The 56,585-nt window shown below is 71.3% G+C and carries 51 protein-coding genes, 5 tRNA genes and 1 pseudogene (1 of these 57 running past the window's edge); 11 read left to right on the top strand and 46 right to left on the bottom strand.

What is annotated here, in order from left to right; translation table 11 throughout:
* The 10 genes and pseudogenes from lepB (ACIHCL_RS09085) to ACIHCL_RS09040 all read right to left on the bottom strand — a co-directional run.
* Positions 1 to 337, bottom strand: the beginning of a protein-coding gene (gene lepB, locus ACIHCL_RS09085) for a signal peptidase I (RefSeq protein ID WP_399858746.1). It extends 428 nt beyond the left edge of the window; only the first 337 of its 765 coding nucleotides appear in the window; it begins with the start codon at positions 335 to 337; its stop codon lies off the left edge, out of view.
* A 52-nt stretch (positions 338 to 389) separates the two neighbouring features.
* Complete coding sequence (gene lepB, locus ACIHCL_RS09080) at positions 390 to 1,295, bottom strand: signal peptidase I (protein WP_399858981.1); 906 nt, start codon at positions 1,293 to 1,295, stop codon at positions 390 to 392.
* A pseudogene (gene lepB / locus ACIHCL_RS09075) lies at positions 1,270 to 2,269 on the bottom strand (signal peptidase I); the annotation flags it as partial. The pseudogene lepB (ACIHCL_RS09075) and the gene lepB (ACIHCL_RS09080), both read right to left, overlap by 26 nt.
* A complete protein-coding gene (gene lepB / locus ACIHCL_RS09070) occupies positions 2,262 to 3,032 on the bottom strand; it encodes a signal peptidase I (protein WP_399858743.1) in 771 nt (256 codons plus the stop codon). The pseudogene lepB (ACIHCL_RS09075) and the gene lepB (ACIHCL_RS09070), both read right to left, overlap by 8 nt.
* Positions 3,033 to 3,077: 45 nt before the next feature.
* Positions 3,078 to 3,428, bottom strand: a complete 351-nt coding sequence (gene rplS, locus ACIHCL_RS09065) for a 50S ribosomal protein L19 (RefSeq protein WP_399858741.1) — start codon at positions 3,426 to 3,428, stop codon at positions 3,078 to 3,080.
* A 161-nt stretch (positions 3,429 to 3,589) separates the two neighbouring features.
* On the bottom strand, positions 3,590 to 4,411 hold the full coding sequence (gene trmD / locus ACIHCL_RS09060; RefSeq protein ID WP_399858738.1) for a tRNA (guanosine(37)-N1)-methyltransferase TrmD: 822 nt from the start codon (positions 4,409 to 4,411) through the stop codon (positions 3,590 to 3,592).
* Positions 4,411 to 5,058: a ribosome maturation factor RimM gene (gene rimM / locus ACIHCL_RS09055; RefSeq protein ID WP_399858737.1), complete on the bottom strand. Its 648-nt coding sequence runs from the start codon at positions 5,056 to 5,058 to the stop codon at positions 4,411 to 4,413. Before rimM ends, trmD begins: the two co-directional genes overlap by 1 nt.
* Before the next feature lie 115 nt (positions 5,059 to 5,173).
* Positions 5,174 to 5,413 carry an RNA-binding protein gene (locus ACIHCL_RS09050; RefSeq protein ID WP_030267150.1) on the bottom strand — a complete coding sequence of 80 codons (240 nt, stop codon included), beginning with the start codon at positions 5,411 to 5,413 and terminating at the stop codon, positions 5,174 to 5,176.
* Between the two features lie 2 nt (positions 5,414 to 5,415).
* Complete coding sequence (rpsP, locus tag ACIHCL_RS09045; protein ID WP_399858735.1) at positions 5,416 to 5,853, bottom strand: 30S ribosomal protein S16; 438 nt, start codon at positions 5,851 to 5,853, stop codon at positions 5,416 to 5,418.
* Between the two features lie 156 nt (positions 5,854 to 6,009).
* Positions 6,010 to 6,603: a hypothetical protein gene (locus ACIHCL_RS09040; protein ID WP_399858732.1), complete on the bottom strand. Its 594-nt coding sequence runs from the start codon at positions 6,601 to 6,603 to the stop codon at positions 6,010 to 6,012.
* 682 nt (positions 6,604 to 7,285) lie between these two features.
* Between ACIHCL_RS09040 and ACIHCL_RS09035 the strand changes: the two genes are divergently transcribed.
* Positions 7,286 to 8,176 carry a class I SAM-dependent methyltransferase gene (locus ACIHCL_RS09035; RefSeq protein ID WP_399858730.1) on the top strand — a complete coding sequence of 297 codons (891 nt, stop codon included), beginning with the start codon at positions 7,286 to 7,288 and terminating at the stop codon, positions 8,174 to 8,176.
* 359 nt (positions 8,177 to 8,535) lie between these two features.
* On the opposite strand, the gene ffh is transcribed toward ACIHCL_RS09035, so the two are convergent.
* The 4 genes from ffh to ACIHCL_RS09015 form a co-directional block, all read right to left on the bottom strand.
* Positions 8,536 to 10,083, bottom strand: coding sequence for a signal recognition particle protein (ffh, locus tag ACIHCL_RS09030; protein ID WP_399858727.1), 1,548 nt, complete (start codon positions 10,081 to 10,083; stop codon positions 8,536 to 8,538).
* 450 nt (positions 10,084 to 10,533) lie between these two features.
* Entirely contained in the window at positions 10,534 to 10,872 is a 339-nt protein-coding gene (locus ACIHCL_RS09025; RefSeq protein WP_399858724.1) for a P-II family nitrogen regulator, read from the bottom strand.
* Positions 10,869 to 12,251 (bottom strand): ammonium transporter, encoded by a 1,383-nt coding sequence (locus tag ACIHCL_RS09020; protein WP_399858721.1) that lies wholly within the window; start codon positions 12,249 to 12,251, stop codon positions 10,869 to 10,871. Before ACIHCL_RS09020 ends, ACIHCL_RS09025 begins: the two co-directional genes overlap by 4 nt.
* Before the next feature lie 516 nt (positions 12,252 to 12,767).
* On the bottom strand, positions 12,768 to 14,243 hold the full coding sequence (locus tag ACIHCL_RS09015) for a hypothetical protein (protein ID WP_399858719.1): 1,476 nt from the start codon (positions 14,241 to 14,243) through the stop codon (positions 12,768 to 12,770).
* A gap of 443 nt (positions 14,244 to 14,686) precedes the next feature.
* Here ACIHCL_RS09015 and ACIHCL_RS09010 point away from each other — a divergent pair, with 443 nt between their 5' ends.
* Positions 14,687 to 15,346 carry a bifunctional DNA primase/polymerase gene (locus ACIHCL_RS09010; protein WP_399858717.1) on the top strand — a complete coding sequence of 220 codons (660 nt, stop codon included), beginning with the start codon at positions 14,687 to 14,689 and terminating at the stop codon, positions 15,344 to 15,346.
* 161 nt (positions 15,347 to 15,507) lie between these two features.
* Here the strand turns inward: ACIHCL_RS09010 and ftsY are convergent, their stop codons facing one another.
* On the bottom strand, positions 15,508 to 16,728 hold the full coding sequence (gene ftsY, locus ACIHCL_RS09005) for a signal recognition particle-docking protein FtsY (protein ID WP_399858715.1): 1,221 nt from the start codon (positions 16,726 to 16,728) through the stop codon (positions 15,508 to 15,510).
* 668 nt (positions 16,729 to 17,396) lie between these two features.
* Here ftsY and ACIHCL_RS09000 point away from each other — a divergent pair.
* Positions 17,397 to 18,377, top strand: a complete 981-nt coding sequence (locus tag ACIHCL_RS09000; RefSeq protein ID WP_399858713.1) for an LLM class flavin-dependent oxidoreductase — start codon at positions 17,397 to 17,399, stop codon at positions 18,375 to 18,377.
* Between the two features lie 172 nt (positions 18,378 to 18,549).
* On the opposite strand, the gene ACIHCL_RS08995 is transcribed toward ACIHCL_RS09000, so the two are convergent.
* From ACIHCL_RS08995 to ACIHCL_RS08980, 4 genes are all read right to left on the bottom strand, one after another.
* The gene (locus ACIHCL_RS08995; protein ID WP_399858710.1) at positions 18,550 to 19,968 is read right to left on the bottom strand and encodes a sugar porter family MFS transporter; all 1,419 of its coding nucleotides are present in this window, start codon (positions 19,966 to 19,968) and stop codon (positions 18,550 to 18,552) included.
* A gap of 291 nt (positions 19,969 to 20,259) precedes the next feature.
* On the bottom strand, positions 20,260 to 24,018 hold the full coding sequence (locus tag ACIHCL_RS08990; RefSeq protein ID WP_399858708.1) for an AAA family ATPase: 3,759 nt from the start codon (positions 24,016 to 24,018) through the stop codon (positions 20,260 to 20,262).
* A 508-nt stretch (positions 24,019 to 24,526) separates the two neighbouring features.
* Positions 24,527 to 24,739 carry a hypothetical protein gene (locus ACIHCL_RS08985; protein ID WP_073784849.1) on the bottom strand — a complete coding sequence of 71 codons (213 nt, stop codon included), beginning with the start codon at positions 24,737 to 24,739 and terminating at the stop codon, positions 24,527 to 24,529.
* Positions 24,740 to 25,179: 440 nt separating this feature from the next.
* A complete protein-coding gene (locus ACIHCL_RS08980) occupies positions 25,180 to 25,461 on the bottom strand; it encodes an acylphosphatase (RefSeq protein WP_399858705.1) in 282 nt (93 codons plus the stop codon).
* 167 nt (positions 25,462 to 25,628) lie between these two features.
* On the opposite strand from ACIHCL_RS08980, the gene ACIHCL_RS08975 reads away from it, so the two are divergent.
* A complete protein-coding gene (locus ACIHCL_RS08975; RefSeq protein WP_399858702.1) occupies positions 25,629 to 26,567 on the top strand; it encodes a CAP domain-containing protein in 939 nt (312 codons plus the stop codon).
* A 133-nt stretch (positions 26,568 to 26,700) separates the two neighbouring features.
* Here the strand turns inward: ACIHCL_RS08975 and mutM are convergent, their stop codons facing one another.
* The 9 genes from mutM to ACIHCL_RS08930 all read right to left on the bottom strand — a co-directional run bounded on the left by mutM (position 26,701) and on the right by ACIHCL_RS08930 (position 36,389).
* Positions 26,701 to 27,561, bottom strand: a complete 861-nt coding sequence (mutM, locus tag ACIHCL_RS08970; RefSeq protein WP_399858700.1) for a bifunctional DNA-formamidopyrimidine glycosylase/DNA-(apurinic or apyrimidinic site) lyase — start codon at positions 27,559 to 27,561, stop codon at positions 26,701 to 26,703.
* An 85-nt stretch (positions 27,562 to 27,646) separates the two neighbouring features.
* Positions 27,647 to 28,471, bottom strand: coding sequence for a ribonuclease III (gene rnc / locus ACIHCL_RS08965; protein ID WP_399858697.1), 825 nt, complete (start codon positions 28,469 to 28,471; stop codon positions 27,647 to 27,649).
* A gap of 19 nt (positions 28,472 to 28,490) precedes the next feature.
* Positions 28,491 to 28,664 carry a 50S ribosomal protein L32 gene (gene rpmF, locus ACIHCL_RS08960; protein ID WP_003965982.1) on the bottom strand — a complete coding sequence of 58 codons (174 nt, stop codon included), beginning with the start codon at positions 28,662 to 28,664 and terminating at the stop codon, positions 28,491 to 28,493.
* Between the two features lie 2 nt (positions 28,665 to 28,666).
* On the bottom strand, positions 28,667 to 29,338 hold the full coding sequence (locus ACIHCL_RS08955; RefSeq protein ID WP_399858979.1) for a YceD family protein: 672 nt from the start codon (positions 29,336 to 29,338) through the stop codon (positions 28,667 to 28,669).
* 186 nt (positions 29,339 to 29,524) lie between these two features.
* Complete coding sequence (locus ACIHCL_RS08950) at positions 29,525 to 30,610, bottom strand: cell division initiation protein (protein ID WP_399858694.1); 1,086 nt, start codon at positions 30,608 to 30,610, stop codon at positions 29,525 to 29,527.
* 98 nt (positions 30,611 to 30,708) lie between these two features.
* On the bottom strand, positions 30,709 to 31,188 hold the full coding sequence (gene coaD, locus ACIHCL_RS08945; RefSeq protein ID WP_399858977.1) for a pantetheine-phosphate adenylyltransferase: 480 nt from the start codon (positions 31,186 to 31,188) through the stop codon (positions 30,709 to 30,711).
* Positions 31,189 to 31,214: 26 nt separating this feature from the next.
* On the bottom strand, positions 31,215 to 31,799 hold the full coding sequence (gene rsmD, locus ACIHCL_RS08940) for a 16S rRNA (guanine(966)-N(2))-methyltransferase RsmD (RefSeq protein ID WP_399858692.1): 585 nt from the start codon (positions 31,797 to 31,799) through the stop codon (positions 31,215 to 31,217).
* A 196-nt stretch (positions 31,800 to 31,995) separates the two neighbouring features.
* Positions 31,996 to 34,260, bottom strand: coding sequence for an ATP-dependent DNA helicase RecG (gene recG / locus ACIHCL_RS08935; RefSeq protein WP_399858689.1), 2,265 nt, complete (start codon positions 34,258 to 34,260; stop codon positions 31,996 to 31,998).
* A 503-nt stretch (positions 34,261 to 34,763) separates the two neighbouring features.
* Positions 34,764 to 36,389, bottom strand: a complete 1,626-nt coding sequence (locus tag ACIHCL_RS08930) for a DAK2 domain-containing protein (protein ID WP_399858686.1) — start codon at positions 36,387 to 36,389, stop codon at positions 34,764 to 34,766.
* A gap of 256 nt (positions 36,390 to 36,645) precedes the next feature.
* Here ACIHCL_RS08930 and rpmB point away from each other — a divergent pair, with 256 nt between their 5' ends.
* A complete protein-coding gene (gene rpmB / locus ACIHCL_RS08925; protein ID WP_030928661.1) occupies positions 36,646 to 36,831 on the top strand; it encodes a 50S ribosomal protein L28 in 186 nt (61 codons plus the stop codon).
* 213 nt (positions 36,832 to 37,044) lie between these two features.
* Here rpmB and thiD read toward each other — a convergent pair whose 3' ends face one another.
* Positions 37,045 to 37,863 (bottom strand): bifunctional hydroxymethylpyrimidine kinase/phosphomethylpyrimidine kinase, encoded by an 819-nt coding sequence (gene thiD / locus ACIHCL_RS08920; protein ID WP_399858683.1) that lies wholly within the window; start codon positions 37,861 to 37,863, stop codon positions 37,045 to 37,047.
* Positions 37,864 to 37,897: 34 nt separating this feature from the next.
* The gene (locus ACIHCL_RS08915; protein ID WP_399858680.1) at positions 37,898 to 38,869 is read right to left on the bottom strand and encodes a thiamine-phosphate kinase; all 972 of its coding nucleotides are present in this window, start codon (positions 38,867 to 38,869) and stop codon (positions 37,898 to 37,900) included.
* A gap of 325 nt (positions 38,870 to 39,194) precedes the next feature.
* On the opposite strand from ACIHCL_RS08915, the gene ACIHCL_RS08910 reads away from it, so the two are divergent.
* Positions 39,195 to 39,428, top strand: coding sequence for an Lrp/AsnC family transcriptional regulator (locus ACIHCL_RS08910; RefSeq protein ID WP_399858677.1), 234 nt, complete (start codon positions 39,195 to 39,197; stop codon positions 39,426 to 39,428).
* Between the two features lie 20 nt (positions 39,429 to 39,448).
* Positions 39,449 to 39,937, top strand: a complete 489-nt coding sequence (locus ACIHCL_RS08905) for a DUF3515 domain-containing protein (protein ID WP_399858674.1) — start codon at positions 39,449 to 39,451, stop codon at positions 39,935 to 39,937.
* 172 nt (positions 39,938 to 40,109) lie between these two features.
* Here ACIHCL_RS08905 and ACIHCL_RS08900 read toward each other — a convergent pair whose 3' ends face one another.
* The 3 genes from ACIHCL_RS08900 to ACIHCL_RS08890 form a co-directional block, all read right to left on the bottom strand.
* Positions 40,110 to 41,267, bottom strand: a complete 1,158-nt coding sequence (locus ACIHCL_RS08900) for a D-alanine--D-alanine ligase family protein (protein ID WP_399858671.1) — start codon at positions 41,265 to 41,267, stop codon at positions 40,110 to 40,112.
* A gap of 166 nt (positions 41,268 to 41,433) precedes the next feature.
* The gene (locus tag ACIHCL_RS08895) at positions 41,434 to 42,444 is read right to left on the bottom strand and encodes an NAD(P)H-dependent glycerol-3-phosphate dehydrogenase (RefSeq protein WP_399858668.1); all 1,011 of its coding nucleotides are present in this window, start codon (positions 42,442 to 42,444) and stop codon (positions 41,434 to 41,436) included.
* Positions 42,441 to 43,193 (bottom strand): lysophospholipid acyltransferase family protein, encoded by a 753-nt coding sequence (locus ACIHCL_RS08890; RefSeq protein ID WP_399858666.1) that lies wholly within the window; start codon positions 43,191 to 43,193, stop codon positions 42,441 to 42,443. The genes ACIHCL_RS08895 and ACIHCL_RS08890 overlap by 4 nt, the downstream gene beginning before the upstream one ends.
* Positions 43,194 to 43,342: 149 nt before the next feature.
* On the opposite strand from ACIHCL_RS08890, the gene cofC reads away from it, so the two are divergent.
* Positions 43,343 to 44,026 (top strand): 2-phospho-L-lactate guanylyltransferase, encoded by a 684-nt coding sequence (gene cofC / locus ACIHCL_RS08885; protein ID WP_399858975.1) that lies wholly within the window; start codon positions 43,343 to 43,345, stop codon positions 44,024 to 44,026.
* A gap of 10 nt (positions 44,027 to 44,036) precedes the next feature.
* Entirely contained in the window at positions 44,037 to 44,240 is a 204-nt protein-coding gene (locus ACIHCL_RS08880) for a hypothetical protein (protein ID WP_399858664.1), read from the top strand.
* A gap of 275 nt (positions 44,241 to 44,515) precedes the next feature.
* Here ACIHCL_RS08880 and ACIHCL_RS08875 read toward each other — a convergent pair whose 3' ends face one another.
* From ACIHCL_RS08875 to leuC, 4 genes are all read right to left on the bottom strand, one after another.
* Complete coding sequence (locus ACIHCL_RS08875; RefSeq protein WP_399858662.1) at positions 44,516 to 45,157, bottom strand: HU family DNA-binding protein; 642 nt, start codon at positions 45,155 to 45,157, stop codon at positions 44,516 to 44,518.
* Between the two features lie 144 nt (positions 45,158 to 45,301).
* A complete protein-coding gene (locus ACIHCL_RS08870) occupies positions 45,302 to 45,529 on the bottom strand; it encodes a hypothetical protein (protein WP_335938682.1) in 228 nt (75 codons plus the stop codon).
* Between the two features lie 104 nt (positions 45,530 to 45,633).
* Entirely contained in the window at positions 45,634 to 46,227 is a 594-nt protein-coding gene (gene leuD, locus ACIHCL_RS08865) for a 3-isopropylmalate dehydratase small subunit (RefSeq protein ID WP_399858660.1), read from the bottom strand.
* A 3-nt stretch (positions 46,228 to 46,230) separates the two neighbouring features.
* Entirely contained in the window at positions 46,231 to 47,658 is a 1,428-nt protein-coding gene (gene leuC / locus ACIHCL_RS08860) for a 3-isopropylmalate dehydratase large subunit (RefSeq protein ID WP_399858658.1), read from the bottom strand.
* A 174-nt stretch (positions 47,659 to 47,832) separates the two neighbouring features.
* Between leuC and ndgR the strand changes: the two genes are divergently transcribed.
* Positions 47,833 to 48,549 carry an IclR family transcriptional regulator NdgR gene (gene ndgR, locus ACIHCL_RS08855; RefSeq protein ID WP_376685104.1) on the top strand — a complete coding sequence of 239 codons (717 nt, stop codon included), beginning with the start codon at positions 47,833 to 47,835 and terminating at the stop codon, positions 48,547 to 48,549.
* A 305-nt stretch (positions 48,550 to 48,854) separates the two neighbouring features.
* Here the strand turns inward: ndgR and ACIHCL_RS08850 are convergent.
* The 9 genes from ACIHCL_RS08850 to ACIHCL_RS08810 all read right to left on the bottom strand — a co-directional run bounded on the left by ACIHCL_RS08850 (position 48,855) and on the right by ACIHCL_RS08810 (position 52,939).
* Positions 48,855 to 48,927, bottom strand: a tRNA-Glu gene (locus tag ACIHCL_RS08850).
* Positions 48,928 to 48,945: 18 nt separating this feature from the next.
* Positions 48,946 to 49,017, bottom strand: a tRNA-Gln gene (locus ACIHCL_RS08845).
* 12 nt (positions 49,018 to 49,029) lie between these two features.
* Positions 49,030 to 49,102, bottom strand: a tRNA-Glu gene (locus ACIHCL_RS08840).
* A 60-nt stretch (positions 49,103 to 49,162) separates the two neighbouring features.
* Positions 49,163 to 49,235 (bottom strand) — tRNA-Glu (locus ACIHCL_RS08835).
* A 26-nt stretch (positions 49,236 to 49,261) separates the two neighbouring features.
* Positions 49,262 to 49,333, bottom strand: a tRNA-Gln gene (locus ACIHCL_RS08830).
* 88 nt (positions 49,334 to 49,421) lie between these two features.
* Complete coding sequence (locus ACIHCL_RS08825; RefSeq protein WP_399858655.1) at positions 49,422 to 50,141, bottom strand: HAD family hydrolase; 720 nt, start codon at positions 50,139 to 50,141, stop codon at positions 49,422 to 49,424.
* A gap of 258 nt (positions 50,142 to 50,399) precedes the next feature.
* Positions 50,400 to 51,875 carry a glutamate--tRNA ligase gene (gene gltX / locus ACIHCL_RS08820; protein ID WP_399858653.1) on the bottom strand — a complete coding sequence of 492 codons (1,476 nt, stop codon included), beginning with the start codon at positions 51,873 to 51,875 and terminating at the stop codon, positions 50,400 to 50,402.
* Positions 51,868 to 52,644, bottom strand: a complete 777-nt coding sequence (locus ACIHCL_RS08815; protein WP_399858649.1) for a fumarylacetoacetate hydrolase family protein — start codon at positions 52,642 to 52,644, stop codon at positions 51,868 to 51,870. Before ACIHCL_RS08815 ends, gltX begins: the two co-directional genes overlap by 8 nt.
* A gap of 106 nt (positions 52,645 to 52,750) precedes the next feature.
* On the bottom strand, positions 52,751 to 52,939 hold the full coding sequence (locus tag ACIHCL_RS08810) for a hypothetical protein (RefSeq protein ID WP_399858647.1): 189 nt from the start codon (positions 52,937 to 52,939) through the stop codon (positions 52,751 to 52,753).
* Between the two features lie 576 nt (positions 52,940 to 53,515).
* Between ACIHCL_RS08810 and ACIHCL_RS08805 the strand changes: the two genes are divergently transcribed.
* Positions 53,516 to 56,585, top strand: a 3,070-nt coding sequence (locus ACIHCL_RS08805; RefSeq protein WP_399858644.1) for a nitrate- and nitrite sensing domain-containing protein, incomplete at its 3' end; no start/stop codon positions are given.

Raw genomic sequence — 56,585 nt, 5'->3', positions numbered from 1 at the left:
CGTTGATGGTGAGACGGCCCTGGTCGCAGCAGGCGACCTCGTCCCCGCCGATTCCGACGACCCTTTTCACCATGGGCATGTCGCCCCAGTCCGGATCCGTGAAGACCACCACATCGCCGCGGCGCACCTCCTCGCCGTCGATCTGCTGGGCGAGCACCCGGTCTCCGGCCCGCAGCGTCGGCGTCATGGACTCGGTCGGCACGGCGTAGGGCCGGTAGACCACGGCTCCCCAGGCGAAACCGCCGAGGAAGAGCACACAACCGACGGCCACGGCCAGCCCCGACAGCACACTGCCGAGCCGCCCGCGGCCGTCACCCGTACGTCCCGTGCCACTCATCCCAGCGCCCCTCCGCGTCGAAGACCGGCAATCGCTGATCCGAGTCGGCACCCTACCGGGCGGTACGCCCGCTGGTCAGCCTCTTGCGACGCCACAGGACGAGGGGAACCGCACCGGCCAGGCCGAGCGCTCCGGGGGCCAGGGCCATCGCCGTGTTCACCGTCGTGTTGATCCCGGGCTGGTCGAAGGTCTTCGGGACGGGCAGGGTCGACCAGCGGTTGATCGGCCACGCCACGACGATGGCCCGTCCGACGACCTCGTCGTTGGCAACCGTGCCGCCGCCCGGCAGCTCCTGGTGATAACGCGAGTCGAGGGAGTTCTGGCGGTGGTCGCCCATCACCCAGATCCGGCCCTCGGGAACCGTGATCGGACCGAACGGCTCGTCATTGCAGGGCGTGTTCCCCGGGAAGATGAAGGACTTGTCGTCGAGAGCCTTGCCGTTGACCACGACCGGGCCGTCCTTCTTGCACTCGACCGTGTCGCCGCCGACCGCGATGACCCGCTTGATCAGGTCCTTCTCCTCGGCGGACGGCATCAGGCCGATGAAGCTGAGGAACTTCTGGACCACGTTCGGCTCGGGGGCCTGGGTGTTCTCCAGCCAGCCGCCCGGGTCGTGGAAGACCACGACCTCGCCGCGCTCCGGTTCCGCGCCGAACCAGGGCGTGAGCTTGTCGACCAGCACCCGGTCGCCCCGTTGCAGTGTGTTCTGCATCGAATCCGAGGGAATCGAGAACGCCTGCACCAGGAACGTCTTGATCAGCAGCGCGAGAACCAGCGCGATGCCGATGAGCAGGGGCAGCTCCTTCCAGAAGGAACGAGGCTTCTGCTGTGCCGTGCCACCGCGCGGGGAGTCGCCGTCGACCCCGGCGCGGTCCGCCGCAGCCCCGGCGGACTCGACGTGCTCCGGCTTGTCCGGCCGGTCCTCGGGTTCATGTCCGGATCGTGCGCCGACCGCCAAGTCCCCCACATCCACTCCTTAACTCCGTGCTACCGCCTGCGCCCCAGCCGGCGCAGGCCCACCACTCCCATAACGAGCGGGAGTTCCGCAGGGGTCGGGAGAGGGACCATTCCGTCGGGATCCCTGGACGACACACTATTCGACGGGCCCGACGCCGGGGCCGTCCCGGCGCGCGCGTCAGGGACCGAGTCGAATGTCTCCGGTTCGTCCAGACTTCGCCAGTGGGCGATGGGCCAGGCGATGGCCATGGCCCGCCCCACGATGCTGTCCTCGGACACCGTTCCGTGTTCCGGCTCGTCCAGGTGATAGCGAGAATCGGCCGAATCCGAGCGATGGTCGCCCAGCACGAAGACCCGCCCGGCCGGGACCTCTACTTCGAACTTGATGAGGGAGGGCGCGTCGCCGGGGTACAGATAGGGCTCGTCGAGCGGTACACCGTTGACCGTGATCCGGCCATTTTCGCCGCAGCATTTCACCGTGTCGCCGCCGACCGCGACCACGCGCTTGATCAAGTCCTGTTCGTCGTCGGACGGCAGCAGTCCGACGAACGTCAGCGCGGTCTTCAACTGCGCGACGACGGGGGGGTCCTCCCCGCCGGTGTCCTCCTGCCGCAACCAGCCGCCCGGGTCCTTGAAGACGACCACGTCCCCGCGCTCGGGCCGGGAGCCGAACCACGGCGTCAGCTTGTCCACCACCACCCGGTCGCCGACCCGGATGGTCTGTTCCATCGACCCCGAAGGGATCACGAACGCCTGCACCAGGAAGGTCTTGAGGACCAGCGCGATCAGCAGGGCCACGACGACGAGCAGGGGGATCTCCAGGACCGCCGCCCTGCGCCGCCGCCGCTGCGCCCTGCGGGCGCGCTTCCGGCGCTCCGCCCTGGTCGGCAGGGGGTGCGGAGAGGGCGACGGGGCTCCGGCCGGCCGTGATGGCTCCGGTCCGTCGTCACCCGGCTCTTGACCGTGGTCACCCATGGGCTCCGCCCGTCGGCGCGCGTACGCCGGTGAAGGCCCCGCTGCCCGGCAGCGAGCCCGTCCGGGCCGGCGGCCAGCCGATCCAGTCCACCCGGCCGACCACCCTGTCGACCGGGACCATGCCGCCCCCGGGTTCTCCCAGGTGATCGCGCGAGTCCCGGGACGCGTCGCGGTGGTCGCCCATCATCCACAACGTGCTGTCGGGCACGACGATGTCGAAACGCACCCGGGAGGGCCGGTTCCCCGGGTAGAGGTACTCCTCCGTGACCGGGCTGCCGTTCACCTCGATCCGCCCGCGCCGGTCGCAGCAGACCACCCGGTCCCCTCCCACGCCCACCACCCGTTTCACGTAGTCGGTCTCGTCGGGCTCCACCAGCCCCAGGGAGGCCACCGCTCCGTGCAGCAGTCCGGAGACGGGATTGCCTTGCGGCGCTTCGCGGGCGAACGATCCGGTGCCGTCGAAGACCACCACGTCCCCGCGTAGCGGTTCGGCGCCGAAACGATACGCCAGCTTGTTCACCAGCACCCGGTCCCCGACATGGAGCGTGGGTTCCATCGAACCGCTGGGGATCAGATACGGCTGCACCACGAAGTTGCTCAGGAGCAGCACGAAGGCCGCACAGGCGGCTGAGAGCGCAGCGGTGCGCCGCCAGGACATCGAGGCCGCGAGCCGGGAGAAACGAGCGGAGCGCGACCGTTCCTCCGACCCCGCTGCGGGGTCGGAGGAACGGTCGCGCTCCGTGGGCTTGGCTTCCGTGTCCATCTGGGCCAGAGCTTAACCGGCCACCCTGTGGACCTGGGAGTCAGCTCAGTTCTCGCGCTTCTCCTTGATCTTCGCGGCCTTGCCGCGCAGGTCACGGAGGTAGTAGAGCTTGGCGCGACGGACGTCACCGCGGGTGACGAGCTCGATCTTCTCGAAGATCGGGCTGTGCACCGGGAAGGTGCGCTCGACGCCGACGCTGAAGGAGACCTTGCGGACGGTGAAGGTCTCGCTGACACCGGCGCCCTGACGGCGGATGACCACGCCCTTGAACTGCTGGATACGGGAGCGGTTGCCCTCGATCACTCGCACGTGGACGTTGACGGTGTCACCGGGGCGGAAGGCCGGGATGTCGGAACGCAGCGACGCGGCGTTGACGCCATCGAGCAGGGAAGACATGTTGTCTGCTTTCTTCGCCGATGCCACAGGTCATCGACGGGAGGTCGTGAGGATGGGATGCCACGCGCGCCGGACGGACGTCTGGGCCGCTCCCCGCGCATGGGGGATGCGACGACCGCTCCCCCTGTGGCAGGGGCGCACGCCGGACGCACAGCAGCGCCCTATTCTTCCACGGCCTCCGGCCTGCGCCAAAATCGACCGCCGGGCTCCGGGGACCAGCCGAGGATGGAGAGGATCTCGCGGTCCTTCTTGTCGAAGGCTTCGGCCTCGCAGCGCTCGATGAGATCGGGCCGGTTGAGCACGGTGCGGCGGAAGGCCTCGTCGCGGCGCCAGCGCGCGATCTTGCCGTGGTGCCCGCTGAGCAGGACCTCCGGAACGCCCCGGCCGCGCCACTCGGGCGGCTTGGTGTAGACGGGCCCCTCCAGCAGGTTGGCCATGGCGCCGGGGGCGAAGGAGTCGTCCTGGTGCGATTCGGCATTGCCGAGCACTCCGGGCAGCAGCCGGGCCACCGCCTCCGTGATCACCAGCACCGCGGCCTCCCCGCCGGCCAGGACGTAGTCGCCGATGGACACCTCGACCACCGGCATGCGGGTCGCGTACTCGTCCATCACCCGTCGGTCGATGCCCTCGTAGCGGGCCGGGGTGAAGATCAGCCACGGGCGTTCGGAGAGTTCGACGGCGACTTCCTGGGTGAACGGCCTGCCGCTGGGCGTGGGCACCACCAGCACCGGGGCGTGCGCCCCCGCCTCGTAGCCGCTCGCGAGCACGTCGTCCAGCGCGTCCCCCCAGGGCTCGGTCTTCATGACCATGCCGGGACCGCCGCCGTACGGCGTGTCGTCGACCGTGTGGTGCCGGTCGTACGTCCAGCCCCGCAGGTCGTGGACGTGCACATCGAGCCGGCCGCGGGCACGGGCTTTGCCGACCAGGGAGACGTTGAGCGGTTCCAGGTACTCGGGGAAGATCGTGAGGACGTCGAGGCGCATCAGACGCCCTCTCCGGAGCCGTCCGCCCGGTTCCCGTCCGCCTGGGCCCCGCCCGCTCGCGCTTCGTCCGGCCGGGTCCGGTCGGCCGGCGTCCCGTCCGTCGTGCCCTCCTCGCGCGAGGAGGCGATCACGGCCTGGCTCTCGTCGATCAGCCCCGGCGGCGGAGTGATCACGGCGCGCTGCTCCTCCAGGTCGATCTCGGTGACGATCTCCTCGACGAACGGGATCATGACCTCGCGGCCGTCCGGCCGTTCGACGATGAACAGGTCCTGGGACGGCAGGTGTGTGATCTCGGTGATCCGGCCGATCTCGGTGCCGTCGGCGAGGACCACATCGAGGTCGATGAGCTGGTGGTCGTAGAACTCGTCGGGGTCCTCGGGGAGTTCGGCCGGGTCGACCTCGGCGATCAGGAGCGTGTTGCGCAGCGCCTCGGCGGCGTTGCGGTCGCGCACACCCTCGAAGCGCAGCAGCAGCCGTCCGCTGTGCACCCGGCCGCTCGCGATCGTCAGCGGTCCGGCGGAAGCCGGATCGGTGACGAGCACGGCTCCGGGCCCGAGCCTCAGTTCCGGCTCGTCCGTACGCACCTCGACGGTGACCTCGCCCTTGATGCCGTGGGCACGGCCGATCCGCGCGACTACCAACTGCACCTTGTGTCTCTCCTGTCCATACGCCCCCGCCGTACGACTCCGACGCCCCTGTCGTACGACGACGGGCCGGGGCGGGCGTATGGCCCTCCCCGGCCCGTGCCGGTGTTCAACTCTCTCAGCGAACCTGGTCCACATCGACGAGGTCGACGCGGATCCCCCGACCGCCGAGGGCACCCACGACGGTACGCAGCGCGCGTGCGGTGCGACCGTTGCGACCGATCACCTTGCCGAGGTCGTCGGGGTGGACCCGGACCTCCAGCACGCGACCGCGGCGCAGGTTGCGCGAGGCGACCTGCACGTCGTCGGGGTTGTCGACGATGCCCTTCACGAGGTGCTCGAGAGCCTCCTCGAGCATGCTCAGGCCTCGGCCGACTCGGCGGGAGCGGCCGCGTCAGCGGCCTCGTCCGCCTTCTTGTCGGACTTCTTCGCCTTCTGCGTGATGGCCTCGCCCTTGGCCTCCTCGCCGTCGCCCAGGCTCTCGAACAGGGCGCGCTTGTCGGCCTTCGGCTCCGGCTGCAGCAGCGGCGCGGGGGCCGGGAGACCCTTGTGGGCCTGCCAGTCACCGGTGAGCTTCAGGATCGCGAGGACCGGCTCGGTCGGCTGGGCGCCGACGGAGAGCCAGTGGCGCGCACGCTCCGAGTTGACCTCGATGCGCGAGGGGTTCTGCACCGGGTGGTACAGGCCGATCTCCTCGATGGCCCGGCCGTCACGGCGGGTACGGGAGTCGGCGACGACGATGCGGTAGTGAGGCGAACGGATCTTGCCCAGACGCTTCAGCTTGATCTTGACTGCCACGGGAGTGGTGTCTCCTGGTCTATGACGTGATTGGGCACGACGAAATGCCACGTGGGGTTGCGGTACTCGGGTGCCCGATGGACGCGCCGGCCGGAGGAGAGAGGGGTCCTGTGCGGCCGTCGAGTACAGCTGACAATTGTGCCACACCCCATGAGGTCACCTCACGGCGACCGCCGGCTCCGGGATGCGGAACGGCTTTCCGCATCCACCGCAGACAATCGGCGCCTGCGCCAGGACCGACGGCACGACCCTCACATTGCGTCCGCAGTCGCAGACGGCCTTGACGCGGACACCTCCCCCGGAGGAACCGTGCCGGGCGGCCGGCCCGCGGAACGAACGCTTGGTGTCGGCGGCGGTGGCGACGGTGTGCGCCTTCAGCGCGCGCTGAAGGCGCTCGATCGTCGGGCGGTAGCGCCGCTTGGCTTCGGGGTTGAGCGTGACCAGCGAGAAGCCGCTGCTGGGATGGGGCTCCTCGGGGTGGTCGAGCCCCAGCTCCTCTGCGATCGCGAGGAACCGACGGTTGTGATAACGGCCGGCCCGCGAGGTGTCACGCACACCTCGCGCGGCGGCGATGCCATGGACTGCCTCGTGCAGCAGTCGCTCGAATGAGAGTTCGGCGCCACAGGCGGACGAGGACTCTCCGATCAGGGACTCGGGAGCGGCTAGATCCGGCAGCTCGGGGTGGTACCGCTGAATGTCGGCCCACGCCTGCGCCAGTTCTGCGGCAAGTACAGGTGGTGTCGTGCTCACGTCGTGACAACGAGCGCGAGCGCTCCGGTGTTCCGATTCCGGGCCATCCCAAATAATTTGCACGTACCAGTCAGTTGCCATTGATGCGTCCTGACGAGGGCGGGTGCGCAGATCTGCGGAGAACTCTCACAGCTCGCGCCAAGGTGGTACGTAGTGGCGCGTACGCCCGGACGTGTAGACAGGCGTGTAGACGGCAACCGTACGCGGGCCGCCGGGCGGCGTCCGAAGTGGGTACAGCGGGAACGGGGCAGGGTCCCAGCGACGGGTGCCGCATCGACGGATACGCGTCCCCCGACGGTCCGCCGCCCGGGAAGAGCGGCGTCCCCGGGCGGGAAAGCGCCGCGGCGCGGCCTCGGCGGACGAGCCGCCGGGACGGGGGGATCGGCGGGGCGAGGCCCTCGACATGCCCGCCCCCGCATGTCGGGTCAGACTGGGGTGGGAACGGACGACAGGCGGTCGGAGCAGCCGCTTTCCGCTGTCCGTCTGTCGATGTCCGCTTCCCGGCGCCCCCGTGTCGACGAGGAGGCCGTCCACCGCGCCTTCGACGACGAAGCCGCCTCCTGCAGGCGGGCAGCGCACGGTTGCCCGGCCCGTGAAGGGCGGCGCGGGCGCGGCAGGGGGAGCACCACTCGGGCACGACCCATCGGACAGGGCCGACCTCTCGGCGGATAGGGGCGCTTCCATGACACCAACGCTCGTCCGGCACCACGGCCAGGCGGACACGGCCACCACGGTGGCACCCGGTACTCGCGCCCGGGACTGGGCGGAAATCCAGGAACGGATGCTCGCGCCACTGTACGAGGCGGTGTACGAGCGACTCGAGGTGGGACGGGGCACCCGTGTGCTCTCGCTGGGCTGCGGCTCCGGTCTCGCGCTGCTGATCGCCGCCGCGCGCGGAGCACGCGTCACGGGCGTCGACACCGACCCCGACCGGCTGGAACTCGCCCGGACCCGGCTGCTGCTCGGTCCGGTGGACGACACCGGCCCCGGCGGCACGGGCCACCGGACCGTGGACGGTGAGGCGGGCCGCCGCCACCGGCTCGTGGACGGCGATCCGTCGCAGGCGGCTCCGGTGGACGGAACGCCGTACGACCTGATCACGGCGTTCACCCCGATCGGCGGCTCGCACGGCGACGACGAGCGGCTGGTGGCGGCGTTGCGCGCCGCGGTACCACTGGCCACCCGGGGCAGCACGGTCGTCCTGACCAGCTGGGGCCCGCCGGAGCGGTGTGCGGCGGCACCGGTGCTGCGGGTGGCGGGCCGGGGCTCCGGGGGCCGGGCCTCGCGCGGCGGCGGCTGGCGTCCACCGCGCCGGGACGATCTCGAAGAGGTGGCGTTCCGGGCCGGTCTGCGGCCGGACGGTTCGGGGCGGGTGGCGTGCCCGTTCGGCTACGCGGACGTGGAGAGCGCGGTCCGGGGGCTGCTGTCGACGCGGCTGTCCGACAGGTCGGTGCGGGCGGCGGACCGGCGCCGGATGGAGGCCGCGATGGCGCGGGCCCTGCGTCCGCACCGGCGCGGGGACGGCAGTGTCTGGATGCCGAACGTCTTCCGTTATCTCGTGTGCACCATCTGAGACGTCTCTCCGCGGTCTCTCGTGTGCACCGTCGCGGTCTCTCGTGTGCGCCGTCCGAGGCGTGGGCTCGTCGACGATGCGCCGCGCCTCACCGTGCGCGGCGTCCGGCGTCGCGGGGGCGGCCGACAGCCCTTATGCCTGCTGGGCGTCGCCCGGGACGGCCGTCGGCCCGCCGGCCCTGGGGCTCGTCCGCACGAAAAGCGCCAACCGGGGACGACCGCCATGCGAGGGGGCGCGAGGACACCGCCCCACGAGGACACCGGGGCGCATGCGTGAGGGGCGCCCGCCGTCCCCGGTTCCGGGGTTCGTTCACCGGGAACCGGGATCGTCGGGCGCCCCTCACCCGGGTCGCAGGGCGATCAGCCCATGAACTTCTTGAACTCGTCGGGCAGCTCGAAGTCCTTGCCGCCCGGCGCCGGCAGGCCGGGCACACCGCCCTGCGCGGCCTGGGCGCGCCGCGCCGCCGCGGCCTGCTCCTCGGCCTTGCGCTTCATCGGGTTGCCGCTCTTGCGCTTGCCCTTGGCCTGCTTCACCTGCTTCTTCTGGCGGCCGGGACCGCCGCCCATGCCGGGGATGCCGGGCATGCCCGGCATCCCGCCGCCCTGGGCCATCTTCGACATCATCTTGCGCGCGTCGAAGAACCGCTCCACCAGGTTCTTCACCGCGCTGACCTCGACACCGGCACCCTTGGCGATGCGTGCCCGGCGCGAGCCATTGATGATCGTCGGCTCGGCCCGCTCCTTCGGGGTCATCGACTTGATGATCGCGGCGGTGCGGTCCACGTCGCGCTCGTCGATGTTGTTGATCTGGTCCTTGATCTGCCCCATGCCGGGCAGCATCCCGAGCAGCTTGGAGATGGAGCCCATCTTCCTGACCTGCTCCATCTGGGCCAGGAAGTCGTCGAGCGTGAAGTCCTGCCCCTTCTTGGACGCCAGCTTGGAGGCCATCTTGGCGGCCTCTTCCTGGCTGAAGGTCTTCTCCGCCTGCTCGATCAGAGTGAGCAGGTCACCCATGTCCAGGATGCGGGACGCCATGCGGTCGGGGTGGAACGCGTCGAAGTCGTCGAGCTTCTCGCCGTTGGACGCGAACATGATCTGCTTGCCCGTGACATGGGCGATCGACAGGGCCGCACCACCGCGCGCGTCACCGTCGAGCTTGGAGAGCACCACGCCGTCGAAGCCGACGCCGTCACGGAACGCCTCGGCGGTGTTGACCGCGTCCTGACCGATCATCGCGTCGACGACGAACAGGATCTCGTCGGGGCTGACGGCGTCGCGGATGTCCGCGGCCTGCTGCATCAGCTCCTGGTCGATGCCGAGACGGCCGGCGGTGTCGACGATCACGACGTCGTACTGCTTGGAGCTGGCGTGCTCGATCGAGTCCTTGGCGACCTGGACCGGGTCGCCGACGCCGTTGCCCGGCTCAGGGGCGTACACGGCGACGCCGGCGCGGTCGGCGACGACGCTGAGCTGGTTGACGGCGTTGGGGCGCTGGAGGTCACAGGCGACGAGCAGCGGGGAGTGGCCCTGGCCCTTGAGCCAGCGGCCGAGCTTTCCGGCCAGGGTGGTCTTACCGGCACCCTGGAGACCCGCGAGCATGATCACGGTCGGTGGGTTCTTGGCGAACCGCAGCCGCCGGGTCTCGCCACCGAGAATGGAGACGAGCTCCTCGTTGACGATCTTGACGACCTGCTGGGCCGGGTTCAGCGCCTGGGAGACCTCGGCACCGCGCGCCCGTTCCTTGACGTTGGCGATGAAGGACCGGACGACGGGAAGGGCGACGTCCGCTTCGAGCAGGGCGATACGGATCTCGCGCGCCGTGGCGTCGATGTCCGCCTCGGACAGGCGGCCCTTGCCCCGGAGGTTCTTGAAAGTCGCGGCAAGGCGGTCGGAGAGAGTATCGAACACGGCGCTCGTCGGTCCTCGGGGTCGGGGGCGGTACGGATCGTTCCTAGGGTAACCGGCCCGAGCGGGCGTCCACCCTTGCCGGTCGTCGTCCGCCCGGCGCGGGCGGGGGTGTCCACGCCCGCGGAGAGCGGGGCCGTACGTGTACGGGGAGAGGGGGTCCATACGGGCGTCACGGGCCCGCGTCGCGCCCCACCGCAGTGCCTCCTCCCCGCCTTCGCCAGGGCCGCCGCCTCCGCGTCCGGCAGCGGAGCACCGTCGTCCCGGGTGACGTGGAAGGCGCCCACCGCGTCCGCCCGGCGTCGACATGTGTGCACCGCGCACCCGTACCGCTTCCGGGGTGCGGGCCCGGTTCCCGCCCCCGGCGGGCGCTCGGCCCGTGCGCGACCATGCGGGCCGCCCTCGGGCCCGGGGGTGTCCGGGGCGGCTGCGGCGGGCCGGGGACGCGTCCGGTCAGAGCGCGTCCGGGCCGCGCTCGCCCGTCCGGACGCGGACGGCGGTGTCGACCGGGAGGGTCCAGACCTTGCCGTCTCCGATCCTGCCGGTCCGGGCGGCCCTCACCACGACGTCGATGAGCTGTTCGGCGTCCTCGTCGTCGACGAGGACCTCGATACGGATCTTGGGGACGAGATCGACGGTGTACTCGGCGCCCCGGTAAACCTCGGTGTGGCCGCGCTGCCGCCCGTGGCCAACGGCTTCCGTGGCCGTGAGGCCCTGGACCCCGAAGGCGTGCAGGGCCTCCTTGACCTCGTCGAACCGGTGCGGCTGCACGACCGCCGTGATGAGCTTCACGCGTCCACCTTCCTGGTCTGCCGCCGTGCCGCCGTGGCATCGGGGACGGCCGCCGGGTACGCGATGCCGAGGGCCGTCACCGTGGCGCGCGGCGCCGCTCCCCCGCCCGCTTCGCTGAAGTCGTAGGCGGTCTCGGCGTGTTCGGCCCGGTCGATGCCGGTGTCCTCGATGTCGTCCGCCACCCGCATGCCGATCGTCCGGTCCAGGAGGAAGGCCAGGGCCGCGGAGACGAGCAGGGAGTACACGAGGACGGAGAAGACCCCGACGGCCTGCTTACCGAGCTGTTCGAGACCGCCCCCGTAGAAGAGGCCCTTGGCGTGGGACTGGACGCCGCCGGTGGCGAAGAGACCCACGAGGAGGGAGCCGACGACACCGCCGACGAGGTGGACGCCCACGACGTCCAGCGAGTCGTCGTAGCCGAACCGGTACTTCAGACCGACGGCCATGGCGCACAGGAGACCGGCGACGGCGCCGACCGCGAGGGCGCCGAGCGGGCTGACGGCACCGCCCGACGGGGTGATGGCGACGAGGCCCGCGACCGCGCCGGAGGCCGCACCGAGCGTGGTGAAGGAGCCCCGGCGGAGCTTCTCGTAACCGAGCCAGGCGAGCATCGCGGCAGCGGTGGCGACCTGGGTGTTGACGAACATGACCGCGCCGACGCCGTCGTCGTTGCCCAGCGACGATCCGGCGTTGAAGCCGAACCAGCCGAACCAGAGCAGTCCGGCGCCGAGCATCACGAGAGGCAGGCTGTGCGGCCGCATCGGATCCCTCCCGAAACCGGTCCGCCGGCCGATGACGAGGATCACCCCGAGCGCCGCGGCACCCGCGTCGATGTGGACGGCCGTGCCGCCCGCGAAGTCGATGACGCCCCTCTCGTGGAGCCAGCCGCCCGGGCCCCACACCCAGTGGACGACGGGGAAGTACACGACGGTGGCCCACAGCGTGATGAACAGGACCCAGGAGGTGAACTTCACCCGGTCGGCGAGGGCTCCGCTGATCAGGGCCGGGGTGATGACCGCGAACATCAGCTGGAAGACGGCGAAGACGTACACGGGGATCGTGGAGCCGGCCCAGAGTTGGTTCGGGCCGATTCCGCTCAGCCCCACAGAGTCCGGGGCCCAGCCGATGACCGAACCGATGTCGTTGCCGAAGGCGGCGCTGAACCCGTAGAGCACCCACAGGACGGTGACGATCCCGAGGCTGATGAAGCTCATCATCAGCATGTTGAGGGTGCTCCTGACCCGGACCATTCCGCCGTAGAAGAAGGCCAGGGCCGGGGTCATGAGCATCACCAGGGCCGAGCAGACGAGCATGAACCCGGTGTTGGCGGCGGACAGGGTCGGGGGGTCTGCCGCGAGCGTCATGATGCCTGGGGGCATGGGCGCCTCCTCGTCGTCGGGGCGGCCACGCGCGCAGGAGCGGGCCGCGGACGGGACCGCTGGAAGGGGTTGCGGCCGTCATGCACCACGAGATTCACCCGGCGCCGTTTCCGCCGATGCCGCACGGTGTTTCACGGCGGTGACCAAAGGGATCGGGGTGTTACGTCCTCATGAACCGGCGATGGCACCCCGCCGCGGGCCCCGTACGGCGCACGACGCCGTACCCGGCCCACGACGAAAACGTGGGCGGCCGCCGTCGGACGCGCAGGCGGGCGTCGCCGGCCCCGCCACCACTACGGCCCGTCCCCGCCGGCGCTGCCGCAGGCGCGTCCGCACCGGCTCTTCCGTGCGCGCGTCCCGCACCGGCCTCCCGCACCCGAACCGGACCCACCGGTCTTCCGCACCGGGCGGCCATGCGAACCGGCCACGCCGACCACCCGGCGACCTGGCAATTGGGGGAGCCGAAGTCGATATGTGCCGGGTGGCCGTCGTGACCGGTGTCCTGGGCGCCGCTTATCAAACCGCCTCAGCGGTTTCGGGCAGCTGCTCGGTGAGGAGATCCGTGAGCCTGGCGACCTCGGGGATGTCCCCGAAATCCCTGGCCGTGGTGTCAACGGTCTTGCGCAGCCGGGTGTTGACGCGTTCGGAGCGGATCTTCTTGGCGATCCGCAATGCCTTCCCGGCGAGCACCGTGGACTCCTCGGGCTCGCGTTTGAGCAGGTGGACGGTGGCGAGGCCGATCAGGTTGAGCGCGTAGGACCGCTGGTGCTCGTCGTCCTCGCTGAACAGCTGGACCGCTCGGCGCATGCGCGGTTCGGCGAGTCCGGTGTACGTGGGGCTGCGCCCCGCGACGTAGGCGAGGTCGCGGAACGAGTGGGAGTTCTCGCCGTTGAGCTCGGCCTCCGAGAAGAAGCGAATCCAGTCGGGTTCGGGCTCGCCGTCCATCCCGGCGTCGAGGAAGGTGTCCTCGGCCATCCGGACGGCCCGCTTGCACTTGGCCGCCTGGCCCATGTTGGCGTACGCGCGCGCCTCCATCGCGTACAGCATGGCCTGGGTACGCGCGGTGGCGCAGTCCCGGCTGCCGTACTGAGCGAGGTGAATCAGTTCGAGGGCGTCGTCGGGTCGCCCCAGGTGGATCATCTGCCGGCTCATGCTGGACAGAACATACGAACCGAGCGGTTTGTCGTCGGCCTCTTTCGACGCGTGCAGCGCCAGAACGAAGTACTTCTGGGCCGTGGCCTGGAGGCCGACGTCGTAGCTCATCCAGCCCGCCAGCTCGGCCAGCTCGGCCGCGCACCGGAAGAGCCGCTTGGCGGTGGCCTCCGGCTGTGGCTCCTGCAGGAGGTCGGTGACCTCATGGAGCTGACCGACGACGGCCTTGCGGCGCAGCCCGCCGCCGCACTGCGCGTCCCACTGACGGAACATCGCCGTCGTCGACTCCAGCAGGTCGAGCTCGGGGCCGGAGAGCTTGGAGGGACGACGGGACGCAACGGCCGGCTCGGGCTCCGCCGGTGCGGCGGACGCCACGGGCACCAGCCAGCGCTGCATGGGTTCGACGAGGGCGGGACCGGCGGCGAGGGCGAGTGAGGAGCCGAGGAATCCGCGCCGCGCGAGCATCAGATCGCTACGGGAGAACTCGCTGAGCAGGGCGACGGTCTGGGGCCCCGCCCAGGGCAGGTCGACCCCGGACACGGAGGCCGCCTGGTACGCGGAGCGCAGTCCGAGGTCCTCGACCGCCACGACCGAGCCGAATCGCTCCGAGAAGAGCTCCGACAGAATGCGCGGAATCGGCTCGCGAGGCTGCTCGCCGTCGAGCCAGCGCCGCACCCGGGAGGTGTCGGTGCTGATGTGGTGGGCACCCATTTGCCGCGCCCGCCGATTGACCTGCCGTGCCAGCTCGCCCTTCGACCAGCCGCTGCGCACGAACCACGAGCTCAATTGCTCGTTGGGGCGCTTACCGGCATTCGTATCGCCTGCGCCGCTGCCACTCACTGGAACGCCCCCATCCCGCTGAAACCGTCGTGATCCCGACGAACGCTGTCGCGCGAACCACTATCAGAATGCCCTGTTCCGATGACGCCCATACGGAGTTTGCACACGATCGAACAGGAATCAGGTTGCCTCCGGCATACCCACGTGCGCACATACTTCCATGGTTCGTGTACCGACGGTAATCCTACGATCACCACCGCGGCGAGGACGCTTACAGAAACGCCACCATTCGCCACCCCTTCGGATGAACACGAACGACACCGAGCGCGATTCACTTGACACTCGGTCGATCAATCGTGGTTGCGGCGATGCACAAAGGGGGCGCGCGACTCACGAAGCGCCACCGTGCGTGCACCGGCGCACCACGGATCGTCATGACGGCGGAGTGGCGGGCCTTCACTCCGTGACGTAACCACCGATGAGTCGGACCCGTTGGAGGGGGCATGGGCTTCACGATCGGCGGCATCCGCGAGATGCGCACCGGCTCACGACGCCGCGGCCGTTCGGCCGAGAGCACGGCGGTGGCCGAGTACACAGGACTGTGGGGCTGGGCCGTGGCGCCCGGAGCGCGCGCCGCGGACGGCCGCTGCTCGTGCGAGAGCGACCGGTGCCCCTCCCCCGGCGCCCACCCCCTGGACGTCGCGCCCGAGATCCCGCCGGGCGCCGCGCTCGACGCGGCGGTGGAGGCGTGGGCCCAGGTGCCGGACGCCACGCTGCTGCTGCCGGTGGGGCGCAGTTTCGACGTACTGGACGTGGCCGAGGCAGCCGGACGCCGGGCCCTGGCGCGCATGGAGCGGATGGGGCTGCCCCTGGGCCCGGTCGTGTCGACGCCATCGGGGCGGGCACAGTTCTTCGTGGCGACCGGAGCCGCCGCCGAGCTTCCTCGTCTGCTGTACCGGATGGGCTGGGACGACGCGGGCCTGGACCTGCGGGCGCTGGGCCCCGGCCACCACATCACCGCCCCGCCGTCCGACGAGGGCGGCCTCGGACCTGCCCGGTGGCTGCGCCCGCCGGTGCTGGACACGGCGGCCGCGCCGCCGCCGGCCAGGCTGCTGCTCGGCACGCTGGCCTACTGCTGCCATCGCGCGCCCCTGAGCGGCTGACGCCGACACGTGCCCCGGTTCGCTCCGGGCACCGCCCCCGCTGCCGGAAACCCCGACCCCGCGGACACCGGGCACGGAAGAGACGACACGGAAAGGATGACGACGCAAAAGAGCCCGGCCGCCGGCGGCCGGGCTCTTCGACTGACGGACAGTGCGGGGTGTCAGTCCCCGATCAGGGCGTCCACGAACGCCTCCGGCTCGAACGGCGCCAGGTCGTCCGGCCCCTCACCGAGGCCGACCAGCTTCACCGGCACGCCCAGATCGCGCTGCACCGCGACGACGATGCCGCCCTTCGCCGTGCCGTCCAGCTTCGTGAGCACGATGCCCGTGATGTCGACGACCTCGGAGAACACCCGCGCCTGCACCAGGCCGTTCTGCCCGGTCGTCGCGTCGAGGACGAGCAGGACCTCATCGAGCGGCCCGTGCTTCTCGACGACCCGCTTGACCTTGCCGAGCTCGTCCATGAGGCCGGTCTTGGTGTGCAGCCGCCCAGCGGTGTCGATGAGGACGACGTCGACGTCCTCCGCGATCCCCTCCTTGACCGCGTCGAAGGCGATCGACGCCGGGTCGCCGCCCTCGGGTCCGCGGACGGTACGGGCGCCGACGCGTTCGCCCCAGGTCTGGAGCTGGTCGGCGGCGGCGGCCCGGAAGGTGTCGGCCGCGCCGAGCACGACGCTGCGGCCGTCGGCGACGAGCACCCGGGCCAGCTTGCCGGTGGTGGTGGTCTTACCGGTGCCGTTGACACCGACGACCATCACCACACCAGGGGTGTCGAGACCGCCCTCGGTCTTGACCGCGCGGTCGGTGTCGGTGTCGATCAGGGCCAGGAGCTCCTCGCGGAGCAGTGCGCGCAGCCCCTCGGGGGTGCGGGTGCCGAGCACGCGGACGCGTTCGCGGAGCCGCTCCACCAGTTCCTGGGTGGGGGCGACACCGACATCGGCGGTGAGAAGGGTGTCCTCGACCTCCTCCCAGGTCTCCTCATCGAGGTTGTCCCGGGACAGGAGCGTGAGCAGCCCCTTGCCGAGGGAGGTCTGCGAGCGGGCGAGCCGGGCGCGCAGCCGTACCAGTCGGCCGGCGGTGGGTTCGGGCACCTCGATCGCCGGGGCGGCGAGCGCCTCCGGCTCGGCGGCCTCGACGGTTTCGGGGGCCTCCGCGACGGGGGCCTCGGCCGCCGGGGGAGCGACCTCTTCGATGGTGCGGCGCGGTTCCTCGCGCGGCGTTTCGGCTTCCTCACCGACGTGGGGCTCGGCGGGAGGAGTGATGGTCGGCGTGCTCGGCGGCGCCGGGGGCAGCTGCTTCTTCTTGCGGCCGCTGACCACGAGCCCGCTGATCACGCCGACCGCGACCAGGGCGATGACTACAGCAAGGATGACGAATTCCATAACGCACCCAGTATCGGCCACGCCCGGCCGTGCGGGCCGCCCGGAAGGATCGCCGACACCCCCACTTGGCCGTTATCGACCTTTTCGTGGCGTTAGCGGCAAAGATGCGATCCCGCGCGCGGAGACCCCACCGCGGGCACCGGCTCGTCTTCATCGGCCGGCCCGGGCGGCGGTCACTGGTGCACGGGCGGCTTCTCCGTGCCGGTCGTGGCCGCGCGGGCCGCGGCACCGGCGACGGGACTGCCGTCGCCCCACACGGAATGGCTGCCCGGCCCGCTCGCCGGCACCCGGGCCGGCCGGCCCGGACCGGGCGGCCGCCGTCGCCGCCTCCGGGCTGCCGTACGCGACTCTGCCGCGCCCTGCCGTCCGTCGCGACAGGGCGTCGAGTGACACACCCCTACCCTTCTGACGATGCGTCAGTTAAGGTCACGGCCGGCAATGTGCCCCGGAAGGAGCGTCGTCCCGGTGCGTGCGACCGCGAGGCGGCCGGAAGTCCTCGGACGGGGTCTCCCCTGCTCGAACGGAGTTCGAGGGCTCGGGGAAGGGCTGCGCGGGCTTCGGTCGGCACCACGAGGTGGGCGCCGGACGGGTGCGACGCGGCCCGCATCGCCGGGCGGGGCACCGCTGTCCGGCCCGGCCGAGTCCGACCGACGAGGAGGATGCCCGTCATGGCCTTCACAGTGGTCCGGTTCAACCTCGTCGATCCCGCCGCCACCGCCGAGTCGCTCTCGGCCCGGTACCGTGCCGCGCTGGACATGGCCGCCCACGCCGACGCGCACGGGATCGACACCGTGCAGACCGAGGAGCACCACGGGGTCGAGAACTCCTGGCTGCCCTCCCCCTTCGTCTTCGCCGGTTCGGTCCTCGGCACCACCCGCCGCATCGCGGTCACCGTCTCGGCGATCATCGGCCCGCTGCACGACCCGCTGCGGCTGGCCGAGGACATCGCGGTCCTGGACCTGCTGAGCGCGGGCCGGCTGATCACGGTGGCGGGAATCGGGTACCGCCCGGAGGAGTACGAACGGGCCGGCGTCGAATGGAAGCGGCGCGGCCGACTCCAGGACGAGCTGCTGGAGACGCTGGTGCGGGCGTGGACCGGGGAGCCCTTCCCGTACCGGGGCCGCACGGTCCGGGTCACTCCGCGCCCCTACACCCGCCCCCATCCACCATTGCTGGTGGGCGGGAGCTCGCGGGCGGCGGCGCGGCGGGCGGCGCGGTTCGGGCTGCCGTTCTTCCCGAGCGCGCACCTGCCGGAGCTGGAGGCGTACTACCACGAGCGACGGACGGAGTTCGGGACGGACGGCTTCTGCATGATGCCGTCGGCCGAGACGCCCCTGCTGCATGTGTCCGAGGACCCGGAGCGTACGTGGGCTCAGTACGGCGGTCACTTCCTGCACGAGGCGCGTACATACGCCTCCTGGCAGTCCGCGGGCATCCGTTCCGCCGTGCGTTCCACGGCGGGCACGGTGGACGCGCTGCGGGACGAGGGCGTCTACCGGGTCGTCACCCCGGAGGAGTGCGCCGGGCTGGCCGGAAGGCTCGACAGCCTGGTGCTGCACCCCCTGTGCGGCGGGATGCCGGTCGAGGAGGGATGGCGGAGCCTGCGGTTGTTCTGCGAAGCGGTCGGGCACGCTGATCCGAACCGCTGATCCGGACCACTGGTCCGGACCGCTGATCCGGACCCAGAAGCGCTCCGTGCTCCCGGCACCGGCGTCCGCGGTTCCAGCGGGTTCCCGCGGCGGGGCGTACGCGTTCCCGGGGCCGGGCCGGTCCCGAGGGATCGTGCTCTGGTCGGCCCGTCCGCTCTCGGCCCGTCCCCTCTCAGCCCATCTCCTCCAGCGCCTTGCCCTTGGTCTCCCTCACGAACCTGAGCACGAACGGGATGGAGAGCGTGGCGAAGCACGCGTAGATGATGTACGTGCCCGAGAGGTTCCAGTCGGACAGGCTCGGGAAGCTCGCGGTGATCAGCCAGTTGGCCATCCACTGCGCGGAGGCGGCGATGCCGAGCGCCGCCGCGCGGATCCGGTTCGGGAACATCTCGCCGAGGAAGACCCAGACGACGACGCCCCACGACAGGGCGAAGAAGAGCACGAACCCATGGGCCGCGACGAGCGCCACGACGCCCTGGATGTGTGGCAGCTTCCCGCCGACGAGGGGCGCCGAGAAGGCCCATGCCTCGACGGCGAGGGCGATGGCCATGCCGGTGGAGCCGACCAGCGCGAGCGGCTTGCGCCCCACCCGGTCCACCAGCGTCATCGCGATGACGGTGCCGATGATGTTGATGATCGATGTGGTGAACGAGTAGAGGAAGGATTCCGTCGGATCGATGCCAACGGACTGCCACAGCGTCGCCGAATAGTAGAACGCCACGTTGATACCGACGAGTTGCTGGAAGACCGAGAGGCCGATCCCGACCCAGACGATCGGCAGGAAGCCGAAGCGGCCGCCGAGCAGGTCCCTGAACGTGGACTTGTGCTCCCGGCGCATGGCGCCCTCGATCTCGGCCACCCGGGCATCGAGGTCGACCCCCTTGCCCTCGACCTCCGCAAGGATTTTCCGGGCCCGGTCCTTCCTGCCAATCGAGATCAGGAACCGGGGCGACTCCGGGATCGCCAGCGACAGGAGTCCGTACAGGGCGGCGGGGACGACCATCACGCCGAGCATCCACTGCCACGCCTCCAGGCCGCCGATCCGGCCGCGCTGGTCCCCTCCGGCGAATTGCAGAATGCCGTAGTTGACCAACTGCGAGATGGCGATCCCGATGACGATCGCCGCCTGCTGGAAGGAGCCGAGGCGGCCCCGGTAGGCGGGCGGCGAGACCTCGGCGATGTACGCGGGACCGATCACGGACGCCATGCCGATGGCGAAGCCGCCGATGATGCGCCACATCGCCAGGTCCCAGAGCGCGAACGGGAGCGCGGAACCAATGGCGCTGACCGTGAAGAGCACGGCGGCGATCTGCATGCAGCGGATGCGGCCGATGCGGTCGGCGATGCGCCCCGCCGTGGCCGCACCGATCGCGCAGCCGATCAGGGCGATGGCGATGACCTGGGCCAAGGTCGCCGAGCCGATGTCGTACCGGCTGCGGATCGCCTCCACGGCGCCGTTGATGACCGAGCTGTCGTAGCCGAAGAGGAAGCCGCCCATCGCCGCGGCGGCCGTGATGAAGACGACATGGCCGAGGTGGTCCGGGTGGGCGGTACGGGCTCCGGACGCGGGCCCCTGCGCTGTGTCGGTCACATGTACTCCTGGTGCCTGGACGCGTCCTCGGGTGCGGGGAACAGGGTCTGCGGGGCGGGCTCGGCGGGCGGGATCCTCCGAGCGGGGCACACACCAGTGGGGCACAACTTTCCGGCCGCCACCACTCGAAGGGGAGGTAGAGGCCGCTGGGGACAGGGCCGGCACCGTGCGGCCGTCGTGTTCGGGACGCGCGGGCGCCGTCCGCCGCACCGGGGCTCATCCGCTCGGCAGACGCGGACGACGTGGTGGGCCGCCGTCGACGGGGGAGGCGCCGGGAACCGTACGGGGCGCTCAGCGCAGCCGCTGGCTGATGACCTTGGACACCCCGTCGCCCTGCATCGAGACGCCGTACAGCGCGTCGGCGACCTCCATCGTCCGCTTCTGATGTGTGATCACGATCAGTTGCGAGCTCTCCTGGAGCTCCTCCATGATCCGGATCAGCCGCTGCAGATTGGTGTCGTCGAGAGCCGCCTCGACCTCGTCCATCACATAGAACGGGCTGGGCCGGGCCTTGAAGATCGAGACCAGCAGCGCCACCGCCGTGAGCGAGCGTTCCCCGCCGGACAGCAGCGAGAGCCGCTTGACCTTCTTGCCCGGCGGCCGGGCCTCGACGTCCACCCCGGTCGTGAGCATGTTGTCCGGATCGGTCAGCACGAGCCGCCCCTCACCGCCCGGGAACAACCGGGAGAAGACACCCTCGAACTCGCGGGCCGTGTCCCGGTACGCCTCCGTGAAGACCTGCTCGACCCGCTCGTCGACCTCCTTGATGACCTGCGCCAGATGGGCCCGGGTCTTCTTCAGGTCTTCGAGCTGCTCGGAGAGGAACTTGTGCCGCTCCTCCAGCGCGGCGAACTCCTCCAGGGCGAGCGGGTTCACCTTTCCGAGTTGCTGGTGGGCCCGTTCGGCCGTCTTCAGCCGCTTCTCCTGCTCGGCCCTGACGAACGGCCGCGGCCGGTTGCGCGGATGTTCGGGATCGTCCGGCAGTTCCTCGCCCACCGCGGCCGGCGAGGGCGGTACGAGCTGGTCGGGGCCGTACTCGGCGACCAGGGCGGCCGGCTCCACGCCCAGCTCCTCCAGCGCCTTCGCCTCCAGCTGCTCCATCCGCAGCCGCTTCTCGGCACCGAGCACCTCGCCCCGGTGGACGGAGTCGGTGAGCTTGTCCAGTTCCTCCTTGAGCGCTCGGCCCCGGTCGCGCTCGGCCGCCAGCTCGCGTTCGCGTTCCGCCTTCGCCGCCTCGGCCGCGGACCGCTCGCCCTCGGCCCGCGCGACGGACACCTCGACGTGGGCGAGCAGCTGACGGGCGCCGGACGCGACCGCGGAGGCCACTCGGGCCTCGTGGCGGCGACGGGCGCGGCGCCGCTCGGCGCGGGTCCGGGCCTCGCGTTCGGCGCGGGCCGCCCGGTCGAGGGAGTCCGCACGGCCCGCGAGCCCCTTGACCCGTTCCTCGTGGGTACGCACCTGGAGGCGGGCCTCCATCTCGGTCTGGCGGGCGTTGGCCCCGTCGGCGGCGAGCCGGTCGCGCACGGAGGTGTCCGGCTCCTCCTCGACCGGCGCCTCCTCGGCGACGAGCAGCCGTTCGGCCAGTTCCTCGGCCTCCTCCGTCGCCCGTTCCAGGGCTTCCTGGGCATGCGCGGCGGACGCGGTCATCCGCTCGGCCTCGCCCGCGGCACCACGGGCCTGCCCGGCGAGCCGTCCCAGTTGCTGGGCCACCCCCGACTTCTCCCGCTCGGCGGCCCGGCGCCGCTCCCCCAGCTCCTCGACCTGCCGGGCGCACGCGTCGCGCTGCTCCCCCGCGAGCCGCTGGGCCTCGGTCAACTCCGCGCATCGCACGGCCAGTTCCTCCAGCTGGGCGGCGGCCTCGTCGACCGACGCCCGCACTTCGAGGAGGCTCGGCGCCCCGGCGGATCCGCCGTGCGCGAAGTGGGCCGAGAGGATGTCGCCCTCCGCGGTCACAGCCGTCCGCCCGGGATACGCGGTGACCAGGTCCTCGGCGTCCTCCAGCGTGCCGACCACCACCGTGTCCCGCACCAGTCGGCGTACGGCTTCCACCAGACCGGCGGGACCGCGGACGAGATCGGCCACGTACGGCGGGTTCACAGCCTGGACCGCACCGCCCCGTTCCGCCGGTTCCGGGCCGCTCCCGGGCACGGCCCCCTCGTGGAACCCGTCGGCCGGTCCCGCACCGAGTCCGTCGGCCGGTCCCGCGCCGCGACCGCCGATCGCTCCCCCGCCGGGCTCCCCCGCCGGTCCCGAACCCGGCCCGTCGACCGGTCCCGCATCGTGGCCGGCGGCCGGTCCCGTGCCGGATTCCCCGGTCGGGGCTCCGCTCCGTACGCCGCCCAGCAACAGGGACGCCCGTCCCGCGTCCTGCTTGCGCAGCAGCCGGATCGCCTCCGCCGCCGTGGCGGGGTCCGTCACCGCGACCGCGTCCGCCGCGGCGCCCAGGGCCGACGCCACCGCCACCTCGTAGCCGGGCTCCACGGACAGGAGTTCCGCGGCCGGTCCGAGCAGACCGGTCAGCCGGTCACGCGCGCCGAGCAGCGCGCCCGTGCCGTCCTTGCGGCGCAGTCCGAGGGCCAGCGCCTCGTGGCGGGCCGCGACGGCCGCCCGCTTCCGTTCGGCGGCGGTGGCGGCCTCCCGGGCCGCGGAGAGCGCCGACTCCGCCTCCGCGCGTTCCCGCCTGGCGTCCTCGTACCGCTCGCCCAGCTCGGCGTCGCCCGCGTCCAGGCCCTCGACCTCCGCCTTGAGCTGTTCGTACTCCTCCTGGGCGGCGATCGCGCGTTCCTGTGCCTCATCGCGTGCGGCGGCCAGCCGGTCGATCTCGGCCTGGGCCGATGCAGCCCGGCCACGGGCCGCGTTGACCTGTCCGCCGAGCCGGGCAAGCCCTTCGCGGCGGTCGGCGATGGCCCGGGCGGCGTCCTTGAGCCCGCGCTCCTCGGCGGCCAACTGCCGTTCCAGCTCGGCGCGGTGGGTGGCGGTGTCCTCCAGCGCGTGTTCCGCCGCCTCCAGGGCGGCCGTCAGTTCCGCCTCCTGTTCACGGATGCGGGCCGCCTCCCGCTCCATGTCCTCCGGATCACGGCCGCGCCGCTCCTCCTCGATTGGGGCGGTGGCGCTCTTCACCCGGGCGTCGGCCAGCGAGATCGTGCCGCGCACCCGTTCGGCGAGCTGCGACAGCTCGTACCAGGTCTGCTGGGTCCGCTGGAGCCGCGGCGTCAGCCGCCGCACCTCGTCCTCCAGCCGGGCCTCGCGCGCCAGCGCCGCCCTGAGCTCCGCCTCCGCGGCCTCCCGGCGTTCCTTGAGCGCCGCCTCGTCCGCGAGCTCGCTGCGCAGCGCGACGCGCAGCGCGACCAGGTCGTCGGCGAGCAGCCGCAGTCGGGCGTCGCGCAGATCGGCCTGGATGACGGCGGCCCGACGCGCCACGGCCGCCTGCCTGCCGAGCGGCTTCAGCTGCCGGCGCAGCTCGTCGGTCAGATCCTGGACGCGGGCCAGATTGGCTCCCATCGCGTCCAGTTTCCGCAGCGCCTTCTCCTTCCGCTTGCGGTGCTTGAGCACGCCCGCGGCTTCCTCGATGAACGCGCGCCGGCCGGAGGGGTCCGCGTGGAGCACGGAATCCAGCTGGCCCTGGCCGACGATGACGTGCATCTCCCGGCCGATGCCGGAGTCCGAGAGGAGTTCCTGGATATCGAGGAGCCGGCAGGTGTCGCCATTGATCTGGTATTCGCTGCCGCCGTTGCGGAACATGGTCCGAGTGATCGTCACCTCGGCGTATTCGATGGGCAGCGCGCCATCGGAATTGTCGATCGTCAGCGAGACCTCGGCCCGTCCGAGCGGCGGCCGCCCGGTGGTGCCGGCGAAGATGACGTCCTCCATCTTGCCGCCGCGCAGGGATTTGGCGCCCTGTTCGCCCATGACCCAGGAAAGCGCGTCCACCACATTGGACTTGCCCGACCCGTTCGGACCGACGACACACGTGATACCGGGTTCGAACCGCAGCGTCGTGGCGGAGGCGAACGACTTGAAACCACGCAGGGTCAGGGCCTTGAGGTGCACGCCGCCGGACTCTACCTTTCGGGCTCGGTTTCACCGATGAAGGTGCAGGGCACATCAGACGGTGAGGAAAGGGGTGTACGTCCGGGGAGCGGTGCCGTACGGCTTCCGGGCGCCGGAACGACCCGGGCGATCCCGTCGACCGGAGCGGGCTCGCCGGTCCGGACGACAAGGTCGCGGCGGTCCGGGCGGAAAGACGCGGACCGCGGATCCCGACCGCAGGGAACCGAGCAGAGCGGCGCAACCGGGTCGAGAAGCCGGGGCAGCCGGGCCGGATCGGAGGGGTCGGAGAATCCGGGAAAGAAAAAGGGACGCCTGGGCGCCCCTTGTGAAATCCGCCGCGTTACCGCGTGTCATGCGATCTCGCCGGCGCGGCGACACATGGTTGATCAAGGACTGGCCACGAAGCGTGGCTGATCAGGTGCGATGATCTTCAATGATCCGGCGACGATCCGGGTGGTGATCTCGAACGGCTGACAGGAACGTCCCGACCGGCCCCGAGGGGCCTCGGTCAGGTCAGCGCCGGCTCCGCCCGAGGTACGTCGATGTCCATGCTGTCGAGCAGCGACTCTTGGTGCTGGGCGGCGGCGTTGAGCGCGTCGTTCTCGTGCTGAATCCGTACGAGTTCGGATTCGAGGTCCTGCACGCGCTGCTGGAGCCGTCGCATCTCGGCGAGGAGTCGCGGGTCGGAACCGCCGACGTAACCGAGAAGCGCCTTTGCCATGATGGATGGTCCTCCACACTGAGTGACCGACCGATGCGGTGTGGGTCGTGAGGGAATCGCACCCGCGGTGTTCGGCAGTGCTTCCATTCACCACTGCTCTGCTGCCAAACAACCCTGCCGAACAGCTCAGGTGCGCGGGGATTTCAGCGTCTCACCAAAAAGTTTGACGGTCAACACGATCACGCCCGCAGAGCCGGGCAACCCCGGGGGCGCGCGGCCAGACGATCATGCGGCGCGACTCTCCTGCGGGGCCCTCTGGGGGGCGTGGAGATCATCCTTAGTGCCGCAGCCTGGCACGCCAACCGATTCTTGGCAACTATCTGGTCATTCCGCAGGTCATTTCATGTGTACACGGAGAAGCACCCCTCCCGCCACCGCCCGCCATTTATCGAACATCAACCGAACAAATTCCTTCGAAAGGCGGGCGTACCGGGGTCGGCTCAGCGGATATCGAAGCCCTCGTATCCGCCGCGCGGCGTGTCCCATATCTCAGTGACTCCGTCCACGCGCCCGGGTGTGTCGTCCGAGCGCAACCACTCCAGCAGCTGGTCGCAGTTCTCACGCGGGCCCTCGGCCACCACCTGCACCCGCCCGTCGTCAAGATTGAGGGCGAACCCGGTGAGACCGCCGATCTCCAGAGCGTTCTCCCTGGTGAACCAGCGGAATCCGACCCTCTGCACTCGGCCGCGCACCCATGCGATGAGCCGTACCTCTCCGTCCATGCCCGAACGCTATCCGGTCGGTCCTCCGCCGCCGACCGGTCGTTTCTCCGCGGAGCGCCTGTGGACGAACGGCCATGGCGTACAGTCCCCACGCAAGCGATCTCACCCCAACGGGTGAAGCAGGGTGACGCCGAGGGTGGCGTCCAGACCCCAGAAGGGCTCGGCAGATGGGACGCCACCGACGCTCCGCGACTCCCGTCGTTCAGGACCGCACGACCGGCGCCCCGGACCGGCGGCGGAGCGCACGCCACGGAAAGCGGGGCGGTGCGCCCGTCCGCACGGGGCTGATCGGCGCCTCCGCCGCCCTGGCCGTGGGAGCCGCGGCGGTCGTCGTTCCGGGGCTGCTGCCCGGCGGCGGCAGCGAGGTGCTCGGCGGCGCTCCCGCCGACCGGGTACGCACCGAAGGGGCCCCGGACCTGCCGGGCCCGGAGGGTTCCGCCGCCTCCCCCTCCGACCGCTCCGACCCCGCCGCCGACCCCGCCGCCGGCCGGGGCGCCGGGCGCGCCGGCGGCCCGGAGACCCGGTCGCCCACCGCATCGCCGTCGCACGCGTCCCGAGCGCCGGAGGCGTCCGCACCGGCCCGTCCTACCGGGCCGGCCCGTTCCCCCGGCTCGGCGGACACCGGCCCGGAGGCCGTCCCGAGCGCGTCCGGGAGGTCGTCGGCCGTGGCACGGCCCCCCGCCTCGACCGGCCCGTCCACCCGCAGGTCCGCGACCGCCTCCCCCACCGCCGCACCGGCCCGGACGGCCGTCCTCGCCCTGGTCAACCAGGAACGCGCGAAGGCGGGTTGCGCCCCGGTCACCGCCAGCGCCCCGCTGGCCTCGCTGGCCCAGGACTTCAGCGAGGACATGGCCGCCCGCGGCTTCTTCGACCACACCGACCCCGATGGCCGGTCCCCCTGGGACCGCGCGTCGGCCGCCGGGGTGCGGGGGCTGGCGGCCGAGAACATAGCGCGCGGCCAGGCCGATGCCCGGGCCGTGATGGACTCCTGGATGCAGAGCGCGGGCCACCGGGCGAACATCCTCAACTGCGACTACACGACGCTCGGCGTCGGGGTCCACCACGGCCCCGGCGGCCCCTGGTGGACCCAGGAGTTCGGCTTCTGAGCGCAGCGGCAGCGGCAGCTGGTGAGGCCGCTCGCCCGGAGAGCGCCGTCTCGCGGCGAGCACCCGCGGCGTGGCCGCCGTGCGGACGCCGCCGATGGTGACGGCAACGCGCGGGCCCGGCGCGGTACCGGGATCAGGGAGCGGTGCGCGGGGGTCGCTGGCAGTCCGGGCAGAAGTAGCTGGAGCGGTTCATCCACGCCCGGCGGCGTATCGGGCTGCCGCAGCGGCCGCAGGGCTCGCCCTCCCGCCCGTACGCGTCCAGCGAGCGGTCGAAGTAGCCGGACTCGCCGTTCACGTCGACGTAGAGGCTGTCGAAGCTGGTGCCGCCCTGGTCGAGCGCCGCGTTCATCACCTCGCGCACATGGCCGAGGAGCTCGGCCGACTTCGGCCGGGTCAGGGTCGCGGTCGGTCGGTCGTAGTGCAGCCTGGTGCGCCAGAGCGCCTCGTCGGCGTAGATGTTGCCGACCCCGCTGATCAGCGACTGGTCGAGCAGGGCGCGCTTGATCGTCGTGCGGCGCAGGCGCAGGGCCGCGTGGAACGCCGCGTCGTCGAAGGAGGGGTCCAGGGGGTCGCGGGCGATGTGGGCGATGGTGTCGGGCAGCCCGTCCGTGGTGTTCTCGTGGACCGAGAGTCCACCGAAGGTCCGCTGGTCGACGAAACGCAGCTCGGTGCCGAGGGCGTCGTCGAAACGGATCCGTACGCGCAGGTGCTTCTCGTCGGGGGCGTCGTGCGGCTGCACGAGAAGCTGGCCGCTCATTCCGAGGTGGCCCAGCAGAGAGCTGGACGCGTCGTTCAGCGGCACCCAGAGGTACTTCCCGCGGCGCATGGCCGTTCCGAAGCGGACACCGCCGAGCCGGGCCGCGAAGTCCGCGCCGCCCGCAAGATGGCGGCGGACCGCACGCGGGTGCAGCACCTCGACATCCGTGACCGTGCGGCCGGAGACCCAGCGCTCCAGTCCCCGTCGTACGACCTCGACCTCGGGCAGCTCGGGCACGGTATGGCTCCTCAGGGACTTTTCCAGGGTATCCGGACAGAGGAAAACCCCTCGATGCGCGGGGCGCCGAGGGGTTTCCGGGTCGTCAGGCGGGGGCGGCGCCCGCGGACGACGGCGGGTCGGCAGGGGTGTCGGCGGCCCCTCCCTCGGCGGCGGAACCGGCCGTCGTCTCCCGCGCTTCCACGGCTGCGCTGATCTCGCGCCAGGCGGACTCCGCGGCCTGCTGCTCCGCTTCCTTCTTGCTACGGCCAATGCCGGTGCCGTACGAGACGCCTCCGACTCGGGCGGCAGCGGTGAAGGTCTTCTCGTGGTCCGGTCCGGTCTCCGTGACGAGGTACTCGGGGACACCGAGGTTCTCGCTCGCGGTGAGTTCCTGGAGGCTGGTCTTCCAGTCCAGGCCGGCGCCGAGGTTCGAGGACCTGTCGATCAGCGGGTCGAAGAGCCGGTGGACCAGCTCCGAGGCCGCGTCGAGGCCCTGGTCGAGATAGACCGCGCCGATCACCGCTTCCAGGGTGTCGGCGAGGATGGACGCCTTGTCCCGGCCGCCCGTGCCCTCTTCACCGCGGCCGAGCCGGATGAAGGAGCCGAGATCGAGGCCACGGCCCACTTCCGCAAGTGCACGCGAGTTGACCACCGCGGCCCGCAACTTGGCGAGCTGCCCCTCGGGCAGATCGGGGTGGGTGCGGTACAGCGTGTCCGTCACCACCAGGCCGAGCACCGAGTCCCCGAGGAATTCGAGCCGCTCGTTGGTGGGCAGACCGCCGTTCTCGTACGCGTACGAACGATGGGTCAGCGCACGCACCAGAAGGGCGGACTCAAGGTGATACCCGAGCCGCCCTTCCAGAAGCGTGTGGGACGAGGCCGTGTTGACGTTGTCTGTCTGCTTCTTGCCGTTCGACAACTCAGACATCGAGCCTCTCACCAGCCGCTCAGACCTCGAGGACCTGGCGCTTGTTGTACGTGCCGCAGCTGGGGCACGCGATGTGCTGCAACTTCGGCTCCTGGCAACGCTCGCACGAAACCAGGGTGGGGACCGCAGCCTTCCACTGCGACCGGCGGTGGCGCGTGTTGCTGCGCGACATCTTCCGCTTCGGAACAGCCACGGCTACTTCTCCTGCTTCTCGTCGACGCCCGCTTCGGCGCCGCCCATGTTGTCCTTCTCGCCGTCCTGAACGGTGTCGGCGAGTCCTTGCAGTGCCGCCCAGCGAATGTCGACGGCATCGTGGTGGTGACCGGGGTCCTCGTCCAGCCTGACTCCGCATTCGGAACACAGACCGGCACAGGACTCCCGGCACACCGGCTGCATCGGCAGTGCGAGCACCACCGCGTCACACAGCACTGGTTCGAGGTCGAACAGGCCGTCCTCGACGAAGAGCCTGTCCCCGTCGTCCTCGGCGTCGTCGCCCGGCTCCGGCTTGATCGCGCGGCCCCGGTCGTCGGCGTCCGGATACGAGAACATCTCCTGGAAATCCGCCACGACCTCTTGGCGCAGCGGCTCCAGACACCTTACGCACTCCCCCTCGGCCGATGCACGGGCGGTGCCTGTGACGAGCACCCCTTCCATGACCGACTCCAGGCGGAGCTCAAGCTCCACGGGCGTGCCTTCCGGCACGCCGATGACTCCGTCGATACCGAGAGCCGGTGAACCGGGTGCGTCCACCGTACGGGTCAGCCGCTGGAGCGCACCGGGCCGCCGACCCAGCTCGTGCGTGTCGAACACGAGGGGGTTGCGGTGGTCGAGCTGGCCGTTCAGGGCTTTTCCTGTCTTCGAGATCATGAGTGTCACGCATCGTAGGAGGGCCGACCGGTCCCGGAACCGAAACGAGCAGCCGGGATCGCGGACATAGCGCGACCGAGGAGCCAGGATACTGGACACGCCGCCCAGCTCCCAATCCGGTCCGCCCCGCGCCCCGGGCCCGGTCCATCGGCGGCCCGTCATGGACCGGTCACCGCTCCTGCCCGGTCACCGCTCCTGCTCGTAGCGGCGGAGCGTGTCCAGGTCGATCATGCCGGTGTCGAAGAGGCTGGTCTCGTCGAGGGCGTTCCCGCCCTGCGCCTGCTGGGGCTGCGGCTGCGCGGACTGGTGCTGCTGCCAGCCGTCGTAGCCCTGGCCCGGGTGCTGCGCCCCGCCCTGGCCGTAGTCCTGCTGCTGCGGGTGCTGCTGGTAGGCGGCGTACGGGTCCGGCTGCTGCGGGTAACCGTAGGAGTCCTGCTGCGGCTGGTCCTGGTACCCGTACGTCTCCGCGTAGGCCGGCTGGGCCTGGGCCGGGAAGTGCGAGGGGGTCTGCTGCGAGCCGGTCCGCGGATCCGGGGTGGCCAGCTCGGCGAGGCCCGCCCAGTGCTCCTCGTCGCTCACGTGCGCGGAGTTGCCCGCGGCGTCCTGGGCCGCCATGTGCGCGCCGAGCTCGTCGGTGGCGACCCGGCCGTGCAGCTTCTGCCTGCCGCGCCCGACCGCCTCCAGGGTCTTGGCCAGCACCGCCTCGAAGGCGCCGAGCTTGGTGTCCACGTACTCGTCCGCCCGGCGCCGGAGGGTGTCCGGGTCGGTGCTGCGCTCGGGGGCCTCGGCGAAGTCCGGGTCCTCGTAGCCCCGCTCGTCGTACGCCTGGCCGCGGCCGAGGAGCTTCTCGCGGCCCCGGTCGACGGATCCGATGGTCTTGGTGAGGACGACCTCGAAGTTGGCGAGCTTGCTGTCGACGTACTCGTCGGCCTCGACGCGCACCTCGGCGGCCTCCCGCCGTGCCTCTTCGAGGATGCGGTCGGCCTCGGCCTGGGACCGCCGGGCGACCTCGGTCCCGGAGACCAGCGTGCCGCGTTCGGCGTGTGCGGCCTCGATGATCCGCCCGGCCTCCTGACGGGCCTGCTCGACCATCTGCTCCTGGCCGCCGATGAGCTCCCGGGCCTGGGCGAGCGAGCCGGGCAGGGCCTCACGCACCTCTGCGAGCATCGCGAGCAGTTCGGCGCGGTTGACCACGCACGAAGCCGACATGGGCATGGACCGGGCACTGCCCACCACCTCGACGATCTCGTCGAGCCTCTTCTGCACGTCCACCGTGTGCTCGCCACTCTCTACAGCCGATTGGAGAAGGATGGGACGACTGTACGGCCAGTCGGCGCCCACCCGACACCTGGTGACGGGTCGTCAGCCCGTCAGCGTGCCCGCAGCCGTGCGACGAGCACGTCGTGCACCGCCGGGGGGAGCAGGTGGGAGACGTCGCCGCCCCAGGCCGCGACCTCCTTGACCAGGGAGGACGACAGGAAGCTGTAGGTGGGATTGGTCGGCACGAAGAGCGTTTCGACGCCGGAGAGGCCGTTGTTCATCTGGGCCATCTGGAGCTCGTAGTCGAAGTCGCTGACCGCTCGCAGGCCCTTCACGATCGCCGGGATGTCGCGCTGCTTGCAGAAGTCGACCAGGAGGCCGTGGAACGCCTCCACCTGGACGTTGTCGAACTCCGCGGTGACCTGGCGGATCAGGTCGATCCGCTCCTCGACCGCGAACAGCCCCTGCTTGGACTTGTTGATCATCACCGCGACGTGTACGACGTCGTACAGCTTCGAGGCGCGGCCGATGATGTCGAGATGTCCATTGGTGATGGGGTCGAACGACCCCGGACAGACGGCGCGGCGCAACATGGTTCCCTCGCTCTCCGGTGCGGTCATCGTGCGTCTTCGCACGTAGAGGCGGCGCGACCGTACCAGAGGGTGCCCTCGCCGTAGCGACGGGACCGCAGTGGCTCGAATCCCGCGGGCCAGCCGAATTCCCCGCCTCGGGTGCTGCGTTCCACGGTGACGAGTGCGTCCGCCGCGAGCCACCCCTGAGCACGGAGTGTGATCAGTATCTCGCCGAGGTCGCCGTCGGTCACGGCATAGGGGGGATCGAGGAACACGATGTCGTACGGCTTCCCGGGTGCGGGGCCGGTGGCGATCTGCTCGGCCCTGCCGGTGCGGACCTCGGCGCCGGGCAGACCGAGCGCGCGGACGTTGTCCCGGACCACGCGGACGGCCCTGGGATCGGCCTCGACGAGCAGGGCGTGGGCCGCGCCCCGGGAGAGCGCTTCCAGGCCGACGGCGCCGGACCCCGCGTACAGGTCCGCGACCCTGGCTCCGTCGAAACCGCCCAGGAGGGATTCCCAGGTGGAGAAGAGGCCCTCGCGCGCACGGTCGGAGGTGGGGCGGGTGCCGGTGCCGGGCGGGACGGCCAGAAGGCGTCCGCCGGCCGCACCGGCGATCACGCGGGTCATGGGTGTCTGAATCCTCGGTTCGTGGGCGGCCCGCAGGGTGCCGCGGTGCCGTGCGCTCCACGATATGGCGTCCGTGACACGGCGTCGCGGCGGATCGGGCCGGTGCGCACACGCTCCCCGCCCCTCCTCTCCCTCCGCCGCCATCCCTTTGTCCTTCGTCCGGTGCCGTGACCGGCCATGTCTGCCCGGTGGAGCGCTACCCCTTGTCCAGGTACTGCTCGCGCTCCTTGTCGAGCAGGGCGTCGAGCGCGGTCCGCAGCTCGGGCAGGTGTTCCAGTTCGGGATCGGCGGAGACGATCGTCGTCGCCTCCTCCCGGGCGGCGGCGATGACCTCCTCGTCGTCGATGACGGCGAGCACCCGCAGGGAGGAGCGCACCCCGGACTGGGCCTGACCGAGGACATCGCCCTCACGCCGCTGTTCGAGGTCGATCCGGGACAGCTCGAAGCCGTCGAGGGTGGACGCGACGGCGGAGAGCCGGGCGCGGGCGGGACTGGCCTCATGGGCCTCGGTGACCAGCAGGCAGAGTCCGGCGGCGGAACCTCGGCCGACCCGGCCGCGCAACTGGTGCAGCTGCGAGACCCCGAAGCGGTCCGCGTCCATGATCACCATGGCGGTCGCGTTGGGGACGTTGACGCCGACCTCGATGACGGTGGTGGCGACGAGGACGTCCACCTTGCCCTCGGCGAAGCGGCGCATCACCCCGTCCTTGTCGTCGGGGTTCATCCTGCCGTGCAGGATCTCGACGCGCAGACCGTCCAATGGGCCCCGGGCGAGCTGTTCCGCGATGTCCAGGACGGCGAGCGGCGGGCGCTTCTCGCCGTCCTCCCCGGCGCTCCCGGCGTCGTCCGCGCCCCCGGCCGCCTGCTTCCCGTCCCCGGCCGTCTTCTTCTTCGGCTTCGGCTTCCCGTCCGCCGCCTCGTCGTCGGCGTCGTCCCCGATGCGGGGGCAGACCACGTACGCCTGGTGTCCGCTCCCCACCTCCTCGCGGACCCGCTCCCAGGCGCGGGAGAGGAAGTGCGGCTTGTCCCTGGCGGGCACGACGTGGCTGGCGATCGGCGAACGCCCGGCCGGCAACTGGTCCAGCACGGAGGTCTCCAGGTCGCCGAAGACGGTCATGGCGACCGTGCGGGGAATGGGGGTGGCCGTCATGACCAGCAGGTGCGGCGGCTGCTTGCCCTTGGAACGCAGGGCGTCGCGCTGCTCCACCCCGAAGCGGTGCTGTTCGTCGACCACGACCAGGCCCAGGTCGTGGAACTTCACCTTGTCCTCGATCAGGGCATGGGTGCCGATCACGATCCCGGCCTCGCCGGTGACCAGGTCGAGCAGGGCGTGGCGGCGGGCCGCGGCACCCATGGAACCGGTGAGCAGCACCACCTTCGTGGCCTGCTCGGCCCCGCCCAGCATGCCGCCCTCGGCCAGCTCCCCCATCATCTCCGTGATGGACCGGTGGTGCTGTTGGGCGAGCACCTCGGTGGGGGCCAGCATGGCGGCCTGTCCGCCCGCGTCGACGACCCCGAGCATCGCGCGCAGCGCGACCATGGTCTTGCCCGAACCCACCTCCCCCTGCAACAGCCGGTGCATGGGGTGCTCGGTCGCCAGGTCGCCGAAGATCTCGCCGGAGACCTTGCGCTGGCCCTCGGTGAGGGTGAAGGGCAGCTTGGCGTCGAAGGCGTCGAGCAGTCCGCCGGGGCGGGGTCTCCGGGCCACGGCCGGCAACTGGGAGTCCGTGTACCGGCGGCGGGCCAGCGCGACCTGGAGGACGAACGCCTCGTCCCACTTCAGCCGGTCCCTGGCGAGGGCGATGTCGGCCTTGGTCTGCGGACGGTGGATCTTCAGCAGCGCCTCCGGGAGCGAGGCGAACCCCCGGCCTTCCCGCAGGGCGGGCGGCAGCGGGTCGACGGCCTCCTGGGCGCTGGGCAGCACCGTGTCGACGGCCTTCGCGATCCGCCACGAGTCGATCTGCTTGCAGGCGGGGTAGATGGGCAGTAGCCGCCCCGCGAAGGCGTCCACCGCCTCCGCGGCCTCGTCGGTGTCCTCGACGTCGAGCAGTTGGTACGTGGGGTGGGCCAGCTGAAGCTTCCGGTTGAAGACGGACACCTTGCCCGCGAACATCGCCCGCCGGCCCGGCAGCAGCTCCTTGTGCGGTTTGTGGACCCCGTGACCGAAGAAGACCAGCTGGAGGCGGCCGTGCCCGTCGGTCAGGGTCACTTCGAGCCGCCTGCCGCGGCCGCCGTTGAACGTCAGCACGCGGGCGTCCGCGACCTGGGCGACCACGGTCACGTGCTCGTCCAGCGGGAGGTCGGTCAGCGCCGTGAGCCGGCCGCGCTCCTCGTACCGCCGCGGGTAGTGGTGCAGCAGATCACCGACCGTGTGCAGGTCGAGGTGTTCGGCCATCACCTTCGCGGTGGCTCCGCCGAGCAGCTTCCTGAGGGGTTCATCGAACGCAGACACGCGTTCCATTGCACACCACACCGCTGACAGATGCCGGACGCGCGCCACTCGGAGCGGCAGATTCCGCCCGTCGGGAGCCCGGAAGCGCCACCCCGCTCCCCGCGACGGGGCCGGTGCGGGCGCCTCGGCCGCCCGCACCCGGACGAACGCGTCGGCGCCCGGCCGCGAAGTCCACGGAAGCGCCTGGACCGGGACGGTGAGGACGAGCACCCCAGAGGACGGGCACCGCAACGGCCGGCGGGTACGTCCGCACGGTGCGGGCCGGGCCCTCGGGCCGCAGCGGTCTCTCGCGCGTGAGCACCTCCTCGCCGTCCGCGCGGACCGGTCCGCGGCCCGTCCCCGACTCCCCGTCCGCGTATGCGGGTTGGGGCGTGCCCGTGCCCCTCCGCCGTCCCGCGCACGCCGATGAGCCATGGGCGCGGGGCGTGCGGCGTGACCGCACGGGCACGTGCGGTGATCGCGCGGCTGTCACGGAGCCGCGCCGACAGGCGCGCCGGTCGGCGGTGAGCGGGCTACTCCACCCCCATCAGCAGCGGCGCGCTCTGGTGGCCGCCCCGGTACACCACCGTGTCGACCGCCAGATGGCCCTCGCGCACGTGCTCCTCCAGCGCGTCGGCCAGGCCGTCCGGGACGTCCTCGCCCAGGACCAGGGTGACCAGTTCGCCGCCCGCCGCCAGCATGCGGTCGAGCACGCCGCGGGCGGTCTCCGGTACGCCCTGGCCGATGACCGCGACATCGCCGTCGATCAGGCCCAGTACGTCGCCCGCCTGGCAGACGCCCGCCATGGTCCACGACTGCCGCTCGGCGACGGCGAGTTCGGCGTAGCGGGTGGCGCCGGCCGCCGCGGTCATCGCCACCACGTCCTCGTCGAAGCTGCGGCCGGGTTCGTGGACGGCGAGGGCGGCGACGCCCTGGACGGCGGCCCGGGTCGGGATCAGTGCGACCCTGATCCCCTCCGCGCGAGCCTGCTCGGCGGCGGCAGCGGCGGTGTGCCGCAACTCGGCGTCGTTGGGCAGCAGAACGACCTCGCGGGCGTTCGCCCGGCGGATCGCCTCGACGAGTTCGCCGCTGGCGGGCGGCTCTCCCGGGCGCGCCAGGACCGTCGTCGCCCCCGCCTCCTCGCACAGGCCGCGCAGCCCGTCACCAGGGACCACCGCGACGACGGCGCGCTGCACGGGTTCGGCGCGGGGCGGCGGCACCCGGTCCGTGCCGAAGTGGGTGATCCGGATGCGGTGCGGGCGTCCCGCCTCGACGCCCGCCTCCACGGCCGCGCCCGCGTCGTCGACGTGCACATGGACGTTCCACAGCCCGTCGCCGCCGACCACCACCAGCGAGTCGCCGAGTCCGTCGAGCCGGGCGCGCAGCCGGTCCACGGCGTCGTCGTCGGCCTCCAGCAGGTAGATGACCTCGAAGGCCGGTCCGCCCGCCGGGCAGTCCCCCGGCACCGGGGCCGCGGGCAGCGGGGCCACCGGCCCGGCCGCGTACGCGGGTTCGGGGGCCCGTCCGGAGACGGCCTCGACGAGCGCCCCGAGCACCGTCACCAGGCCCCGCCCCCCGGCGTCCACGACCCCGGCCCGGCCCAGCACCGCGAGTTGTCCGGGGGTTGCCTCCAGCGCCGTCCGCGCTCCCTCGTACGCCGCCCGCGCCACCGCCGCGGTCCCGGCGTCGCCCGGAGTGCGCGCGGCGGCCTCGGCGGACCGGTCGGCCACCGTGAGCACGGTGCCCTCGACGGGGTGCGCGACGGCCTGCCGGGCGGCGGTCGCGGCGGCGGACAGCGCCCGGCGCAGGTGGTGCGCGTCGTGCCCCTCGGCCAGCACGCCGGCCATCCCGCGCAGCAGCTGGGCCAGGATCGTGCCGGAGTTCCCGCGGGCGCCGATCAGTGCCCCGTGTGCCATGGCCCGTACCGCGTCGGCGGTCGCGGGCGTGGTCGCGCCGGTCTCGTGGGCGGCGAAGACGGCTTCGACGGCCCCGGCCGCGGACTCCACGGTCAGATAGAGATTGGTGCCGGTGTCGCCGTCGGCGACCGGGTACACGTTGATGGCGTCGATCGCCGCGCGTTCCCGGCCCAGCGCCTCCAGGGCCAGCGAGCACCAGGTACGCACCGCGACGGCGTCCATGTCGTCGACGGGCTGCGGCACCTGTGATCCTCCTCGAAGTCGGCCGGTGGTGGCCGGCTGCACCGCAGAGTAGTCCCCACGCGGCGGATCGGGCGGGGACCGAGCGGGAAGGGGGCGGCGGAAGCCATGGTAGTTTCGTTCTGCCGAAGCGGTCGTTGTATGCTGCTTCGGTTGCCCGATGCGAGTCGGGCCATTCCTCCGGTACCGCCACTTCAGTCACATGATTCCGGCGAGCCGGAATTCACTGTAAGTGCACCTGAAGTCTTTGGAGTGACCCGTGGCTGCCAACTGCGACGTCTGCGGCAAGGGGCCGGGCTTCGGCAACAACATTTCGCACTCGCACCGCCGTACGTCCCGTCGCTGGAACCCCAACATCCAGCGCGTGCGTGCCGTGGTCGGTCGGACGCCGAAGCGGCTCAACGTCTGCACTTCGTGCATCAAGGCCGGCAAGGTCGCGCGCTGACGTTCCCGTCGTAGCGCAGCCTTCCGGTTGCCCGAAAGCCGGTCCATCTCGATGGACCGGCTTTTCGTTGTGCGCGGAGGGCCGGGGCCGGAAGCGCGGAGGGCCGGGGCCGGAAGCCCATGCCCGCGCGCACGCGTGCGGGGCTAGGACGACTTCGACCCCGCCCAGGACGACGACCCGTTCCGCGCGCCCGCGCCGTGCGTCCCAGGGTTCTCAGCAGCCGCGTGTCCGCCAGGCGTGGTCGACCGGACCGACCCCGGAACCCAGGGGGAAGCCCGCCGCGATCGCCCCGGTGACGTACTCCTTCGCACCACGTACCGCCGCGGGGACGTCGAGTCCCCGCGCCAGTCCGCAGGCGATGGCCGAGGCGAGGGTGCAGCCGGTGCCGTGGGTGTGGCGGTTGTCGTGTCTCGGTGCGCGCAGCCAGTGCTCCTGGTCACCGTCCGTCAGCAGGTCGACGGGGTCCCCCGGCAGGTGCCCGCCCTTGATGACGACCCAGCGCGGTCCGAAAGCCAGGACCGCCTCGGCGGCCCGTCGCATCCCGGGCTCGTCCGTGACGGTCAACCCGGTGAGCTGCGCCACCTCGTCCAGGTTGGGGGTGGCGACCTCGGCGACCGGCAGCAGTCGCGTCCGTACGGAGTCGAGCGCTTCGGCGGCCAGCAGCGCGTCACCGTGCTTGGAGACCCCGACCGGGTCGACGACGGCGGGGGCGTCCGTACCGGCGAGGAGTTCGGCCACGGTCTCCACGAGAGCGGCCGAGGACAGCATGCCGGTCTTCACCGCCTGCACCCCGATGTCGTCCACCACGGCGCGGTACTGGGCGCGCACGGCGTCGGCCGGCAGCTCCCAGGCGCCCCGCACCCCCAGGGAGTTCTGGGCGGTGACGGCGGTGAGCACGCTCATTCCGTGCACGCCGAACGCCATCATCGTCTTCAGGTCGGCCTGGATGCCCGCGCCGCCGCCGGAGTCGGATCCGGCGACGGTGAGCACGCGGGCGGGTACGGCGGCGGGCGCGGCGGGAGGTACGGGCATGTATCGAATCTACTGGGCGCCCTCCGTGCCCCGGCTACGGGGCGCTCTCCATGCCGCCGAAGTGGTCCCAGCCGCCCTTCCTGGTCCAGGGCGCCCCGTCGACCGTCACCTGGGGCAGCGCTGCGGAGTTGAGGACCTCCCCGATCACCTTCCAGCGGGCGGGCAGCTTCACGTCCGACGGGAACGTGGCGACGATCGCGTGGTCCTCTCCCCCGGTCAGCACCCACTGGAGCGGGTCCACGCCGACGGCCTGACCGATGTCGCACATCTGGGAGGGGATGTCGATGAGGCCGGAGCGCACGTCTATCCGCACCCTGCTGGCCTCGGCGATGTGCCCGAGATCGGCGACCAGCCCGTCGCTCACGTCGGTCATCGCGGTGGCGCCGAGCCCGGCGGCCGCGGGTCCCGCGTGGTACGGCGGTTCGGGGCGCCGGTGGGCCTCGACGAAGGCGCGGGGCGAGCGGAAGCCGCGCGAGAGCACGGCGTAACCGGCGGCGGACCAGCCGAGCCAGCCGGTCACGGCGACGACGTCGCCGGGCCGGGCCCCGGACCGGGTGACCGGTTCGTGGTTGCGCAGATCGCCGAGCGCGGTGATCGAGACCGTGATCGTGTCGCCGCCCACCACGTCGCCGCCCACCACGGCCGCTCCCGCGACCTGGCACTCGTCGCGGAGGCCGTCCATCAACTCCGCGGCCCAGGTGACCGGGAGTTCGGCGGGGACGACCAGGCCGAGCAGCAGGGCGGTGGGCACGGCGCCCATGGCGGCGATGTCGGCGAGGTTCTGGGCGGCGGCCTTGCGGCCGACGTCATAGGCCGTCGACCAGTCGCGGCGGAAGTGCCGCCCCTCCAGCAGGACGTCCGTGCTGGCCACCACCCTGCGGTCGGGAGCGGCGACGACCGCGGCGTCGTCGCCGGGGCCGAGCCGTACCGCCGGAGTGGTGGTGAGCCGGGAGGTCAGCTCCCTGATGAGCCCGAACTCCCCCAACTCGCCCACGGTTCCCTTCACCGAGTCTCACCTCTCATCTGTCGCGCCGGACGGTCGTCCGGGCCGCCTCGGCGGCCCGGGGTCCGGTTGGTGGACCGGTCGTCGCCGCAGGGAGCAGTCTGCACCCGTTCTCGTCGGCACGCCCCGCCCCCCTTCCGCACCGCCCGCGACCGCGGTCGCGGGCGGTCCGCACTGCCGGTACTGTCAAGAGATACGTCAACTTGAGCCGTGCCCGCGCCACGCTGTGGGCGGCAACCGGTCCTTGGGTCTCCCCGCGGCCCGCGGCGACGCGATACCGTGGCGTCCCTTTTCCCCACACGATCCTCGTGGCCGCCCTGGAGGTTCCGTGGTACAGGCGTACATCCTCATCCAGACCGAGGTGGGCAAGGCATCGACCGTCGCCGCGACCATCTCCGGTTTCCCTGGAGTGATCCAGGCGGAGGACGTGACCGGCCCCTACGACGTGATCGTGCGTGCCCAGGCCGACACGGTGGACGAACTCGGCCGCATGGTGGTCGCGAAGGTCCAGCAGGTGGAAGGCATCACCAGAACCCTGACCTGCCCGGTCGTCCATCTGTAGTCCCCGTCTACGCTGGGTTGGTGACATCCTCATGCCGCCGGTTCGCCCATCCCGTGTTTCTCGGTCCGTCCGTCGCCGCGCTGCTCCTGGCCGCGGCGGGGTGCTCCTCGACGGGCGCGGCACCGTCGATCGCGGATCCCACGCCGTCCGCGGAAGCCGCGGCGTACTGCCGCGCGCTGCACAAGGAGCTGCCGTCGACCGTTGCCGGGCTCGACCGCGGTGACACCGGGACGAAGTCCGAACTGACCGCCGCGTGGGGGGACGGAGCGATCGTACTGCGCTGCGGCGTCCCCCGGCCCGCGAAGATGGAAGACCCCTCGTCCAAGGCCGTCGAGGCGGACGGCGTCGCGTGGATGCTGGAGCAGCCGGACGACGGCGGTCCGCTGTTCACGACCACCTACCGCAAGGCGTACGTCGAGGTGCGCCTGTCCACGGCGTACGCCCATGACGCCAGCCCGTTGGCCGCGTTCGCCCCGGCCGTGCGGAAGACGGTGCCCCCCAGCCTGTGAATCCCGTCGGCGCGCACCGGGTGAGCCGGGCGCCGTCGTGGGGCGTACGCCGGTAGCTGCGTGCCCGGACGCGCGGTACGGGGCAGGCGCTGCCTGCGTCATGTTCCGCGCGGGTGTGTGCCCCCCGTCCGTGGCGCACCCGGCCAGCGCGGGCGGCACGGGCGGCACGGCCTCAGCGCAGGCCGGTCGACCGGTTCAGCGCGGCCTGGATCAGCCGGTCCACCAGGTCCTGGTAACTCAGGCCGCTCTCCTGCCACATCCGCGGGTACATGGAGATCGGGGTGAAGCCCGGCAGGGTGTTGATCTCGTTGATCACGAAGTCGCCGTCCTCGGTGAGGAAGAAGTCGGCGCGGACCAGGCCCTCGCAGGACACCGCCTCGAACGCCTCGATCGCCAGGCGCTGGACCTCGGCGGTCTGCTCGTCGGTGAGCGGGGCGGGCACGATCCCGGGGGCCGAGTCGATGTACTTGGCCTCGAAGTCGTAGAAGTCGTGCGAGGTGACCGGCAGGATCTCGGCGGGCACGCTGGCGCGCGGCCCGTCCTCGAACTCCAGCACCCCGCACTCGATCTCGCGCCCCCGCAGCGCCGCCTCGACCAGGATCTTCGGGTCGTGGCGGCGGGCCTCCTCGATGGCCTCATCGAGTCCGGAGAGGTCGTCGACCTTGGTGATGCCGATGGACGAGCCGGCCCGCGCGGGCTTCACGAAGAGCGGCCAGCCGTGGTCCCCGGCGAAGTCCACGACGCGCTTGCGGACGGCGGAGGGGTCCGCGTCCCACTCGCGGGGGCGCACCACGAGGTACGGGCCGACCCGCAGCCCGAACGAGGTGAACACCCGCTTCATGTACTCCTTGTCCTGGCCGACCGCCGAGGCGAGCACCCCCGCGCCGACGTACGGCACACCAGAGAGCTCCAGAAGGCCCTGGAGGGTGCCGTCCTCGCCGTACGGGCCGTGCAGCACGGGGAAGACGACGTCGACCTCGCCGAGCGCCTTGGGCACCGAGCCGGGCTCGTTGTACACCACTTCCCGGCTGCCGGGGTCGACGGAGAGCACCACGCCGCCCTCGGCGGACTCGGCCAGCGCGGCCACGTCCGGCAGGCTGCGGTCGGTGATGGCCATGCGCTCGGGCTCGTCGGCGGTGAGCGCCCAACGGCCGTCCGACGTGATACCGATCGGCAGGACGTCGTACTTGGTCCGGTCGATGGCGTTCAGGACGGCGCCGGCCGTGACGACCGAGATGCCGTGTTCGGAGCTGCGGCCGCCGAACACGACGGCCACGCGCGGCTTGCGGAGCTGCCGCTCCGGGCTCTGGGGGAGGTTCTCGCTGCTCATATCGCGTTGAGCGTACCTGCTGGTACCCGGGGCGTCAGCGCGGCCGGGGCCGCCGGAGCTGTGCCGGAGGGTGCCGTTCACCGCACTGCGCGCCCCGGAGTGCGCCGTTCGGCACCGCCTCTCCCGCGGCCGTCCGCACCGCGCGGGTCCGGCGGCGGCCGGACCGTCAGCGCCGCTCGGGCTTCGCGCTGCGCGACATCAGCTCGCGCAGCGCGACCATCGGCGGCTTGCCTCCGTGGACGATGCCGACGACCGTCTCGGTGATCGGCATGTCGACGTCGTACCTGCGCGCCAGATCGAGCACCGATTCACAGGACTTGACGCCCTCGGCGGTCTGCTTGGTGACCGCGATCGTCTCCTGGAGGGTCATTCCGCGGCCAAGGTTGGTGCCGAAGGTGTGGTTGCGCGAGAGCGGCGAGGAGCAGGTCGCCACCAGGTCGCCCAGGCCCGCGAGGCCTGAGAAGGTCAGCGGGTCGGCGCCCATGGCGAGGCCGAGCCGGGTCGTCTCGGCCAGGCCCCGGGTGATCAGCGAGCCTTTGGCGTTGTCGCCGAGCCCCATGCCGTCCGCGATGCCGACTGCGAGGCCGATGACGTTCTTGACCGCGCCGCCGAGTTCGCAGCCGACCACGTCGGTGTTGGTGTACGGGCGGAAGTACGAGGTGTGGCAGGCGGCCTGGAGGCGGCGGGCCACGGACTCGTCCCGGCAGGCGACGACCGCCGTGGTCGGACGTCGCTCGGCGACCTCCTTGGCGAGGTTGGGGCCGGTGACGACGGCGATGCGGTCCGCGGAGACCTTGGTCACGTCCTCGATCACCTCGCTCATCCGCTTCGCGGTGCCGAGTTCGACGCCCTTCATCAGCGAGACGAGGACGGTGTCGGAACCGAGATGCGGCGTCCAGTCCGCGAGGTTGGCGCGCAGGGTCTGCGAGGGCACGACGAGCACCGCGAAGTCGGCGCCGTCCAGCGCCTCGACGGCGTCGGTGGTGGCCCGGACCGACGCGGGCAGTTCGATCCCGGGCAGGTAGTCCGGGTTGGTACGGGTCGTGTTGACGGCCTCGGCGACCTCGGGGCGGCGGGCCCAGAGCGTGACCTCGCAGCCGGCGTCGGCGAGCACCATGCCGAAGGCCGTACCCCATGAGCCGGTTCCGAAGACGGCCGCCTTTGCGGGGTGCGTCACTTGGGTCCCTTCCCTTCGGCCTTGCGGCGCTGTTCCGAGCGGGCGGAGCGGTGGTCGTACGGCTGCGCGGGGGCCTTCTCGCCCCGCACGATCTCCAGCTGCTCGGTCACCGCGGCCATGATGACCTCGGTGGCCTCGCGCAGGACCTCGGGCGTCGGCTGCTTGTCGTAGAACCGGGAGAGGTCGACGGGCGGGCCGGCCTGCACCCGGAGCGTCTTGCGGGGGAAGAGCCGGACCTTTTTCTCCTTGGCGTACGGCGGCATCGCCAGATTGGCGCCCCACTGCGCGACCGGGATGACCGGGACCTTGGTGAGCAGTGCCACGCGGGCCGCGCCGGTCTTGCCGGCCATCGGCCACATGTCGGGGTCCCGGGTGAGGGTGCCCTCCGGGTAGAAGGCTACGCACTCACCGCGCTCGATGGCGTCGACGGCGGCGCGGAAGGCGTCCAGGGCGTTGGCCGTCTCGCGGTACACGGGGATCTGCCCGGTGCCGCGCAGCATCATCCCGACGAACGGGGTCCTGAAGAGGCCGGCCTTCGCGAGAAGACGCGGCACACGTCCGGTGTTGTACTGGAAATGGGCATAGGAGAGCGGGTCCAGATACGAGTTGTGATTGACCGCGGTGATGAATCCGCCGTCGGCCGGAATATGCTCCATTCCCCGCCAGTCACGCTTGAACAGAACCACCAGCGGCGGTTTCACGATGACCGCCGCCAGGCGGTACCAGAAGCCGATTCTGCGGCGGGACACTCGGACACCTTCCTCTAAGGACCTGAACTCTGCCTGGCTACTGGCGGTCAAGTCTCGCCCCAGGCCCCTGCTCTGTCGAGAACACCGTACGCCCCGTTTTCGGGGCCGACGCCGCGGGTTCTCGCGCCGGCAGGCGAGAATAGGCGGCGATCCGCAGCAAGGGGGAGAGCGCCACGAACACCGACCCGACCGGTCACTGGACCCTGATCGTCCCGCTGAAGCTCTTGGCCCTGGCCAAGAGCAGGCTCACGCCCACGACCGGCGAGGCGTTGCGTCCGCGGCTGGCTCTCGCGTTCGCCGAGGACACGGTGGCCGCCACCCTTTCCTGCCCGGCGGTACGGGATGTGGTGGTCGTCACGGACGACCCCGAGGCCGGTGCGGCGCTCGCGGGGCTGGGCGCGGGCGTCGTGCCCGACGAGCCGGGCCGGGGGCTCAACGCCGCCCTGGCGCACGGCGCGCGGACGGTGCGGGCCCGGCGGCCGGGGGCAGCCGTCGCCGCGCTCAACGCGGACCTCCCCGCACTCCGCCCCGCCGAATTGTCCCGGGTGCTCGAATTCTCCACAGCTTTCCCCCGGGCGTTTGTCACCGATGCGGCAGGAATCGGGACGACATTCCTGTCGGCCGCATCCGGGGTGGAATTGCGTCCGCTTTTCAGCGGTTCTTCCCGGGCCCGGCACCTCGGCTCCGGAGCGGTCGAAATCACCCTGACCGGCATCGATTCGGTGCGCCAGGACGTGGACACCGGCGAGGACCTGTGCGCGGCGCTCGGCCTGGGCGTCGGCCCGCGGACGGCGGGATGCTGGGCCGCCGGGGCCGCGTCGGCGGACCGATAGGCTGCCGCCCATGCAGGCGACCGCGTACACGTACGATCCCGAGACCCGCACCGGCAGTGTGCTCCTCGACGACGGCACCCCGGTGGAGTTCGACGCACGGGCCTTCGACGCCGGCGGCCTGCGGCTGCTGCGCCCCGGACAGCGGGTGCGGATCGAGGGGACGGGCGAGGGCGCGGAGCTGCGGATCACGTTGGTGACCTTGCAGACGTTCTGACCCGGTGCCGCCGCTCACCGACCGGCCCCGGCTGCCGCCCGGATCGCCCCACCGGCGTTCCGTACCGCCGTCGCCCGGCCCTCCGGACGCACCGGCGTCTCCCGGCCCATCGACGTCTCCGGGCCTGTCATTGCCTCCGGGCCGGGCGCAGCGGACGCACCGAACGGCCGCGGCGCACTCCCCCACGACGGGCGCGGGCCCCGTGACAGCCCGCGGGCCGGGCTCCCCGAGAGGAGCCCGGCCCGGCGCGTCTGAGCGGCCTGCGCTGCTCGGCCTCACTTCTTCCGAGCGGTGGCCTTCTTCGCCGTGGTCTTCCGCGCGGTGGTCTTCTTTGCGGGCGCCTTCTTCGCCGTGGCCTTCTTGGCCGGAGCGGTCTTCTTCGCCGCAGCCGCCGTCTTCTTCGCCGCAGCCGCCGTGGTCTTCTTGGCCGCCGCCGCCGTCTTCTTGGCCGCCGCGGTGGTCTTCTTCGCGGTGGTCTTCTTGGCGGCGGTCGTCTTCTTGACAGCCGTGGTCTTCTTCGCCGTGGCCTTCTTCGCGGCAGCCTTCTTGGCCGCGGCCTTGGCCGTCGTACGGGTGGAAGGTCCGCCCGAGAGGCTGCCCTTGGGCGCCTTCTTCACGGCCACGTCGTGCTTGGGGAGCTTCTTCGAGCCGCTCACCAGATCCTTGAAGCCCTGGCCCGCGCGGAAGCGCGGCACCGAGGTCTTCTTGACCCGCACCCGCTCGCCCGTCTGCGGGTTGCGGGCGTAACGGGCCGGGCGGTCGACCTTCTCGAACGAGCCGAAGCCGGTGACCGAGACCCGGTCTCCCGCGACGACCGCACGGACGATCGCGTCGAGCACCGCGTCGACGGCGTCCGCGGCCTGCTGACGGCCGCCGAGCTTGTCGGCAATCGCTTCTACGAGCTGCGCCTTGTTCACGTCTTCCCCTTCGGAGACATTGCCAGAACGAAAGTGTTCAAGCGTTTTCGCACGTTAGGCAGATATATACCGCAAATCAAACACGAAACGGGCTAATCACCCTAGTGCCGCAACGAAGTCGACCGCCGCGTTGTTCCGCGGAGGTCACTCGCCTTCGGGGAATCGGCCCTCATCGAGGTCCTTCATCAACCGGTCCAGACGCCTTGCCGCATCGGGGAGATCGTGCTTAGCCGCGGCCGTGATGACCAACAGCTTCCGGGACAGCGCCATCCGTACGCCCTCCGGGACTTGCAGTGCACGCACTCTGGTGTGCGCTTCCTTCAGCCGGTCGGCGACTTGCCCGTAAAGCTTGAGTTGGCTGTCGCGTCCCATGCACCGATTGTGCCATCTGAGGCGAGTTGTCGCCCGACAGGGTCTCAACAAGCGACTGCGCCCCCCGCCGGGAGGCAGGGGGCGCAGTCGGGGAAACGGGCTGCTCAGACGTTGAGTGTGCGGGGCTTGAAGGCCGGCCGCGCCGCCTCGTACGCCGCGATGTCCGCTTCGTTCTGAAGGGTGAGGCTGATGTCGTCCAGCCCGTTCAGCAGGCGCCAGCGGGCGTTCTCGTCGAGTTCGAAGTCCGCCGTGATGCCCTCGGCGTGGACCTGGCGGGCCTCCAGGTCCACGGTGATCTCGGCCGTCGGGTCGGCCTCGGTCAGGGCCCAGAGCTCGTCGACGGTCTCCTGGTCGAGCACGACGGTCAACAGGCCGTTCTTCAGCGAGTTGCCGCGGAAGATGTCGGCGAACCGCGAGGAGATGACGGCCTTGAAACCGTAGTTCTGCAGCGCCCACACGGCGTGTTCCCGGGACGACCCGGTGCCGAAGTCGGGGCCGGCCACCAGGACCGTCGCGCCGCTGCGCTCAGGGCGGTTGAGCACGAAGTCCGCGTCCTTGCGCCATGCCTCGAAGAGCCCGTCCTCGAAGCCGTCGCGGGTGACCTTCTTCAACCAGTGGGCGGGAATGATCTGATCGGTGTCGACGTTGCTGCGGCGCAGCGGGACGGCCCGACCGGTGTGCGTGGTGAAAGCTTCCATGGTTTATCGGACTCCGGCGGGCGTGCGGGCTTCGGACAGATCGGCGGGCGAGGCCAGGTGGCCCAGAACGGCGGTGGCGGCGGCGACCTGCGGGGAGACCAGGTGCGTACGGCCGCCCTTGCCCTGCCTGCCCTCGAAGTTGCGGTTCGAGGTGGAGGCGGAGCGCTCACCGGGGGCCAGCTGGTCGGGGTTCATGCCGAGGCACATCGAGCAGCCTGCGTGCCGCCATTCCGCACCCGCGGCGGTGAAGACCTTGTCCAGGCCCTCCTCGACGGCCTGGAGAGCGACGCGGACGGAGCCCGGGACGACCAGCATCCGTACGCCGTCGGCGACTTTGCGGCCGTCCAGGACGGCGGCCACGTTGCGCAGGTCCTCGATCCGGCCGTTGGTGCAGGAACCTACGAACACGGTGTCCACATTGATGTCGCGCAGCGGCTGCCCGGCGGTCAACCCCATGTATTCCAGGGCCTTTTCAGCGGCGAACCGCTCCGATGCGTCTTCGTACGAAGCCGGGTCGGGGACGTTGGCCGACAGGGGCGCACCCTGGCCGGGGTTGGTGCCCCAGGTGACGAACGGCGCCAGTTCGGAGGCGTCGATGACGACCTCGGCGTCGAAGACCGCGTCGTCGTCGGTGCGCAGCGTCTTCCAGTACGCGACGGCGGCGTCCCAGTCCTCGCCCCGCGGGGCGTGGTCGCGGTCCTTCAGATAGGCGAAGGTGGTCTCGTCCGGGGCGATCATTCCCGCCCGGGCGCCGGCCTCGATCGACATGTTGCAGATAGTCATCCGGGCCTCCACCGAGAGCTTCTCGATGGCGGAGCCGCGGTATTCGATGATGTAGCCCTGGCCGCCGCCGGTGCCGATCCGGGCGATGATCGCGAGGATCAGGTCCTTGGCGGTGACGCCGTCGGGCAGTTCGCCGTCGACGGTGATCGCCATGGTCTTCGGGCGGGCCATCGGCAGCGTCTGGGTGGCCAGGACGTGCTCGACCTGGCTGGTGCCGATGCCGAACGCCAGCGCGCCGAACGCGCCGTGCGTGGACGTGTGGGAGTCGCCGCACACGACCGTGGTACCCGGCTGGGTCAGGCCCAGCTGGGGGCCGACCACGTGCACGACGCCCTGCTCGACGTCGCCCAGCGGGTGCAGCCGCACCCCGAACTCCGCACAGTTCTTGCGCAGCGTCTCCAGCTGGGCGCGCGAGACCGGGTCGGCGATCGGCTTGTCGATGTCGAGGGTCGGGGTGTTGTGGTCCTCGGTCGCGATGGTGAGGTCGCGGCGCCGCACCGGGCGGCCGGCCTGCCTCAGGCCGTCGAAGGCCTGGGGGCTGGTGACCTCGTGCAGCAGGTGCAGATCGATGAAGAGGAGGTCGGGCTCGCCCTCGGCGCGCCGGACGACATGGTCGTCCCAGACCTTCTCCGCGAGTGTCCTACCCATCGCTTTCCCTCCGGCCGGCGTCGTCGCCGGCCCAACTAGAGATGCCGTGCGCCACCGTCCTGACCCCCGAGCGGGGCGGTGGCGGCGGGCCGTTGTACGGCCGTCTCACCAGGTTGGCAACTTCCTCGGAAAATTGAACTTGCGTTTCACAGAGTGAGACGGGAGTATCGTCGTATGGACAACTCTAGCGGCGTCGGCGTTCTCGACAAGGCAGCTCTGGTTCTGAGCGCCCTGGAGTCCGGTCCGGCCACCCTCGCCGGACTGGTCGCGGCGACCGGGCTCGCACGGCCCACGGCCCATCGACTGGCCGTGGCACTGGAACACCACCGTCTGGTGGCGAGGGACATGCAGGGCCGTTTCATCCTCGGCCCCCGGCTGGCGGAGCTGGCGGCAGCGGCGGGCGAGGACCGCCTGCTGGCGACGGCGGGACCGGTGCTCACACATCTGCGTGACATCACGGGCGAGAGCGCGCAGCTCTACCGGCGCCAGGGCGACATGCGGATCTGTGTGGCGGCGGCCGAGCGGCTGTCCGGCCTGCGGGACACCGTGCCGGTCGGCTCCACGCTCACCATGAAGGCCGGCTCGTCGGCCCAGATCCTGATGGCCTGGGAGGAGCCGGAGCGCCTGCACCGCGGCCTCCAGGGGGCCCGTTTCACGGCGACGGCTCTCTCGGGCGTCCGGCGCAGGGGCTGGGCCCAGTCGATCGGCGAGCGCGAGCCGGGGGTGGCCTCGGTCTCGGCACCGGTCCGCGGCCCGTCCAACCGCGTGGTCGCCGCGGTCTCGGTCTCCGGACCCATCGAGCGGCTGACCCGGCACCCGGGCCGGATGCACGCCCAGGCGGTCATCGACTCGGCGGCACGGCTCAGCGAGGCCCTGCGCCGGAACGGCTGAGGCCGTACGCCCCCACCCCGCTCGCTCCTTGGCGCGCTTCCTCGCGCACCCCTCTCCCGGCCGCCCCAGCGTCGTGGCGGCCCCGTCAAGCCTCCCGTGCCCCATTGCCCGGCGCCGGGCCTCCCGTACCGAACCCCGGTACGGCGGCGCGGGCAGGCAAGTCCCCCCGGCATCCTGGGACATGACGCGGCGACACGCTCGTGACACAACAGCGCCGGGCGGCGTACAACCGGCTCGACTTCCCCCCACACACAAGCAGAAGGGTCCTTCACCGAGGTGAAGGACCCTTCTGCGCCTTGCTGTTGTACCCCCGACCGGATTCGAACCGGCGCTACTGCCGTGAGAGGGCAGCGTGCTAGGCCGCTACACAACGGGGGCTTGCATTGCATTTCTGCGCTGGGCTACCAGGACTCGAACCTAGAATGACGGTACCAGAAACCGTAGTGTTGCCAATTACACCATAGCCCACAGTGTTACCTGTACCCCCGACCGGATTCGAACCGGCGCTACTGCCGTGAGAGGGCAGCGTGCTAGGCCGCTACACAACGGGGGCCCTAGCGATCCTGCATCGAGATCGTGGGTGCGACCCTGACGATCTCGCGGGAAGGATCTGTACCCCCGACCGGATTCGAACCGGCGCTACTGCCGTGAGAGGGCAGCGTGCTAGGCCGCTACACAACGGGGGCTTGTTTCCTGCGTTTGCATTTCTGCGCTGGGCTACCAGGACTCGAACCTAGAATGACGGTACCAGAAACCGTAGTGTTGCCAATTACACCATAGCCCACCGGAATGCAACCCCTTGTGGGGGGTTTTATTCCGTTTGCGCTTCCCGTCCGGATCTTTCGTCCCGCTCGGGCGGCGCAGGAAGAACATTACCTGAAGGTGTCCGACGCTCCAAAACGGGTTTCGCCCGCCAGCAGCCCGGGCAACTGATCGAGCCCGCTGATGCTGACGAGTTCGGGCCGCCCACCACGGCCGTACCGGTCCAGCCAGATGCCCATGAGTCCCGCCGCGACCGCGCCACCGGCGTCGATGTCCGGTTCGTCGCCCACATACGCGACCTCCCCCGGCTCCAGCGCGAGCGCGTCGCACGCGGCGTGGAAGGCGCCCGGTTCGGGCTTGGAGATGCCGAGCTCCACGGCGCACACCACGGCCTCGAACCGGTCCCGCACGCCGAGTGAGCGCAGCTTCCGGTCCTGATTGCGGATGCTGGAGTTCGACAGCACCGCGTGCCGGAACCGACCGGACAGCCGGTCCAGGACGGGCAGCACGTCCGGGAAGAGCGACCAGGCGGCCTCGTAGTGGGCCACATGCCGGTCGAACCAGCCGTCGGCCTGGGCGTCGTCCAGCGGGCGCGAGAGGAATGCGCGCACCCTGTCCCTGCGCTGCCCCGGGAAGTCCGTCTCCCCGGCCGCGAACCGCGCCCAGTGCAGGTCGGTGATCTCCCGCCACGCGACGAGGGCCTGCTCGACGGAGCCGTATCCGTCGGGCAGGCCCACCTGTTCGAGGTGTGTGCGCATGCCGGCGCGGTCGGCGCCGGTGTAGTCGAAGATCGTGTCGTCGATGTCCCACAGCACGGCTCGGATGACCATGCCCCCGAACCTACCCGGCCGGGCCCCCGCCGTCCCGTGCTTCCCGATACCGGGCTCCCACGACGCGCCGGGCGGCCGGACCGTACCGTGCGTGCCCCGCGGCCCCGATCCCCCGCGCCCGTGGCCGAGGACCGGCGGCCTCGACTGCGGCCAGGCCCGCACCGCGAGGCCGCGGGCCGTCGGACACCGATGGGGTGGGCGCTCCGAAGCGAGCACCCACCCCATCGAGTGGGACGAAACGTGTGACCGGGAACCGCGTTACGCCGTGGCCAGCTTCGCCAGGGCCGCATCGATGCGGGCGATGGTCTTCTCGCGGCCCAGGACCTCCAGGGACTCGAAGAGCGGCAGGCCGACCGTGCGGCCGGTGACGGCGACGCGGACCGGGGCCTGGGCCTTGCCGAGCTTGAGGCCGTGCTCCTCGCCGGCGGTGAGGACGGCGTTCTTCAGGGCGTCCGCGTTCCACTCGGCGTTGATCAGGTTGGCGCGGGCCGTGACGAGCAGGGCGTCCGAGCCCTCCTTCATCGCCTTGTTCCAGGACGCCTCGTCGTCCACCGGCTGGTCGAGGAAGAGGAAGTCGACGTTGGCCGTGATGTCGGAGAGGACCGTGACGCGGGTCTGCGCGTGCGGGGCGATCACGGCGAACCGCTCCGCGTCGAAGGACTCCGGGGCCCACGGCGCGAACGGTGCCTTCAGCCAGGGGCCGCACGCCTCGGTGAACGCCTGCACGTCCATCTGGCGGATGTGCTCGGCGTTGATGTGCTCGCACTTCTTCAGGTCGAAGCGCGCCGGGTTGGCGTTGACGTCCTTGATGTCGAACGCGGCCACCATCTCCTCGACGGAGAAGATGTCGCGGTCCTCGGAGATCGACCAGCCGAGCAGGGACAGGTAGTTGAGCAGCCCCTCGGGCACGAAGCCGCGCTCGCGGTAGAGGTTGAGGGAGGACTGCGGGTCGCGCTTGGAGAGCTTCTTGTTGCCCTCGCCCATGACGTACGGGAGGTGGCCGAAGGCGGGGACGTCCTTGGCGATGCCCAGCTCGATGAGCGCCTTGTAGAGGGCGACCTGGCGCGGGGTGGAGGAGAGCAGGTCCTCGCCGCGCAGGACGTGGGTGATCTCCATCAGCGCGTCGTCGACCGGGTTGACCAGTGTGTAGAGCGGGACGCCGTTGGCGCGGACGATGCCGTAGTCCGGCACGTTCTCCGGCTGGAAGGTCAGCTCGCCACGGACCAGGTCGGTGAAGGTGATCGTCTCGTCGGGCATCCGGAAGCGGACGATGGAGGTGCGTCCCTCGTTCTCGTACGCGGCGATCTGCTCGGCCGTGAGGTCGCGGCAGTGGCCGTCGTAGCCGGACGGCTTGCCCGCGGCACGGGCGGCGTCGCGGCGGACGTCGAGCTCCTCGGTGGTGCAGTAGCAGCGGTACGCGTGGCCGCCCGCGAGGAGCTTCTCGGCGACGTCCTTGTACAGGTCCATGCGCTGCGACTGGCGGTACGGGGCGTGCGGGCCGCCGACCTCGGGGCCCTCGTCCCAGTCGAAGCCGAGCCAGCGCATCGAGTCCAGGAGCTGCTCGTAGGACTCCTCGGAGTCGCGGGCGGCGTCGGTGTCCTCGATGCGGAAGACGAGGGTGCCGCCGTGGTGCCGGGCGAAGGCCCAGTTGAACAGGGCGGTGCGGACCAGGCCCACGTGGGGGTTGCCGGTCGGGGAGGGACAGAAACGTACGCGTACAGGTGCGTTAGCCACGCTTGATCACCTTGTTGGTGAGAGTGCCGATGCCTTCGATGGTGACGGCGACCTCGTCGCCGACATGGAGGGGGCCGACCCCCGCGGGGGTTCCGGTGAGGATCACGTCGCCCGGGAGCAGCGTCATCGCTTCCGTGATGTGGACGACCAGATCCTCGATGGAGCGGACCATGTCGCTCGTTCGGCCGAGTTGTCGTTGCTCGCCGTTGACCGTGGCCTGGATGGTCAGATCGCGGGGGTCGAGGTCGGTCTCCACCCAGGGGCCCAGGGGGCAGGAGGTGTCGAAGCCCTTGGCCCGGGCCCACTGCTTCTCTCGCTTCTGGGCGTCGCGGGCGGTGACGTCATTGGCGCAGGTGTAGCCGAAGACGACGTCCTTCACGCGCTCGCGCGGCACTTCGCGGCACATGCGGCCGATGACCACGGCCAGTTCGGCCTCGTGGTGGAGCTCGTTCGAGAACGAGGGGTACTCGATGGCATCGCCGGAACCGATCACCGAGGTGGTGGGCTTGAAGAAGACGATGGGGAGGTCCGGTACCTCGTTGCCGAGCTCCTTGGCATGCTCGGCGTAATTGCGGCCGACGGCCACGACCTTGTTGGGGAGCACCGGCGGGAGGAGGCGAACCTTGCTCAGCGGAACCTTGGTGCCGGAGAGCTCGAAGTCGGCGTACGGGATGCCCTTGATGATGTCGAGGACGAGCCCGTCGGGACCGTCGCCCTCGACGGCACCGAAGGCGACATTGCCGTCGATGGAGAACCTGGCGATGCGCACGGGATGCTGTCGCCCCTCACTTGCTGGCTGGCTGAAGACTGACGCTCCAGGCTAACTCGGGCGAGGGGGGCGGCCACGCTTGATCCTTCCGGCGGCCGCGGTCCGGTTACTCGGCGGTCGCGGCTTGGACCGGGGCCTCCATGAGGATGGTGCGCCGGGGGTTGGCCGTCTGGGAGGGCAGCGTGACGGGGTGCTCCGGCCACTCCGGCGTCGGCAGTTCGCCGATGTCCTTCAGGTGCATCAGGGTGGTGCGCCGGGGGTTGGCGGTGATGCGGAGCGTCTTCGTCGTCTTCATCTGTCGCTGGGGCCCTGTCGGTACGGGCGCCGCCCGGAGGGGCGCCGATTGTCGGATGTGCCATCCCTGTAAAACGTCAGGCTAAACATCGAGTTCCCGCGGAAAGCCCACTCAAGGCACCGGGCACTGTGTGAGTTTGCTCACCAATGCAGGAATAAATGACGCATTTCAGACATGCGATGACCCCAGGCAAAACAGACATAACCGGACCAAAATAACCATTCCTCTCCTGATCATGTCGACTGGGACACCCCGGACTGCCAACCCATTGATGATCAATATTCCGTTTTGTCCACGATCACCCTCCACCACTGGTGATCTCGTCATCACAACGGGTCACCCGCGTCCCGCCCTGACACGGGGCCCTTGTTGGAGATCCGGCACTGTGCTGGAATTCCACGCACCGCCGCAGGTTCACAGCCGGCGCGCAGGGCGCAAGCAGCGCCGAGTGGCGGCGGAAAGGGGGAAGAGCGCCGGTCACTCACGACCGACAGGGGCGGATATCTCGCCCCACGACGCCGACACCGTCCCGCCGCCTCGCGCGGAGGGGCGCCTGGTCCAGAGGTTGCGACGCTAGTGCAGGGACGTTTCAAGAGGGAAGGCACGGGGTCTCCCCAGGCCCGCCAGAGCCGAGGGGAAGGCGCGGCGGAGCCGGAGCCGCAGAGCGGGACCGACCGCGGCTCCTCGCCCCAGCACGCCCAGGGCCCCGGGCCGGCCAGAGCCGGCGACGCCGACGACGGGCGCCCCGGCGGCTCCGCGACGGACGGCAGCGGCGGCGGCGAGCCGAGCGCGTCGTCCAAGTCCCGGGAGCCCTCCGGCACGGGGTCGCGCATGGCCCTGCGCAACTGGCGCATCAGCACGCGCCTGGTCTCCCTGCTCGCGCTCCCCGTCGTCGCGGCGACCACGCTCGGCGGTCTGCGGATCAACGAGTCCATGAACGACATGCAGCAGCTGGACCACATGCAGCTGCTGACCAAGCTGACCATGCAGGCGACCTCGCTCGCCCAGGCGCTCCAGGTGGAGCGCGACAGCTCGGCCGGTCCGCTGTCCCACGGCGGGGACGCCAATAATTACAAGGTCAGCGTCCCGCGCGAGAAGACCGACAAGGCGCAGGCCGCCTTCCTCGAAGCGACGACCTCCATCGGCGACCCCTCCGGGGACGAGGCCCTCGAAGGCATCTATTCGAGCGTCAACCAGATCGCCAGCCAGCTCGGCGAGATCCGCGACATCCGCAAGACGGCGTACGCCAAGGGCGCTCCGAGCCTCCAGACCGTCGACCAGTACAGCCAGCTGATCACCTCACTGCTGAGCCTCTCGCAGGACATGGCCCAGGCCACCAGCAACTCGGAGATGATCAAGCGGACCCGGGCGCTGGCGGCCTTCTCCTCCGCCAAGGAGTACGCGTCGATCCAGCGGGCGATCATCGCCGCGGCCCTGCCCGTCGGCGACAAGGAACCGCACCTCGACCAGAACGACCAGCAGTTCGGCCGCGCGGCGCTGCGCAAGGAGACCGCGGCCCGCCGTTCCTTCGCGGCGGTCTACGCGGCCACCGGCAACAACGCGGCCGAGCTGACCGCCACGCTGGACGACGGCAACCCGGAGATCAAGGCCGCCAACACCTACGCGAAGAAGGTGCTGGACAGCCCCACGGGCATGAAGGGCACCGCGCGCCGCTCCTACATGGACTGGTACGACCAGAGCTCCACCAAGCTCCAGGCCATGACGACCATCGAGGCCACCCTCCTCGGTGACATGGAGAGCAAGGCCCGCGAGCTCCGCGACGAGTCGAAGCGCGAAGCGATCATCAGCGGTGCGCTCATCCTGCTGGTGCTGGGCGTCTCGCTGGTGGGCGCGTTCGTCGTGGCCCGGTCGATGATCCGTTCGCTGCGGCGGCTCCAGGACACCGCGACGCGTGTCGCCCAGGACCGGCTGCCCGAGCTCGTCAAGCAGCTGTCCGATTCCGACCCGCAGGACGTCGACACCTCGGTCGAGTCGGTGGGCGTGCACTCGCGGGACGAGATCGGCCAGGTGGCCGCGGCCTTCGACGAGGTGCACCGCGAGGCGGTCCGGCTCGCCGCCGAGCAGGCGCTCCTCCGGGGCAACGTCAACGCGATGTTCACCAACCTCTCGCGCCGCAGCCAGGGCCTCATCCAGCGTCAGCTCTCGCTGATCTCCGAACTGGAGTCGCGCGAGGCCGACCCGGACCAGCTGTCCTCGCTCTTCAAGCTCGACCACCTCGCGACCCGCATGCGCCGCAACGGCGAGAACCTCCTCGTCCTCGCGGGCGAGGAGCCGGGCCGCCGCTGGACCCGGCCCGTCCCGCTGGTCGACGTGCTCCGCGCCGCCGCCTCCGAGGTGGAGCAGTACGAGCGGATCGAGCTGGCCGCGGTGCCCGCCACCGAGGTCGCGGGCCGGGTCGTCAACGACCTGGTGCACCTGCTCGCCGAGCTGCTGGAGAACGCGACGTCGTTCTCCTCCCCGCAGACCAAGGTCCGGGTCACCGGTCACGCGCTGCCCGACGGCCGGGTGCTGGTCGAGATCCACGACACCGGCATCGGCCTCTCCCCCGAGGACCTCGCCGCGATCAACGAGCGACTCGCCTCGCCGCCCACCGTGGACGTGTCCGTCTCCCGCCGCATGGGTCTGTTCGTGGTCGGCCGCCTGTCGCTGCGCCACGGCATCCGGATCCAGCTGCGCCCCTCCGACTCCGGTGGCACGACCGCGCTGGTCATGCTGCCGGTCGAGGTGGCGCACGGCGGCAGCCGCCCGGCCCCCGGCCAGGGACCGGGTCAGCAGTCCGCCCCGGGTGTCGCGCTGGGCACGGGTGGCTCCCGTCCCGGCGGCGCCCCCGCGGCGCCCGCGGGCCGGCTCGAAGCAGTCCAGGGCGGCGCGCCCGGCCAGGTCTCCGCGGGTTCCGGCCCGCGGGCGGCGCTGCCCACACGGGACGGCGGGCCCCGCCGCTCGCCGGACGAGCAGGGCCGGCCGGACGTGTTCCTGCCGGATGGCGGTCCGCAGGACGCCTCGCGCCCGGCGCCGCGTCAGGGCGGCGGTATCGCCAGCGCGTTCGGCAACGGTGCCCGCCTGGGCGCCCGCGGCCAGGGTGGCGGAGCCGGACGTACGGAGCCGGCCGGACCCGACCTGTTCGACGAGAGCCGCCGCGGTCACAACCGCCAGGACGCGCAGGCCCCGCAGGGCCGGCCGGACCTGGCCGCGTGGCAGCCGCCGCAGGCGCCGCACCCGCACCAGGCCCCGCAGGACCCGCTCGGCCGGGGCGGCGGTGAGGCCGCGCCCGGTCGTCAGCTTCCTCCGGTCGGTGGCCCGCGCGCCGAGCTGCCCGGGGGCACCTCCCTGCCGCAGCGTCCGCAGGCGGCCGGCTGGGGCGCCGGGGCACCGTCCCCGCTGGACGCCCCGCGCGGCCACGAGGAGCCCGAGACCACCGGCCAGTTCCAGCTGCCCGGAAATCCGCGGCTCGCCCCGCTGCCCTCCCTGGACGACGAGCGGCAGGGCCCCGGCTCCACCGCCGAGTTCGCCCGTCCCGACTTCTCGGCCCCCGCCCCGCAGGGGCAGTCCCCGCTGGACGGGCCGTCGCAGGACCCGGCGAACACCACGCAGTTCGCCCGCCCCGACTTCGGACAGCACCAGGACC

The sequence above is a fragment of the Streptomyces sp. NPDC052042 genome, from assembly GCF_044548345.1.
Taxonomy (GTDB): Bacteria; Actinomycetota; Actinomycetes; order Streptomycetales; family Streptomycetaceae; genus Streptomyces.
This window is presented reverse-complemented; position numbering and strand designations above follow the sequence as displayed.

Coding starts and splice junctions, on each gene's coding strand:
- lepB (WP_399858743.1), bottom strand. CDS start 3,032: ATGGACACGGAAGCCAAGCCCACGGAGCGCGACCGTTCCTCCGACCCC.
- rplS (WP_399858741.1), bottom strand. CDS start 3,428: ATGTCTTCCCTGCTCGATGGCGTCAACGCCGCGTCGCTGCGTTCCGAC.
- trmD (WP_399858738.1), bottom strand. CDS start 4,411: ATGCGCCTCGACGTCCTCACGATCTTCCCCGAGTACCTGGAACCGCTC.
- ACIHCL_RS09050 (WP_030267150.1), bottom strand. CDS start 5,413: ATGCTCGAGGAGGCTCTCGAGCACCTCGTGAAGGGCATCGTCGACAAC.
- ACIHCL_RS09035 (WP_399858730.1), top strand. CDS start 7,286: ATGACACCAACGCTCGTCCGGCACCACGGCCAGGCGGACACGGCCACC.
- ACIHCL_RS09020 (WP_399858721.1), bottom strand. CDS start 12,251: ATGCCCCCAGGCATCATGACGCTCGCGGCAGACCCCCCGACCCTGTCC.
- ACIHCL_RS09010 (WP_399858717.1), top strand. CDS start 14,687: ATGGGCTTCACGATCGGCGGCATCCGCGAGATGCGCACCGGCTCACGA.
- ftsY (WP_399858715.1), bottom strand. CDS start 16,728: ATGGAATTCGTCATCCTTGCTGTAGTCATCGCCCTGGTCGCGGTCGGC.
- ACIHCL_RS09000 (WP_399858713.1), top strand. CDS start 17,397: ATGGCCTTCACAGTGGTCCGGTTCAACCTCGTCGATCCCGCCGCCACC.
- ACIHCL_RS08985 (WP_073784849.1), bottom strand. CDS start 24,739: ATGGCAAAGGCGCTTCTCGGTTACGTCGGCGGTTCCGACCCGCGACTC.
- ACIHCL_RS08980 (WP_399858705.1), bottom strand. CDS start 25,461: ATGGACGGAGAGGTACGGCTCATCGCATGGGTGCGCGGCCGAGTGCAG.
- ACIHCL_RS08975 (WP_399858702.1), top strand. CDS start 25,629: ATGGGACGCCACCGACGCTCCGCGACTCCCGTCGTTCAGGACCGCACG.
- rnc (WP_399858697.1), bottom strand. CDS start 28,471: ATGTCTGAGTTGTCGAACGGCAAGAAGCAGACAGACAACGTCAACACG.
- ACIHCL_RS08955 (WP_399858979.1), bottom strand. CDS start 29,338: ATGATCTCGAAGACAGGAAAAGCCCTGAACGGCCAGCTCGACCACCGC.
- rsmD (WP_399858692.1), bottom strand. CDS start 31,799: ATGACCCGCGTGATCGCCGGTGCGGCCGGCGGACGCCTTCTGGCCGTC.
- recG (WP_399858689.1), bottom strand. CDS start 34,260: ATGGAACGCGTGTCTGCGTTCGATGAACCCCTCAGGAAGCTGCTCGGC.
- thiD (WP_399858683.1), bottom strand. CDS start 37,863: ATGCCCGTACCTCCCGCCGCGCCCGCCGCCGTACCCGCCCGCGTGCTC.
- ACIHCL_RS08900 (WP_399858671.1), bottom strand. CDS start 41,267: ATGAGCAGCGAGAACCTCCCCCAGAGCCCGGAGCGGCAGCTCCGCAAG.
- ACIHCL_RS08880 (WP_399858664.1), top strand. CDS start 44,037: ATGCAGGCGACCGCGTACACGTACGATCCCGAGACCCGCACCGGCAGT.
- ACIHCL_RS08870 (WP_335938682.1), bottom strand. CDS start 45,529: ATGGGACGCGACAGCCAACTCAAGCTTTACGGGCAAGTCGCCGACCGG.
- leuD (WP_399858660.1), bottom strand. CDS start 46,227: ATGGAAGCTTTCACCACGCACACCGGTCGGGCCGTCCCGCTGCGCCGC.
- leuC (WP_399858658.1), bottom strand. CDS start 47,658: ATGGGTAGGACACTCGCGGAGAAGGTCTGGGACGACCATGTCGTCCGG.
- ndgR (WP_376685104.1), top strand. CDS start 47,833: ATGGACAACTCTAGCGGCGTCGGCGTTCTCGACAAGGCAGCTCTGGTT.
- ACIHCL_RS08825 (WP_399858655.1), bottom strand. CDS start 50,141: ATGGTCATCCGAGCCGTGCTGTGGGACATCGACGACACGATCTTCGAC.
- ACIHCL_RS08810 (WP_399858647.1), bottom strand. CDS start 52,939: ATGAAGACGACGAAGACGCTCCGCATCACCGCCAACCCCCGGCGCACC.